The sequence below is a fragment of the Verrucomicrobium sp. BvORR034 genome, assembly GCF_000739635.1.
Taxonomy (GTDB): domain Bacteria; phylum Verrucomicrobiota; class Verrucomicrobiia; order Verrucomicrobiales; family Verrucomicrobiaceae; genus Verrucomicrobium.
Map to the genome: position 1 here is coordinate 1 of NZ_BATQ01000113.1, position 56,917 is coordinate 56,917.

Sequence of the window (56,917 nt, forward strand, 5' to 3'; positions counted from 1 at the left end):
CGGAAGCTCATCTCCCGCCGCTCGATCTGCGGATCTCTGAACAAAGTGCTCAACCGGGACTTGGTCTCCGTGAGTTGATCAGCGGTGAGCTGGTCGCAGGTGTGTGCCACGCCCCTGCCAGTGCTCATCTCCAGATCCAACACCAGACACAGAGGCGGGCGGCTCGCCTGCTGGTCGAAGGCATGCGGTTGCCCTGGCGGCACATGAATGACCGTGCCAGGCCTGGCGGTGTAGAGCGCGTCCCCCAGCCTCTGCTGCCCCCGTCCCATCAGGTAGATCAGGAGCTGGTCGTGATCGTGGGAGTGCTCGTTCCACCGGGCCTCGGGCAGGTGGCGGTTGATCCGCAGTCGCATGACCTTGATCCCCGCGATTTGCAGATTCAGATCCTGGATGAGCAGAGGGCGGTAGTTCTTCACAGGTCGGGCTCCGCCTAGACAAAAGCGCACTGTCGAAAAAGTGCTAGTGCAAATGCCATAGTTCTAGCAGGTTGCGATTAACCTCAACCCGTCAACTTCATCCAGTGCGATCCCCCTCCCGTCTGACCCCCATGAGCCGCTGCTGCATTCACACCATGACGACCAAGCCCTGGTCGCTCGACGACTGTGCCCGCCACTACCCGGCGGCCGGTGTGGGCGGCATCACGGTCTGGCGGCAGCACCTGGCAGGCCACGACATTGCGAAAGCTGGCCAGAACCTCCGGGGCGCAGGACTGGAGATCATCAGCCTCTGCCGCGGCGGTTTCTTTCCCAGCCACTCCCCCACCAGCCGACAGGCGGCCATCGACGACAATCTTCGGGCCATTGATGAAGCCCACGCGTTGGGTGCCCCGCTGATCGTCCTGGTCTGCGGTGCCGTCCCCGGGCAGCCCCTCTCCGAGTCGCGCCGCCAAATCGCTGATGGCATCGCCGCGGTCCTTCCGGCAGCACAACAAGCCGGGGTGAAACTGGCGATCGAGCCTCTGCATCCCATGTACGCCGACGACCGCTCAGCTGTAAATACGATGCGTCAGGCCAACGAGATCTGCGACCACCTCGGCTCACCCGCCAACCTCGGCCTGGCGGTGGATGTGTACCACGTGTGGTGGGATGATGCCCTCGAGGCCCAGATCAAGATCACCGGCAACAAGAACCGCCTCTTCGCCTTTCACGTGTGCGACTGGAAAACGCCCACGACCGACTTTCTCAATGATCGCGGTCTCATGGGTGAAGGCTGCATTCCCATCCGCCAGATCAAGGGCTGGGTGGAAGCGACCGGCTTCCGCGGCTACTCCGAGGTGGAGATCTTCTCCACCCGCTACTGGTCCATGGACCAGACCTCCTACCTGGCCCAGATCACACAGGCCTTTCAGGAGCATGTGGCCTGACCAGCGAGGCCGTTCTTTCCTGATACCCCATTCCTTTTTCCTTCAATCCACGCCAACCTTATTCCATGGAAACACGCAGAATCGGCATCATCCTGAACGGCGTCACCGGACGCATGGGTACCAACCAGCACCTCATCCGCTCCATCCTGGCCATCATCCAGCAGGGCGGCCTGAAGGTGAATGACGATCTGACGCTGATGCCTGATCCGATCCTCACTGGGCGCAATGAGGACAAGCTGCGCGCCCTCGCGGTGCGCACCGGGGTGCAGAAGTACAGCACCAACCTGGAATCGGTGCTGAAAGATCCTTCCTACGAGATCTTCTTCGATGCCTCCGGCACCCTCCAGCGTGCCCGGTTCGTGGAAATGGCCGTGCAGGCCGGCAAGGCCATCTACTGTGAAAAGCCCACCGCCGTGGAGACCCACGAGGCCCTGCGGCTCGCAAAGCTTTGTGAAGATGCCGGAGTAAAGAATGGCGTGGTGCAGGACAAGCTGTGGCTGCCAGGCATTCGCAAGTTCAAGGTCCTCCGCGATCAAGGCTTCTTCGGCAAGATCCTCAGCGTCCGAGGCGAGTTTGGCTACTGGGTCTTCACCGGTCTGGATGAGGATCAACCGGCCCAGCGCCCCTCCTGGAACTACCGCAAGGAGGACGGTGGCGGCATCATCGTGGACATGCTCTGCCACTGGCGCTATGTCGTGGACAATCTCTTCGGCGAAGTGAAATCCGTCAGCTGCCTGGGAGCCACCCACCTCCCCCAGCGTGTGGATGAGCGCGGCAACAAATACGACTGCACCTCCGACGACGCCTGCTACGCCATCTTTGAAACGGAGACCGGAGTGGTCTGCCAGTTCAACAGCTCCTGGACGGTCCGCGTGCGTCGTGATGACCTCTTCACCATGCAGGTGGATGGCACCCACGGCTCTGCCATCGTGGGCCTCCGCAAGTGCTGGGCCCAAAGCCTCGGCACCACGCCCCGGCCCATCTGGAATCCAGACATTGACCAGCCCATCGACTTCAACGGCAGCTGGCAGGAGGTACCGGACGCAACGACCTACGACAACGCCTTCAAGATCCAGTGGGAGCTCTTCCTGAAGCACGTTGCCATCGACGCCCCCTTCCGCTGGACCCTTCGCGAAGGCGCCAAAGGTGTGCAACTCGCCGAGGCCGGCCTCGCTTCCTGGGAGCAACGCAAGTGGATTGATCTTGAGAAGCTGGGTTGAGTACTCACAGTTCTTTTTGGCGGAGTGTCCTCGGGCACTCCGCCTTTTTTGTGTCAATTGATCCGTCCCTTCCGCATTGACAACTTTGTTACAATCTCCTGACGGATCAATGACTCAAGCAATGGGGCCATGGCGGAAACTGCGGTGCAACGCTCAACCTGCTGCTATCTCGCCATGCAACGATCCTTTCTGGCTTCATCCCTGATTGTCCCGCTTGTGATGTGGACCCTCGACCTGTCAGGCGCTGATCATCGTTCTGTCACGCAACCTTCCGTCAAGCAAATCGCCGCGGAACACCTCACCTACGAAAAGCTCACTCGTGAGCCCGTCGCGGTGAATCCCTGGCTGGCCATGTTGTGCCGTGGCGCATCGAAGTCTGAGGTGGAGAAGCAACGTCTCCAGCACGGGCCACACGCCCACTCGATGATCGAAATCCGGATGAACCCACTGGCCGCAGCCGCATTCAAGGCCGGTGCCAAGACTTACCCGGTGGGATCCGTGATGGTAAAAACCAAGAGTTACCACAGCTACGTCAACGACCAGGGCAAGATGGAAACACCGATCAAAAATGGCGTGGGCGGCATGGTGAAACGATCTTCCGGATACGATCCCAACCACGGCGACTGGGAGTACTTTTTCATTGACGATGTCGCAAAAATCGAGAGCGGTCGTCTCACCTCCTGCCGTAACTGTCACGATACCGCCAAGGCCTCAGATCATGTCTTCGGCACATGGAGTCGCCCATCCATTCCTACCGAACTTAAAAAATCACCCCAACCTTCCCCTGCGAAAGTACGATGAGAAACATCTGCCTCCCCATCCTTGCCTTGATTGCGGCGCCCCTGCTTTCAGCCAATGACCAGGTCGACCAAACCAAAATTCCGGGGAAAGTGGTCAGCTTTGAACCGGCCACCAAAGTCACGCCCCTCGATGTGCCACCCCAATTGTTCCGGAACCTGCTGCACAATTTTTCCGTCACACGCGAAAGCGAATCCTCCAGCTCGTACATTGTTGCCGGCACCGTGACGAACAACAATAGCGGAGCAGCGATGGAACTCGTTCCTATTTCCTTCGCCTCGCCGTTGCATGGCCCCAAGCTTGCTGGCATGACGAACGCCTTCGGTGAGTTTCGGTTTCGCATTTGGATCAAGAAGGAGAATCAGAATCTCCGGCTTGAAACTCCGACATTGGAAGAAGGCATCCTGTATCTTGGAGACATGCCCTCGGGATTCATTTCCGTGGGACTGGTGGCAAAGGAGATGTCCACAACAGGCTACGCCTACACATTCCGCGACCTGCTCAACCCGCCCAAAGCTCCCGGCAACTAGACTCAAAAGCCCATCATGAAAACCACCGCCTACGTCTTTGGAGCGTTGGCAACCTTTGTCATCGCAACCATTCTCACCATCTTGTAACCGGGCGGCAGCGGCGTGGTAGCCTCCTTGCGGTTGCCAGACGGTTCCGAGTACATGGTCGTCCAGAAATGCAACTGGAGCCTGGAGCCCTACACCGTCGGCTTCTACATGCGCTCGCCAGACGGCCCCTGGGGCTGGTGCTACATTGACCACCAGGCGACCCGATGGCGCAATGTCGTCATGACCCATGACCCATGACCCCGCCTCAGACATCATCACGGTGACGGAGCGCGGCGTCTGGCAAGCAGCACTGGATCGCCAGCACAACAGCTTTTCGGTCGGAGATGGCAGTCCCAAACGCAGTCTGGCGGCACCTCAGGAGCATCGAATGCCTGAGTACGCTTTTCCATGATTCAACGAGGTGGAACCTTCCGGCCCACGCTGACTGCCACCTCTCGCTCGTAGGCTGACTACTTATTTTTCTTCTTCTCGGCCTTGGCGAACTTCTTCTCCTTGGGAGTTTTGCTTGGGGCCTTCTTCTTCTCTTTTCTGGCGTCGTTGGATTTCATAGGGATTGCTTGGTTGCTGAAATTTTGACCCTACTAGAATACCTTGTTCTCGAATCGAAGCAAAGGGCACTTCGGCAAAGAGCAGGATGACATTCGTGAGATCTTCGCCCGAGACTGCGTTTTTGCTCCATGCCAACTGCTCCCCACCCGCTCCCATGTCCCTGCTGTGGGGAGAAGATGACCTTGGGCAAAGCGGACATTCACTCGACAGGCCTGGGCTTTCTGCTGTTCGGCTATGGTTACCAGCACCTGTACTTCAAACCGCGGCGGGAAAATCCCGAAGCACCTCGAACCAAGGAGGTCAAAGTGCTCGACTACACCCAGATACCCTCGTGCTTTCTCTGCCCCGATGCGGAACTTTCGTGTTGCCGCCCGGTCCAGTCTCGGGCTTCCCAAGACCAAGCCCCCCAGCTTGACGGACGCCAACCCGGCAGGGAAATGCCAATTCACGGGTCTCCTACGCGCAAGCTTCTCGACGGGATCGTATTGAGTGTTATGGTGTTTAAGACTCGATTCTCCGGGCACCCTTGCGGGAATGTGTGCGGACGATCGTCTTGTGTCCTTCGCACCTGCCTTCGCTTCCCCCGGATCGAAAACGCATGAGCATGAACCACATTCCGGCCATCCTCAGCCTGCTCATCGCGCTGGCGGTTGGGTATTTGACGCTGACCGTGGAATCACGCGTGGTGCATCAGGAACACGCGTTGGTAAAACTGCGGCAGGAACTAGAGGACACCCGCAAGAAGCTTGAGGAGACCACCCAGACCGCGGCATTTCTGGACGACCAGGTTTTTGCCCTCAAGGAAGACTTCAGCAAGGGACCGACGGCTGGCATCCCTGTGGATGCGCCTGTGACCCGCGCTCAACTGGATGCAGCGCTGAAGGAGTACACCCTCATCATGGATGAGAAGATCAAGCCTCTGATGGCACGTCCCATCGAGCTGAAAATCTGGGACATGGCCAACCCGACCGCCGAAGTCACGCCCCTCGTGCCGCCCCCGGAAGCAGGTGCAAAAGAGGAAAAGAAGGGGCCTTAACCATCCGTGGAAAGTTTATTTCCCGGATGCGCCAATCGCCTGGAGGTGACAGCCCTGCCTCCACTGTAGAAGAACCGTCTCGGTTGTTGTTCCCTAGGGACCCTGCGGCCAAGAGCCGGGACGGCTCTTCTACCTTGCCACTGTGTCGGCGACGCCGAGAAAGTAGTGCCTGGCTTTGGAACCGTCCGCCAGCCTCCAACGCCGCCAATCTACCGAGTGCCAAACGCCTGCCGTTTAAAGGAGGCGGGATCTCCGGTCCCGCGCATGAACGGAGGAGAAAGCAGGCAACTGATTTGAGCGCAGCCATCGCGCAAAACCTCAGGGGCTCTGCGATTGAGCGGGACTGGAACCCCCGCCTCCTTTTGCTGACGCCCCGCGATCTCCTGTATCCTGAACAGCCTTTCTAGAACTTGAAGCCCTTGGGCCGCTTGCTCATTTTGGGCATTCCTCCTTTGCCACCGCCGCCAAAGCCCGGAGGCATGCCCCCCATCCCACCAAGGCTGCTGAGATCCGGCATGCCACCAGCACCGCCGCCGCCGCCCATCATGCTGCCCATGAGACCCTTCATCATGCCCTTGTTCCGCATGAGTTTGCGCATCATCTCAAACTGCTTGAGGAGCTGATTCACTTCCACCACGGGGCGCCCACTGCCATTGGCGATACGCTTGCGACGGCTGCCGTTGAGCAATTCCGGCTTGGTACGCTCCTTGGCGGTCATGCTCAGGATGATCGCCTCCACATGCTTCATCCGCTTCTCCTCCACATTGAGCCCCTTGAGAGCCCCCATGCCAGGCAGCATGCCCAGGATGGACTCCAACGGCCCCAGCTTGCGCATGAACTTCATCTGGCCGAGGAAATCATTGAAGTCGAACTTCGCCTCCTGCACACGCTTGGCGATGCGCATGGCATCTTCCTCATTGATGGCATCTGCGGCCTTCTCCACGAGAGAGACGACGTCACCCATGCCCAGGATGCGCTGGGCCATGCGATCCGGGTGGAAGACTTCCAACTGGTCAATCTTCTCCCCCATGCCCACAAACTTCACCGGGCATCCGGTGACCTGTTTCATGGAAAGCAGCGCCCCCCCACGGGCATCGCCATCCAGCTTCGTCATGACGAGGCCGGTGATCCCGATGGCATCATTGAAGGTCTTGGCCACGCTCACGGCCTGCTGACCGGTGGCCGCGTCTGCCACGAGCAACACTTCACGCGGCTGCACCACGTTCTTGATCTTGATGAGCTCTTCCAGGAGGCCCTCGTCCACTTCCTGACGACCGGCGGTGTCAAAGATGGCAATGCCCCCACCCTGCTTCTCCACCCACTCCAGCCCTTGCTTTGCTGCACGGACGGCGTCTTTCTCCCCTTCCTCGGGCTGGAACACCGGCACCCCGATGCTCTCTCCCAACACCACGAGCTGCTTCACAGCCGCGGGTCGGAACACATCGCAGGCTACCAGCAAGGGCTTCTTGCCCTGTTTCTTGAGATAGGCGGCCAGCTTGCCTGAAGTGGTGGTTTTACCTGCCCCGTTCAAACCGGCAATGAGCAGCCGTTGGGGAGGGTTCAAATCGAGAGTGGCGGTACCCTCGCCCAGCAGGACAACCAACTCATCGTGGAAGATTTTAACGATCTGCTGGCTGGGTGATACGGTTCGCAGCACTTCCTCACCCAAGGCCTTGGTCTTGACGTTCTCGACAAGATCCTTGGCCACTTTGAAGTCCACATCTGCCTCCAGCAATCCCATGCGGATTTCACGCATCGAATCGCTGATGTTGGATTCACTGATCTTGCTGTGACCGCGGAGCTTTTTGAAAGCGCCTTCGAGTTTTTCCTGGAGTGCTTCGAACATGGCAGATGTAAAGAGTAAGGAGGAGGAGGAGCCGGCAGAAATTTATGCTTTGGGCGCGGGAGGAGGAGTTGCCGTGGCGGCCGAGCCGGCGGTCGGTTGGTAAGACGAGGTCTGGTCCACTTTGAACTTCCAGCTGAGGACCTCAGCCTTGTCTGCGCTGGCGCGGCGGAAAGAAAGCTGCGCGGTGCATTCCTCCAAACGCAGCATCTGCGGCACACGGAAACGCACCGTCTGCGTTGTGGGATCGAACTCCACCGGGACCAGCCCGAAGCCACTGACGCGGAGAGCCAGACTGTCCGGCAGCACGGGGCCCACCCGGGCGAGATTGGCCTCGATCAAGGGCCTGCGATCCGTGATGGTCGCTCCCGGCTGGGGCTGAAGCACGACGAGCTTGTTGCCATGCTCGTCCACTTCGTCGGTTCTGAGAAACTTGCTGTCGGCGATGTTGCCACCACCTCCGCGGAAGTTGGTTGCCAGGCGGAAGTTCACATCCTTGTCCCCGATCTGCACAAAGCGCGGAAGCTTGCCGTTGGGAGTGTCCCAGGTGGTCTTTTGCGGGTTTACCGTGACGGCGGCTTCGTAGCCGGCATCCAGACACATCTGGGCGATCTCGTCGGACTTGTTGCCATACGGGTAGGCGAAGGTTCTACAGGGGACGCCAAAGGTCTCCTCCAGGAACTTCTTTGATTCGACGATTTCCACTTCCAGCCACTTGCGGTACTGCTCATCCGTCTTGCCATGCCGGGCGGTGAGCGCCTGGTGGGACACGCTGTGGCTGCCCAACTCGGCACCGTACTTCATCATCTCCCGAATCTGGGTGAGCGTCAGAGAACGACCACCACGGTTCACGTAGTTTTTATAGAGATATACCGTGAACGGGTAGTTGAATTCCTTGAGGATCGGGAAGCAATACTCATGCACGCCAAGCCAGCCGTCATCCATGGTGATGACCACTGATTCTTCAGGGATGTTCTTCTCTCCGCGCTTCCAGGCCAGGACGTCCGCGAGAGGGATCACCGGGATCTTCGCGTCCTTCAGGGCCTGCATTTGCGTCCGGAAGGTGGTGGCAGTGATCACCATGTCGCTTCGGGAGGGTTTCTCCGCGAAGTCGTGGTAACACATGATGGAGACCAACGCTGACTTGTTGAGCTCAAACAGCTCGGCCTTGGGCACCTCGATCTCGCTGCCATCCGCTGCGAACATTTTGCCATTCTCCAACGTCTGCTGCAGTCTCTCCTCCTCAGCCGAGAGCGGAGCTTCCACCGGCGGCGGGGGTGCGGGTGGAGGGGGCTTGGGGAGGAATTCTTTGAGCTTCTCCAAGCATGAAGTCAGGACACACAGGCACAGTACCGCCACTGCCAGCTGCTTCAGCCAGGGCAGGAGACGGGTAAATGTGACACCAGAAATGGGTCTGCGGGGGCGCATCCCGTGACGTTACGTACGGAGCGGGAAAATGCGAGCAGGTTGTGCATTCAACGAGCACACGAATCCCCTGCCCGGAAGTGCCCTTTCACCGTCCAGATCCACGCCAATCCCGACTACTTGGCGAGTTCCGCGAGGAGCAGCACGATATCAATCACGAACATGAGCACAATGGACGCTTCCAGCACCAGCATGATGCGGTGATTCTGCTCCTGTTTCAGCATCTCATACAGGTCGTCCAGCGTCTTCAGCTTCTCGTCGATGCTGCGATGCCAGTCAGGCAGGTGGAACCGTCGGGAGACCGTGTCGTAGAGCCGGGCCAGGTGCCAGTCACCGAAGAACTTCGTGATGTTGGAAAGCTCGTCGCTGAACCGGGCCAGATCGATACGCACCTCCCGCAGATGGGGCAGAAGCCGCTTGTGCTCCCGGATTCGGGGCGGGCGCTGGAGGTCCGCGTAGGAGCGTTCCAGCGCCGTATCGATGAGCTGGTCGTAGGCCTCCAGTTCCTCCAGCTGGACATTGGCCAGTTCCATCACAAACAGCGATTCCTCAAAGTCCGCCGGCCGGTCCACAATGAGGGCAGCGTCCCAGTCCACCACGATCAAGTCGGACTGGTAGTAAGAGAGGTGCTTGCTGGTGGATTCGAGTGCCTCCTGATGTGACAGCGGCGGGTCGGATGTTTCCTGGGTGATGAGCGTGGCGATGGTCCTCCGGTTGGCGCGAAACCACTCCTCCGCATTGAACCACCGGCCGCCCACAGCCTCACCGGGTGACTCTACGCAGAACACGGTGTAGGCCTCCTCCTCCTGGAGCGTCTCGACGGGGCGGACTGCCACGGTCCCAAGCTCCTGCCGTAGCGTCTCAGACAGCTCCCTGGCATGTCTTTGGAGGGCTCCGCCAGCAAACTGGTACCTGTGGAACTGGCTAAGCTGTTCCAGGCGATCCACTTCAAACGACACTTTTAGCGTCAGACTGATCGCCCCAATCGGGAGCACCTTCACCGACCGCTCTACCTTCACGACTTTGCCCCCTTCCAGAGACAGGTCTAAAGGTTCCAGCCGGGCCATGCGCGGCTGATAGAACAATTGCTGCCGTGGGCTCCGTTTCGAAACGCCCACAGGCTGAGCCACCAACGGCTGACCGAGGAGGTGCGTTAGTCCGGGACGCCGCAGTTCATAGGCAATGTCGAACGCATAAAAGTAAACAACTTCGCCCTTCAGTGCTGATCCTGCGACTGCGCTGTCCCCTTCTGCCATGCCTCACTCTACCCCGTCCGGCGATGGCGTATCAAGCCGTGGGTCACGTTTCCGTCACCCACGACTCCCTGGTCGGAAGGGCTTACTCGCCCTCTGTGAACTTGCCGTAGGCGCGGAACTTTTCGTACCGCTTCTGCAGAAGCTCTTCCGAACCCAGAGGGGTCAGTTCCGCCAAAGCGGAAACGAGGGCGGATTTCAGAGATGCCGCCACCGCATGGTGGTCGTGGTGGGCGCCTCCATGGGGCTCAGGGACGATATGGTCAATGATCCCTAGCTCCATAAGGTCGGGAGCACTGAGCTTCAGCGCCTGCGCAGCCTCGGGAGCATGCTGCCGATGTTTCCAAAGAATGGCGGCGCAGCCTTCCGGTGAAATCACCGAGTAGTAGGCATTCTCCAGCATTATGACGCGGTCCGTCACACCGATGCCCAGAGCCCCACCGGAACCGCCTTCACCGATGACCACAGAGACCATCGGAGTGCGGATCTTCATCATTTCCAACAAGTTGAAGGCAATAGCCTCCGCGATATTGCGCTCCTCAGCCCCAATGCCTGGGAAGGCTCCAGGGGTATCAATCATGCAGATGACCGGCAGGCCGAACTTCTCCGCCATACGCATGAGGCGAAGGGCTTTGCGGTACCCTTCCGGATGTGCGCTGCCGAAGTTGCGCAGCAAGTTTTCCTTCGTATCACGCCCCTTCTGCTGCCCGATCAGCATCACGCGCTGGCCGTTGAGCGTGGCAAACCCTCCTGGCATCGCATTGTCATCCCCGATGTGGCGGTCCCCGTGCAATTCGACAAACTCGTCAAAACAGAGTCTGGCGTAATCTAGCATATACGGGCGCTGGATGTGGCGCGCGATTTGCACCCGCTGCCACGGGCTGAGGTTGGCGTAGGTTTCCTCCTGTAGCTCTGCCAGTTTCTTCTCGAGATCGGCAATCGCAAGCGTGACTTTGCTTGTGTTCTTCAAAGCCTGCTTGCGGCGCAGCTCTTCCAGCTCTTCCCGCGCCTTGACCAGCGGTTTTTCGAATTCCAAAACTTGTTTCATGTTGCTGACAAAAAGTTGAATTTAGAGTTAGCGCGCGACGAACAATTTCGTCTGCGTGCGGACGATTGTGAACAGTTCTTCGATGTCCTCCCGGGCCAGAAACACCCCGGTTTCCGGGATGCCCGCCAGGTCATCATCGTCGTCGTCCACAACTTTGTTGGCAGCCTTGGAGCCGCCTTTGGACTTCCCTTTGGTCGCCGCAGCGGGCTGGGAAGGAGTCGTCGTCTTATCAACCAGCGGCTTTGCCTTGGGCAGCCCCCGGAGATTAAATCCGGTCTTGTGACCAACCAGCCATTTGTCAGCACTGATGAAAATGGGATTCTCCGAGGTCACGGCCTTGCCATTGTGCCAGGCGCTTTTTGCCTGAATCACCGTCTCGGCGGGTGCCTTCATGCCAGGGGGCAGGCGGATTTCCAGAGCCTGGTATTCCTTGAAGAAATAGCCTTTCTCCCGGGTCCCGCGCCAAAGCTGGACGGTCTTGGACGACAGATCTACCACGATCTCGAAGTCCAGGGGAAAAACAAAAAGGTGATCGCCTGGCTGCAAGTTGGTGCTCAGCATGCCATTGGCCCGCATGATGCACTCCACACTGGTCTGGTTTTTGCTGGCAATCCTCCCCATGGAGTCACCTGGCTGGACGATGTAGTCCTTTCTTTGCGGGTTGGCCTCCTGGGAAAAAAGCATATCCATGTTCAGCTCACCGATGATCCGGCGGGCCTCGGGCCCTGTAGAGGTCTCAGGAAAGCTGTCCAGCAAGCGGTAGAGAGCCTTGCGACCCTCGGTGTAGTTGGAGGTGTTGATGAGCTCCATCGCCTCATCAAAACGGCGCACCCCTGGATCCGGCAGATTGGTGTGCTTGCCCTGCAGGTTCTTGATCTGGCCCTGCACCACCGACTCATGCCCGAGGACACGAGTGTAGTACCAATAGGCGGCCGCAAGCACCGAACCTGCGATACCTACCGCAAGAAGGAAGACGAGGATTTTGAAACGGCTCATCGTATCCGTGGCGTCACATCAGCCCAGCAGGCCCCGACGCTTGAAATCGAACATGTTGATGTTGTGGGACTTCTCAATCATTTCGAAAAAGAACCGCAGCAGCGAGATCTCCCAGGTGTCGTCAACACCCTGGATGATGGCTCGCATGGGATTGCCAGAGGCGCGCTGTTCGGTCAGCAGCTTGTCGCACACGGTGGCAAATGACTCATGAACGATCTCCTCGCTCACGGTGGTACGCTTGAAATTGAACCGGTAGCGCAGGATCGCAAGATCCTTGAGATGGTTCTTTACCCACTGGCCAAAAGCCTCCGCTTCCGCCCCGAATCCCTCGAAACTCCAGTCGTCGGTCACCGTGGGGGTGACGATCATGGGGCGTTCCGCCTCGATCCGGCCATGGCGCACCCGCGTGACATTGGTGGAGTCCATGAGTTCGGTCACCAGTTGAAACTCGAACTGGGTGGTGCCAAACGTATCAATGCGACGATCAGGCTCGTGGAGAACCTTCGTATTTTCGATCGCGTACTGAAAATCGAACTCAGAATGCATTTCTTGGTGGGAGCAGAGGGTAGTGCGGAATGGCTTCGTGGCTAGTGTTTTTTGAGGCTTGGGTCTGCGGGAGGGATTCCATCAGATCGCTCTTGAATGCAGAACTGACCCCCGTGAATCTGCGGCGATGTTCTTTGACCTCTTCCTGAATGTTTGTGCTCCCATTTTCTTTGTGGTGGGTCTGGGATGGCTCTTGGACCGGAAATTTCGCCTCCACTTGGAGACTTTGGTCAAACTGAACATCTACCTTTTGGTCCCGGCTTTCATTTTCACCCGGGTGCTCGACACCGAGCTGGGCGGTCAGGAAGCGCTGCAGATCGTGGGGTTCACCCTGGCCACCATCGCCCTCATGTTCATCGGTAGCACGATCGCTGCCAGAGTGCTCAAAATGCATGCTCAGCAGAGGCAGGCTTTGCGCCTGGCCACCATGTTCTACAACTGTGGAAACTATGGCCTGCCCCTGGTGACGCTGGCCTTTGGCCACGAAGGGGCTGCGGTACAGGTCTATGTACTGGCGACTATGAACGTGGCCACTTTCACTATCGGCCTCTTTCTCGCTCAGGAACGCGGTGAAAAACCGGGGGCCCACTGGCGAGCCCTCAATGGCATGCTGCGGCAACCTACGCTCTATGCACTGGTGGCCGGGGTGCTGGCAAAATCCACTGGACTGCGCCTTCAGGAGGTGACCTGGCTCTGGCAGCCGCTGGACCTGCTCCAGGCCGCTTTGGTAGGATTTGCCCTCCTCACCTTGGGGGTCCAGATGTCCCAAACCCGGCCCGCCCCCTTCCGGGCTCCGCTGTTCGCCGCCTTGGGCATCCGCCTCATCCTCAGCCCTCTACTGGCTCTTGGATTAACTCAGATCATGGGGTTTCCCCCAGCGGTCGCAGCTTCTCTGGTCCTCGCTACCGGGGCTCCCACAGCCGTAAATACGGCCCTGCTGGCCCATGAATTTGGTGGCGATGTGTCGTTCGCCACCTCTTCAGTCTACTACACAACCTTGGTCAGCATGCTCACGACCACCGTGACCCTGAGCCTGCTGAAGTTGTGGCTGGCCGCCTGACGAGCGATCCGCGGATCAGACCAAAGTCTCTTCGAACTTGGCGTTGGAAGCCTCAAGGTGCTTTTTGTACTCCTTCATGCGAAGGGTCACGCGCTCTTCAAGAGTGCGCTCACCCAGCCCCTGATGCTCTGTACCCACCAGGGCCACAACCAGGTTCACCGTGGCTTTCACGTCTTCCAGCATCACATATTCCGCAGAGACATTCTGGTCGTCGTCCAGATTGTGATAGTTGCCCAGAGGCACGCTCAGACCAGCACTGCGAATCCCGCAGGCCTGGAGCGCGGTGGCCTCGCAGGCCCCGGCATCCAGAAGGCAGCGCTGCACCCGGATCCCCTGCTCTGCTGCGGTGCGCATCACCGTCGCGATCAAGTCATGGTCAAACACCGAAAGGCGGTCGCCGACACGAACGATGGGGCCATCTCCCATTTCTGCACCGTTCACCGGGCGGCTGGTTTCAACGGAGAGAAACGCGGCTTCTTTGCCGAAGGGCCAATGCTTGCCCAGGTGCCAGGCACCCAGGAAGCCCACTTCCTCAGCGCGGGTGAAGGCGGCATGCACCGTTGCATCCAGACCCAGACGAGCCAGTTCCTTGATGGTGGCGATAATCACGGCACAGCCAACCAAGTCATCACAGGCCGCAGCGCCCACTTTGCCTTCCTCGATGGTGACGGGGAAACCCCACGGTGCAATGTCACCGTTCTCGCGACGGAGGGCGATGTTTTCAGGAAGATCGACAATCGATTTCGGCACGCCACCCAGAAACTCCCAGTCCCCGTTCTTGCCGGGGTTCTTCACCCATGCTGGGTGATCCATGTGTGCGCCCAACACCCAGACCGGGTTGGACTTGCGCTTACCCTTGCGATAAGTCGCCAGCAAATTGCCAAAGGCATCGGTGGACAGCTCCACATGGGGCACGTCCAGAAGGAGCTGCTCAATTTGCGCCCGCACATGATATTCATGAAATGGGGCGGTCGGTTGATTCAGGAGCTTCTTGAGGATAGAGGTCAGCGTGTCGGCCATTGCCTACTCTATACTCATTTCTCCCAGTACCAAACGTGATCGTGAAGAAGATTCGCCACCGGATTGAGACATTTCTAGTAAACTTTGGAGTCTGGTGGCTCCCAAAACTCTCCAGGGAACAAGTTTTGCTCCTCAGCAAGGTGGTCGGACTGCTCGCCTTCGCCATCGACTACCGCGGCCGAGGCACCGCCATTGCGAATCTCAAGGCGGCATTCTCCCGGGAGAACATCACCCCTGATCAGGCGCGCCGCATCGCGATCGGCAGTTTCCAGAACTTTGCCCGTACCTTTCTGGATCTTTTCTGGATCGCCGGCCATCCCAAGGAGGAATTGCCCCAGATCGCGAGGCTCTCCTGGCAGGACCCGAAAACGCCCGCCATGGCTCAATCCCGGGGTGCCCTCTGGGTGACGCCGCATTTTGGCAACTTTGAGGTGCTCAGCCTCATCGTCGGACTGCAGGGCTTCACCCAGCTCACCATCGCTCAGGACTTCAAAAACGAAGCGCTGACCGACATCTTCGCCCGCCTCCGGCAGAAAACCGGCCACGAAATCATCCCACAACAAGGGGCAATGTTGCGGATCTTCAAGCAACTGAAACGGAACGGGCATGCTTCATTGCTCGCCGATCTCACCGTCAAACCCGGTCGCGCTGCCACGGTAATCGAGTGCTTTGGGTTGAAAACTTGTGTCCCCAACCTGCATACCAGCCTGGCATTCCGGCTGGGGCTGCCCCTCCTGCCCGCGACCGCCCTCCCCCTGTCAGACGGGACGTACCGCTGCCATTTCCTCGACCCCATGGAGGCTTCAGACTATCCCTCCATCGACACCATGACCCAGGCGGTGTGGGACCGGTTCGAACCTCAAATCCGCCAGTACCCCGAGTGCTGGATGTGGATGTACAAGCACTGGCGCTACCTCCCCGGCCCGGAACGCGATTCCCGCTACCCTGCGTACGCCAACCCCAATCGCCAGTTCCGGGAGATGCTCCCCGTCGCGCAGCTGACCCCACAGTGATTCGCGGGGCGGGTGGGACGATGCCATGAACCACCGGGACAACTGAACGCAAGAAAGGCACGGTAAACCGTGCCTTTCCCAGAAATAGATGAAGGGTCAGTCCGGTAAGCGGAAGCTTACTCAGCGTTCTCTTCGACGTAACGGATCACATCACCCACGGAGAGGAGCTTTTCAGCCTCTTCATCGGGCACGTCGATACCGAACTCTTCTTCGAAAGCCATGACCAACTCCACGGTGTCGAGTGAATCGGCGCCAAGGTCTTCAATGAACTTGGCTTCAGGAGTGACTTGTTCGGGGTTCACGCCGAGCTGTTCGACGATGATGTCCCGGACTTTGTCTGCAATGTTGGATTCGGCCATAAATGCGTGTTGTAGGTTGCTAAGTGGCGGGGAGCATTAGCGGGTGCGCCATTTTTCGCAACTGGGAAAATGCGATTTTTTACGTCCCCTTTTTGCCTGATTCCAGGCGGAAAGGGCTTGCCCGCTATGCGGTATTTTTAGGGGAAGATTCGGAGTTCTCCTTCTCTTCGCCGCTCGCTCCATGATCGTCCGCTACTTTTTCGATTAATTCTCCGGAAAAGCCCTCCAAAAGGCGTTTTAGGACACGATCCGCGCCGTGGAACTTGAGATCGTCCACTACAGCCTTGCGCTCGGCTCCAGAGCCCCCCTCACGGTAGTACACCGTCGCGAGCCCCTTGTTGTCCCACTTGCGCTTGTCCACCTTGAACACATCAGCAAACACCACCTTGGCACCATTGGGCATCTGCATGTCGGATCGGTGGCCGATCAGCACCTTGTTGTGGTTGAGCAGAACGAGAATTCCCGCAATAGCCGCGCCGACGATCATCGCCGCCCCCCAGTAAAACTGCTGTTCGATCTCCTCCGGGCTGTATTTCTTCGGATCGCTGGGCCAGTCATGCGGTGCAGCATAGTCGTCCCACCGAGGCTGCTGGAGGTTCGGATTGACGATCCACCCCCTCTCCCGGGCATCTTTCAGCCAGGCGGCTACAGCCGCCTCCCCGGCGCTCTGCGCAGTGTCGTAGCTCTTGAGAACCGTTTCTTCAAACCAGACCTTCTTGGCAGCTACCGCATTCTTTTTGGGGTAGCCCACCTTCCCATCGTAAAAAAAGAACAACCCCATTCCCAGGAACATGGCCGCGAGCAGCCCCATTCTCCGGTAGTACCACGAGGTCACATGACAGGTAATGGTGTCGGGATCTTTTGGTGGATGGGCCGCATTGGTCATGTGAGGTCATTGAAGCGTCTTTCCAACCTGCGTGCAAGCCCATGGCAATGATCAATTCGCAACCACCAGATGGCCACTTTTTGACCGCTGCCACTTCTATGAGATCAAAAAATGCCCCATCACACCAGGGTCCACCTTAGCCTCGAACACGATTTATCCAGCACTCACGCAGGAGGCGCTGCTTTTTCCACAGGCTGGCACGATGTGTGCCATCTGGCGCAGCCCCCCACACCCATGTCCCTGCTCCTGGCCACCTTTTCGAAGGACGACTTTTCAGCACTGCGCTCTTCCCTTGGCCTCGGGAAGATACGATGATGAGCGATAACCCAAAATTGCCGCCATGATCGCTCTCCCTCGCCGCTTTACGCTGCCTACCTTGCTGGTCGCCGCAGCTGTCAGTTCTGCCCTGCTCCTGGCCCAGGATGGGGAACCCACGAAGCAACCCACGCCCAATGATGCGGGCAAAACCGTGGCCGCCAAGGAAATGGCTGAAGCCCAGTCCAGGGTGAAGAAAGTTGCGGACAACGAGTACGATCTGGGCGGCATCAAAATCAACAGCAAGACACGCCAAATCAGCGTGCCCTGCGTGCTCAACATGACAGAGGGTCTCCTGGAGTATGTCCTGGTGCACGAGCACGGGAAGACTCACGAGAGCCTTTTGCGCACGTCTGTCAGCCCGACGGAACTGAACGTGGCTCTGCTGCTGGCTCACTATGAGCCCAATATCAAAGAGGCTGCCCAGTTCCTCCCCGACCCGACCCCCATGACCCAAAAGCTCATGGCAGAACCCATGGCCAAGGCCGGGGCCAACCAGATCACCCTGAACGTGCAGTGGAAGGATAAGGACGGCAAAGAACAAACCGCGCCCGTCACCCGCTGGATTCACGAGAAGGATGCCAAAACCGCCCGGGAAAGCCAGCACTGGACCTACACAGGCTCCATGATCAGCCAGACCGGGTTTGCCGCCCAGTTCGATGGGTCCATGGTGGCGATCTACTTCGATCTCATCTCGCTGGTGAACTTCCCCGTGAAGGAAAACGCCAACGACGATCTCTGGAAGGTTGAAACCGCCAAAGTACCCGCAGTGGACACCCCGGTGACCTTGGTGATCAGCCCCAAGAATCCTGGTGCCTGATCCCGACCCGCTTCTCAATCTCCTCAAATGAAAACACGCACACAACGCTCCCTCATCACCGCTGGTCTGGCTCTCGGGCTGGGACTCACAGGCCTCCAGGCCCAATCGACTCAACCGGATCGCAACGCATCCCTGCGCCAGGAAATCGACCTGGCCATCAGCAAGGGCCTGGCATTCCTCAAGACCCAGCAAAAGGACACCGGAGCCTGGAGCAACCCTGAAGAACCTGCCATCACGGCGCTCGTGCTCAGCGCTTTCGCGGCTGACCCCGCCCGCAAGCCAGCGGATCCCCTCCCTGCGGAAGCTGACAAGGGCTACAAATTCATCCTCAGCAATGCGAAGGAAGACGGCGGCATCTACGCCAAAGGACGCGCCAACTACAACACCTCCCTGTCGCTTTTGGCCCTGACGCTCAACGCCAAACCAGAGTATGAGCAGACCATTTTAAAGGCTCGGCGCTTCGTCGTCGGTCAGCAAAATGACTTCGACACCAAGGGCAGCGCCGACAATGCCTTTGATGGCGGCATCGGCTATGGCCGTCCGGGCCCCAACAGCCCGGCTCACGCGGATCTTTCCAACACGCATTTCGCCCTCGAGTCCCTCTACTACTCGAAGCGCCTTTTCGAAGACAAGGGCACTCCCGAGGACAAAAAGAACGACCTCAACTGGGCCGCAGCCATCAAGTTCGTAGAGCGCTGCCAGAACCGCCCTGAGTCCAATGACCAAGCCTGGGCCAGCAACGACCCGAAAAACGCTGGTGGCTTCGTCTATGAGCCGGGCGTGAGCAAGGCGGCAGAGGTGGACAAGCTTCCCGATGGCCGCACTGCACTGCGCTCCTATGGCAGCATCAGCTACGCTGGGATGCTCAGCTTCATCTACGCTGGTCTTACCCCGGAAGATCCCCGGATCCAGGCCGTTCTGAAGTGGCTGGGTGACAACTTCACCCTGGAAGAAAACCCGGGCCTCGGCCAGGAAGGCAAATTCTACTACTACCACACCATGGCCAAGGCACTGTCCGTGGCGAATCTGGATGAGTTGAAGACCAAAGATGGCAAGACCGTGGACTGGCGCAATGAACTGGGCCGCCATCTGCTTAATATCCAGAAGCCCGACGGCTCCTGGCTGAATGACACCGGCCGCTGGATGGAAAACGATCCCGTGCTGGTGACCGCCTACACGCTGCTGGCGCTCGAACACACCTACCGTGCTCTCCAGTAATTCCGCCTCCATCTGAGGATTTGATCGCGCCGTTTCTCCCGCGGGGAGGAACGGCGCGTTGCATTTTGGCCCTTGCGCTGCTAACCAAACATTGCATGTCGACTGCCAACCTTGCCCCTCTGCTCGCCCAAAACCGTCTTTGGTCCGATGCTCGCCGCGCCGAGGACCCGGAATTCTTCTCCCGTCTGGTGGCCCAGCAGGCCCCAGAGTACCTCTGGATTGGCTGCGCGGACAGCCGCGTCCCAGCCAATGAGATCGTTGACCTCCTGCCCGGTGAGCTCTTCGTCCACAGGAATGTGGCCAATCTGGTCGTTCACACAGATCTAAACTGCCTCAGCGTTCTACAGTACGCGGTGGAGGTGCTGAAGGTGAAGCACATCATGGTGGTGGGCCACTACGGTTGCGGGGGGGTGCGCGCGGCCATGCTCAACATGAAGCTGGGCCTCATCAACAACTGGCTGCGCCACATCCAGGACGTGAACCAAAAACATGACCCCCACCTGGCCACCATCATCGAAGAAAGCGACCGCGTGGACCGGCTCTGCGAACTGAATGTCATCGAGCAGGCCGTCAACGTCTGCCAGACCACCGTGGTAGAGCAGGCTTGGGAGCGTGGCCAAGAACTGTCGGTCCACGGCTGGATCTACCGGCTCAGCGACGGCCTGGTGCGCGACCTCAGCATGAGCGTCAACAACTCTGACGAGATTGGCTCCAAACGCGAATCCGCGGTGCACCGGTTGATGACCAAGCCGCCCTTGTGGATCTAAGGAGAGGCTGAGTTCCGCCGTGCGGCGCCGAGTTCCTCCTCAATCAACGCCAGTCGCCTGGCCACGCCTGTGGCCAGGTCGACATCCGTGGCCCAGGGCAGATCAATGACCCGGCATCCGAGTTCGAGGTAAACTTCCCGCAGCAGCCGCTCGATTTCGCGGGCGCGTTCGGCATCGTCTTTGCGGATGCCATCCGCAATATGCTGACCGAAGCCGCACATGAAGACGGCAGCATAGCGTTCGGGACGAATCAGAGCATGCAGATCCGTCACATCCGCTCCTACCAGACGGCGATAGGCCAATGAATCGGGGAGCGCACGATCCAGCACGACGACTTGATCTGGCGAAATCCTTTCCTCCTTTGCCCGCTGGCGCAGTTCAATAAGGGTCTGGACGTCGGAGCGCGACTCATCGAGTTCGCCGCTAGAAAGAACCTCCCTGGCCGATTCCGGCACCACTGTGTACCCGCGCTGCTGCAACTCATGCAGCAACGTGGTCTTGCCTGAACTTGGCGCTCCTGTAATGACGATCCACACACTCAAGTGTGAACCGTCCTTCACCGTTGCTCAAGGAATCAGCCCAGGATCTTCGTGTACGGGTGACCTTCGTTTTGGTCGATGCGCTCTGGCCGTCCCTTGTTGTTGTACACCACCTGGGTGTGATCCAGGCCCATCAGGTGCATCACTGTGGAGTGGATGTCATGCACATGCAGGCGGTCTTCGACAGCATAAAGCCCCAGCTCGTCCGTGGACCCAATGGTCTGCCCGCCTTTGACACCGCCACCCGCCATCCACATCGTGAAGCCCGTCGGGTTGTGGTCGCGTCCCCCACCCTGTTCACTGATCGGTGTACGACCGAATTCACCGCCCCAGATGACGAGAGTTTCCTCCAGCATGCCGCGGGACTTGAGGTCCGCGAGAAGGCCCGCAATGGGCAGGTCCACTCCGCGGCAGAGCTTGCCGTGGTTGCCTTCAATGTTGGCATGGGAGTCCCACTTGCTACCTGCTCCACTGTAGAGCTGGACGAAGCGCACACCGTTTTCCACCAGGCGACGTGCCAGGAGACAATTGCGGCCATACACCGCGGTCTCCGGCTGGTCCATGCCGTAGAGCTTTTTGGTGGCTTCGGATTCCTTGGAAATGTCTACAGCCACTGGAGCCTCCGCCTGCATTTTGAAGGCCAGCTCGTAGCTGCGAATACGAGCTTCCAGCTCAGTGTTGTCGCGGCGCTTTTCGGCATGAATGCCGTTCAGGCCGGCCAGCAGATCCAGCTTCTCTCGCTGACGTTCCGGCGTCATGCCTTTCGGGTTGTCCAGATACTTGATCGGCACCCCTTCCGGACTGAACTCCACGCCCTGATAGACTGCGGGCATGAAGCCAGTGCCCCAGTTGCGCACGCCGTTGATGACGCCGCTCTCGCTGTCTTTCAAGACAACAAAGGCCGGCAGGTTCTGGTTCTCCGTACCCAGACCATAGGTGACCCACGCACCAAGTGAAGGGCGGCCGCCAAAGATGGAGCCAGTGTTCATCTGGCACACTCCGCCTGCGTGATTGATGCCGTTGGAATGGCAGGAACGGATGACCGCCAGATCATCCACATGGTTGGCCACATTGGGGAACCAGTCGGAGACCCAGAGTCCGCTCTCACCATGTTGTTTCCACGCACGCTTGGAGCCCAGGATCGGGGCACCATACTCACCCATGGCCAGCACCGGCTGCTTGAAGCTGGGCGGCAGAGGCTGCCCATCCAGCTGATTGAGCAACGGCTTGTAATCGAAGGTGTCCAGATGGCTGGGGCCACCTTCCATGAACAGGAAGATGACACTCTTCGCCTTGCCGAACCGATGCGGAAGCTTGGCCGCCACGGGGTTCAAGGCGTCGGCTGTGCCTGCTCCGAAAGCGTTTTCCCCCAGGAGAGCCGACAGGGCCACGGCTCCAAAACCGCAACCTGCGGTGCGAAGGAAGTCACGGCGGCTGGAAGCGTAAGTGATGTTATTGCAAGCCATAACCAAATGTGCTGAGTGAGAATTGAGGGGGGGTTTGAAGGGACTGGACTCCGGATCAGTGCAGATAGAGGAACTCGTTGCTGTTGAGCAGCACGTGGCAGAGGTCAGCGAGGGCGCGCTGGAACGGATTGTCGGAGTCTGACTTCCCATCGTAGCCAGCCCACTCCAGGCGAGCATCCAAGGGGCGGTTGGCATCCCAGATGACGAGACTGTCCTTCCAGCTGGAAGCATTGGGTGTGGCCTGATCCGCGGGCAGTTCCCCACGGGTGATCCTCAGCGCGTCCAGACGACCGTCCCACTGGTGAGGGGCCGCTCTCTGGTTCAAGCCACCAACCACCAGTTCGGACACGCCCTTGCCCAAGCCACGACGCACCCGGTGTTTAACCTCTGCCGTCTGCGGCGGAGAGCCGGGAGAATTCAGATCCGTGACCTTGAACTCCACCACGCCTTCGGTGGCGGAGACATGCACCACCACATGGTAGGGTTTGCCAAGACCAATGCGAATATCAGACGCCACGACCTCGTGGGCGATGTTGGCGTTGTCGTCTTCTCCCACCAACTGCACGATGAGATTGCCCGGCTTGAAGCGGGACTTCTCGCCTGTGACGCCAAGACTCCAGCCAAACGACTCCAGAGTGTCTTTGCCACTGTTCCAACGGGAAGCCACCGTGCGCACCGAGGCACCAGCGTCCACGCTGTTAAGAGTGAAGACCGATTCAATCGTGAAATCGTCCCCTTCCTCGGGCCCACCTTTGACCAGCAGCCGCTCCTGTGGAGTGCCAACCTTGAAGTCTGCATGCGAATCTGCTGACGAGGGATGGCCGTTGGCGGCGGGAGCATCGGCCCCCAGTCGTTGTTTGAAGAAGACATCGACCAGCTTCTTCTCGCGAGCCGTGGGCGAGCGGCCCAACGTGAATCTCCAGGCCTCCTCCACGCTCGTGGCACGAGTGGCGAGCTTGCGGGAACGCGAGTTGATCCATTCGCCATTCACCATCAGCAAGGCCTGAGTGGGCGTGGTCGTGCTTTGACGCTCAGAGGTGCTGGTGAAGTTGGCGGGCGCGTCGAGACTCCGCAGGAGTTCGTCCTGGCTGTTGCGCTTCTTCCGGGTGTAGATGGAGCGCCGGGGTTCCTTCGCGTCCGAAGCTGCACCGCCCATCTTCAAGTCCAGCTCTCCGCTGGCCATGAGCATGGCATCACGAGCCTGTTCCGCATCCAGACGACGGGGCGGGAAGCGCCAGAGGAACTTGTTGCCAGGGTCGATCTGACCGTATTCAGCCGGAGGCTGCCGAAGCGCTGTCTGCCGGTAGGTGGCTGACATGAGGATCTCCTTGTGAAGCTTTTTCAGACTCCAGCCTTCTGCGACAAACCGGCGGGAGAGCCAGTCCAGCAGCTCGGGATGGGTGGGCTTTTCGCCCATGTTGCCCAAGTCGCTCGGGGTGCCAGAGAGGCCCCGGCCAAAATGGTACTGCCAGACCCGGTTCACGATCACCCGGGTGGAAAGCTGGTTGTCAGGCCGCGTGATCCAGTTCGCCAGCGCACTGCGGCGGCCAGTGGACTTGCCGATGGGCTGAATCTCGGGCTCATTCGGCTCAAGGATGGTGAGAAATCCGGGCGCAATGTCAGCCTCCCCACGACGGGTCTTCAGCAGGTTCGCAGGTCCTTTGGGACCAGCATCCGTCGCCACGAACGCATCCATCAGAGGCTTCGGCTTGACGTTGTCGAACTTTTTGAGCTCTTCGACCAGTGCCTGATATGCTGCTTTGTCCTCAGGCTTCTTGAGCGTCTTCATGGGGTCGAAACGCACACGCTCATATTCCACCTGACGTTCAGCCAGACAGGCCAGCTGCTGCTCCAAGGTTTCCCTTTGATCGGGTTCCTTGTTCATCATGACCTGGAGATCTTCCGAGAAGCGGCCCTTCGCGCGCTTCATGCTGCCGTCTAGAGACTTCAGGGTCATCGCGTCCATCTTGCTGCGGACGTCCACAGTGGCGGCTTCCCACTCTGCTTGCAGCTTGGCGTGAGCCGCCTGCTCCTCAGCGGTGGCGAGCTTCATGTCATCCCGCCAGAGCACGGGGGCAAAGAATGCCTTCAGACGATAGTAGTCCTTCTGCAAGATGGGATCGAACTTGTGGTCGTGGCAGCGGGCGCAGCCGAAGCTCAGCCCCAGGAACACCTCACCAGCATTGTCCGTCATGTCTGTGACGATCAGGTCCCACTGGCCCCGCACGTCACGCTGGTTCCATTCATAGATCCCGTTCCGGAGGTAGGACGTGGCAATGAGGACATCAGGATTGCCCGGATCGATCTCGTCTCCAGCAAGCTGTAGCCGGACGAACTTGTCATACGGCATGTCGTCATTGAGCGCCTTGATCACCCAATCGCGATAGGGCCAGACGGCATCGCGGTAGCCGTCTGCATTGTAGCCGTCGCTTTCCGCATAGCGCACCAGGTCCAGCCAATGCTGAGCCCAGCGTTCCCCGTAGCGGGGGCTGGCCAGCAGCTCATCCACCAGCTTCTCGTAGGCCTTGTCATCGTGACGGGCGGAAAAGGACTCGATTTGCTCCGGCGACGGCGGAAGTCCATGCAAGTCAAAGTACACCCGCCGGACGAGTTCTTCTGGAGTGGCGGCTGGTGCGGGAGCCAGTTTCAGCTCAGCCTGCTTGGCAGCCACAAACGAATCGATGCTCCCCTTCGTCCACTTGTTCCCTGAGAGCACAGGAGGCTTCGGATTGGCCAGCGGCTGAAAGACCCATTGAGCCCGATCCTCTTTGGTGAAGCCAAACTCATCCACCGTGGAGCGCACGGTGGCAGCAGTCTTTGGCCAGGGCGCCCCCAGCTTGACCCACTTCTCAAGCTTGGCGATCTCATCATCCGGAAGCTTCTCCTTGGGGGGCATCTGGAAGTCTTCCTTGGTGTAGCGGATGGACTGGACGATCAAAGAATCGTCTGGCTTGCCTGCCACCAGCGCCGGGCCGGAATCGCCGCCCGATAGCACATGCCCGATGTCATCAAGCCGCAGGCTGCCTTTCTGCTTGTCCTCGCCATGGCAGCTGTAGCACCGGTTCGCGAGAATGGGCCGGATCTCCTTCTCAAAGAACTCCATTGCGACCCGGTTGGCGTCCGGCTCGGCAGCAGGGGTCAGGGTGGCGACAGCCAGTACAGGAATGATGAAGCTGAGGCGAATCATGGGAGGAGCAAAAGTCATGATAAACATCCGGCCGAAAGGCAAACGGGCCGCACGAGAGAAGAAGGCGATTTTGCCCATCGAGTTGGACAGAAATCACCTGTTTTTTTCCGTCAGTCGCTACCGCCAAAAGACACCCCATCTTTCAGGAATCTCTCTCAGAAGGAAGCGGTCATGCTGGGGGTAGGCCCGAATGAGCACGGCTAAGTTCATCGTGCACTTTCGCCACCGAGGCGACTTTCGCATCAATCACCCCGCTGCCGAGGTCTTCCACGAACTGGCAGGAGGCAAAGCCAGGCGCTCTGGCGTTGTAGCGATCCAGCCATTTTTGACGGAGGGGCAGGCGGTCTGGGTGCACTGGCCATACACCGGGCCGGGGTCGAAGGTGCTTTCCAATGCCGATCCGCCACGGCTTGGGCCCCACCCTGGCTCGAAAACAACGCTGGTTCCGGCACATCCGGGCGTACATCTCGTCCACATCCAGGGACCTGAACGCGGTCTCAACCTCAGGCTCATCGGACCGGAAGGTGCGATGCAGCGCCAACAGCCGAAATCCCGCGGGAGTGCGGTACACCCGCATGTTCCAGTCCGGGTGAGCCTTCAGGAAGTGGTCAATACGCTTCCTTGCCACCTTTTCCAGTCCGCCACTCCAGCGGATCCAGGTCTTTTTCAGAAAGGATGCTAACATGGGCGCGAAGGCCGCCGAGATGGCCAACCCGATCGCTGCGTACTTCCACGAACGCTCGACGATAGCGTACGACACCACAATTAGGGCCAGCAACTGCCAGATTTTCACCATCAGGCCACAGCCCGCCTTCTCCTCGAAATCGACATCCAGAAACAGGACGTCCGGAGTGTTCAGACACGGGGCACCGTAGGAGTTCCGGGTAATGACCACATCCCCATGCCGGGCCAGGATTTCCTCCCGGATCGGCACTCCATCCGCTCCGTTGTAGGGTATCTTGAACTCGCGCCTGTCCAGTTTCTCTCCGGCGCGCACCCGCTGCATGGCTTCTGACGCCCTCTCTTGAGCCATGGCCTCGGCGGCCTCCTGACTGTCATCGGACCACCCGAACCGCCGGATGGTGATCTGGCGGCCATCTTCCTTGGTCTGCAGGCGGGCTTCTGCCCAGTATTCAGGAACGATCATGGATGGTCGGGTGGGCGTTGGAAAAATTCCATCAAACTTACCACGAACCGGGCCTGCGAGTCTTTAACTATTCGAGGCTTCAGATCTCCGAAGAATGCACCCACCACTCATGGCCCTTGTCTGAACTGATATTGTGACCATACACTGCGGCCGGAGCAACGGTCGGCACCAGATCTGCCAGACAGTACTGCAAGGCCTGTGCCCTGGAAGCGGGCACACACACGAACAATGCAGGAAACCCGGCACGCTCTGCCACCGTCAGCGCGCTGCGGATCAACCGCGCGCCTTCGTCGGCCGAACGGAAGGCGAAGTGAGACAGATGTGCCGCTTTCATTTCCCGGCCTCCACTGGCCACCAGTTGTTTTCCAAGCCTGGTGTCCTCCACCAGTCCGCATGCTTGCACTGGACTCCCCAAGATGAGCGGCACTGGATTCATTGATGATCGATATGACGGCCTTCCTTCAATGGGCACCATCCCCCTCCCTGTCAGCTCAGCAAACGCACTCTGAACCTCGCCAAACTCCGCCACCCGAACTTCATCATCCAGCACGGCAGTTCCTGGAACAGGCAGTCTAAAAATCACCAACTCGGCCACGTTGACGAAGCCAGGGAGAAGGCCTCTGCCCGTGTAGACAGTGGGAGCCTGGGACGTGCCCTGCATCACCACTCCGTAGCCCGGTCCACCGCCAGCCTCCTGCCACAGCCTCTCCAAAGCCCTGCCCAGACTCAACAAGACCCTGCCGCGGAGCGTCCCTGGCGCCACCTTGAGATCACAGACATACGTGACCGTGACCACGCGCCCATCCACCTGCCTCATGGGCCGCCGTACTCCCACCAGCGTGCCCATCACCTTTTCCCGCCTCAAGACGACGAAGAGGCTGGCTTCTCCCATCGCTCGAAAGAAGTTCAAGTAGCCGCCACCATGGGACACATGGAACGACTCCCCTTCTCCAAGCGGATAGGTGAATTGCTCCTCGAACTCCCTCAGCGCCAGCTCAAGCCCGGATGGCACCACGCCCTGAAAGCGCAGCACCTCCATCTCACTCCCTCCTCCCCACATGAATGGCAGAGTAGAAAAAGCTGCGATCTCTGGCCTGAAGACTCGCCCCCAGAGCGGCATCCCATTGGAAGTCAGAAGCCAGTGTGGGAATGTCCAACGAGGAGTTCAACTGTCGGATCAACACCCGCCCACCAGGACGCAACACCCGGGCAGCGCTCTTCAAGCTGGCAGTGGCCTCTTCCGGAGAAAGCCAGTCCAGGATGTTCGACAGGTGGATGAAATCAGCGCTCGCATCCGGCAGACTCTCCAGCACCTCATTCATCCTGCCCGGCAGATACTGGATCCGGTCGGGAGGCAGCCAGTCCACCTGGGAGGAAAGAGGCCCCGGCAACAGCCAGTCATAGGGCTGTGCAGGAGGAAACATGCCCACCAGCATCTGCCAGAGGAAAGGGTTCTCCGCGGCGAAACCGCGCGTCGCATTCGCCCGCAAACGTGCGGCGAAATGACGGTCAAACGGCTGACGAGGATTGCGCGTGGCCTCCTCTCCAAATAGGCAGACCAGATTCTGCAAACTCATGACCCTGCCCAGCGCCTGATCCAGCAATTGCCCCAACTGAGTCTCAGGTCCCAACAGCTCCGCTGCGCCCGGCATCCGGTCAGACATGAGCAGCACCTGCAAGGTTTCCGGATTAGCTGAAAGCTCCTTCCACAACTCCGCAAAGGTAATTTCATAGCGCCCCACATGATCAGGTCCCAGCGCCGCCACGCCTTCCAGCGGGCCCAGGATTCCCCTGTCGAGTTCCAACGTATCCAGCAGCGCGGAGAGCGCCACCTGTCTGGCCCCGGGAGGCATGCTGGCATGTCCGAGTAGCGGCAGGGAAAGGACGGTCGCATGATGCCGGGCCAGATGCCGCTTGAGCTTCGCCAAAGCGAGTTGTGCCGGGTTGATGTCCACGAGGGTGAGCCGCCCCAGGCCATACCTTTCCAGACAGACAGCCGTCTCGCCCCCTGAGGCGATCATCACCACCTCGGCACGAGGCGGGAGCAATCGGATCACCTCCAGGTCAACACGAGGGTCTTCGCGAACTTGGGCAAACGCCAACGGCCAGGTGGCGGCCTCGACCGCCCAGGCATCCGGTGGCGGCAGTTTGGCAACTGCGGTCATGACTTCCTCCCGTCGTCCCCGACCGTTACCCGGTCAACATCACTGGCCGTCTCACGGCCTCGATTCACACTGTAGCGCATAAACTTCAAAACAAAGGCCGAGTACGACCCGATGTACGGTGCCCCCATGGCCGCCAGCTGCGGACGGAGCGCCTGATGAACCTTGGGCAGATGATACCACGGCACTCCGGGATAGAGGTGGTGCTCGAGATGCAGGTTCTCGTGGCACATGAAAAACGAAACCACGGGACCGGTAAGAATACTGCGTGTCCCCCGCACCTCATCTGCCGCCTCCGGCAGCAGCGTGTGCTGACTCATGCCCCGCACATTGACCATGAAATTGATGAAGATCATCGGCACCACCCAGCCATGCCAGAGCAGCCCTGCGGGTAGAGGAGCCAACAGCAATACCATCCCCAGAGCCAGAGTGACCGCCAGCTCCACCAGGATGCCGATGCGATCACGGCTCGATCCCTGTTTGAATCCGAGAATCGGGATGGCAACGATATACACGGGATACCCCACGAGCAGTCGCAACCAGTTCAGCACTGACACCATCCAAGACCACCGGGTGTAGTTGGCGTAGTGATCAGGATCCCCGCCCTCTCCCAAGTGGTGATGATGCCGCAGGTGCAACACCCGGTAAGCGGAGCAGTTCTGCAAGACGGGGATCGCGCAAGCCGCACCCAAAATGCGATTCCAGGCCGGATGCGAGGACAAAGTCTGGTGCACAGCCTCATGAGTGAACAGGCTGATGCCATGCAGTGCCCCGGCCGCCGCCAGATAAAGCGGCAGCATCAGCAACCACCACAGCGATTGTGATGCCGCGAATGCAGAGCACCACCAGGCCGTGCCGGCACAGGCTGCATAGATGGCCACGAAGCATCCCAGCCGCACATAGTGCTGCAGTGGCTGATGCTCATGCAACTCCCGGGCCAACTGAGCCTCCAGCCGGGGACGATCCTGCGTACCGTTCATCCTTCGGCCAGTGCAGGGTTCAACGCGTCGAGGTCCGCATAGAGGCGGGAGAAAAGATGCCGCCCCAGTTCAAGGCCCCGCTGAATGGACCGCCGCCGGTACGAAGACTCCTCCCAGCGTGGCTCAATGACAACAAAGCACTCCTCAGCATGGCGATGATCCAGTTCCGCATGCAAGGCGTAGTGGACCAGCCGGTCTGGAGCAATCCACCCACGATCCACCACAGCGCTGCCGATCCACGCGGATATCTCTGCGAAGGCCAGCTCTATAATTCCCAGGCAAGCAAACGCCGTCTCCAGATCTTCGCCATAACAGGTGCCGAGCAGAGCGCAATTGAAGGCCCGGACTTCCGGTCCCTCCTTGCTTGAAGCTCCTGCCCCCAAGCTCTCCAGGAAGCTCAAGAACGTGCGATCATGAGCATGAGAAGGGAGAAAGCCACCTTGCTCCTCCGCCAGATTCTCCACGAGATTCATCCGCATGGCGGAGTCCGGACACCGCGAAACCAGGGCAGCGATGGGACGCGAAAAATACCGCACCGCGAAATAAAACTGCTGCTGGGAACCGACAAACTCAGCATGGGACATGGAACCATCCCTCAGGCGTGTGAAATACGACTGGGTGATGATGGGACGCTCTTCCAACACCGCCCTGGCAGCAGCCAGAATATGCGGAGCAGTGGCGAGCGACGGCGGATGATCGACGGGGGAACCGATGCTTCCAGCACTCATGCGACAAAGTCTTCGTGATTTCGCCATGGGTGTCAATACACCTTTGTCCGGTGTGACCGTTCATCCTCAGTCATTTGACAAATCATCCACCGAGACAAGCATGGTGGGACGAACCGATGATCCGGCGAGAGTCCATTCCCCACTACGGCATGACCGCAACAGGTCAGGCCGAACTGCGACAGCAGGGCGTGGTGGTCGTGCCCTTCATGGACTCGGTGCGCATGGATCCGGAGCGGCTCCAGCCCCATTACCACGAGTTCTTCCAGATCTTCATCCTGCAAGGACGGGCGCAGGTGATGCATGATTTTCAGGAGTACCGAGTGAGCGGCAGCACACTCGTCTTCCTGAGCCCAGGCCAGGTCCACACCGTTCGTCCCGGAGACAATCTGGGAGGCACCACCCTTTCCTTCTCCCAGGAGTTCTTTGATCTCCGATCCACGCCGCCCAGCGTCCTGTATGACTATCCGTTCTTCTTCTCGGTGGATGTCGCGGCGCTGCTGCAAATTCCAGACGGAGATCCTGATGGCATTCTGCCCCTGGTTCCTCTCTTGCAGTCAGAGTTTGACGCGGCGCTCCCGGATGCGGCTGACGCCATGCGCTCCATCCTGCGTCTCTTCCTGGTGCGGGTAAACCGGCTGTACGCCCGGCTGCATCCTCACAAGGAAGCATCCCGGGCCGGACAGCTGGTGAGGCACTTCCATCTCTCCGTGGAACAGCGATTCAAAGAAATAACCACCGTGGGCGGTTATGCAGAGATGCTGGGAGTAAGCGCCAATCATCTCAATGACATCGTCCATGAGCAGACCGGACGGTCGGCTGGGGACATCATTCGCCAACGCCGCCTGCTGGATGCCAAACGCCTGCTGCTGCATTCCGACTTGAGCGTCTCCGAGATCGGCTACGACCTCGGCTTTCACGACCCCTCGTACTTCAGCCGCTTCTTCCGCAGGTATGCTGGGGCGGCACCGGAATCGTTCCGCGACCAAATCCGAGAAAAGTACCATTGAAATGCAGCTTCTCACCTGCCAGTGATTTTGCGTCCGCCGCCAGATCCAGGAAGTTGGCGGGGTTATGGAATCCACCTGCAATGAAGACATGCCGTCGCCCGCCATGCGGACGGCGGAGACGACCGTGTACGCTGTGCTGTTCGCCATCAGCTTTTCCCACCTGCTGAACGACACCATCCAGGCCCTCCTCGTCTCCATCTATCCCCTGCTGAAAGAGTCGTATCACCTCACTTTCAGCCAGCTCGGGATGATCACCTTTGCCTTCCAGGTCACGGCCTCCCTGTTGCAGCCCCTGGTGGGCTGGTACACCGACAAGCGCTCCCTGCCGTTCTCATTGCCCATCGGCATGGGGCTGACCCTGTGTGGTCTGGTGGCACTCTCGATGGCCGGCAGTTTTGCCTCCATTCTGGGCTCAGCAGCGTTGGTGGGCATGGGTTCTGCCATCTTTCACCCTGAAGCCTCCCGTATTGCTCACATGGCGGCGGGACGTCGCCGCGGCCTCGCGCAGTCCCTGTTCCAGGTGGGTGGCAACGCTGGCAGCTCCATTGGCCCCTTGCTGGCCGCCTTGATCATTGTGCCGCACGGTCAGGGTTCCATCGCCTGGTTCTCTGTGGTGGCATTTCTGGGAGTGGCCGTGTTGTGGAACGTGGGTCTGTGGCAGGCTCGCAATCTGCATCGGGTGCACCGCAAGTCCGCGAAATCTCTGGAATCAGCTCATGCGGCACTTCCCACCTCCACCGTGGTGTGGTCGCTGACCATTCTGGGAGCGTTGATCTTCTCAAAGTACTTCTACCTGGCCAGCATGACCAGCTATTACACCTTCTACTTGATGGACCGCTTCCATCTGCCGGTGCAGAGCGCACAGATCTACCTGTTCGTGTTCCTGTTCGCCGTAGCAGCCGGGACGATCCTGGGTGGACCGGTGGGTGACCGCTTCGGTCGCAAGCGCGTGATCTGGACCTCCATTCTGGGCGTGGCTCCCTTCACCCTGTGGCTGCCGCATGCCGGATTGTACACCACTGCTGTGTTGAGTGTGGTCATCGGTCTGGTGTTGTCCTCCGCCTTCTCCGCCATCCTGGTGTATGCCCAGGAATTGGTGCCGGGCAAGGTGGGCATGATCTCCGGCCTCTTCTTCGGCTTCGCCTTCGGAATGGGCGGCATCGGATCTGCCCTGCTGGGCAATCTGGCTGACCACACCAGCATCAATTATGTGTATCAAGTGTGCGCCTATCTGCCGCTGATCGGCCTGCTGACGGCATTCCTGCCGGACGTGGGAGGGCAAAAGAGATAGAGGAACAAACTTCAAATCTCCAGGCACCAGACCTGATTCTTGGAGGAAAATCAAAGGAGGGCGGGACGGCAATGTCCCGCCCTCCTCAGTTCCAGGGGGGCTTTACGACGGCCGGTGAGGCCATCGTCTGAAAGGGGGGCCTAGGCTACCATGGCAGCGGGTGCTGAAGCGGCCGCAAGATCGCGACGGGTGCGGACCGTCTCCATGATGCTGTCATAACCCAAACGGCAAATTTCATCCCAGGGCCGGGGACCACGCAGGCGGGCGAGAAAATCGAGGCGTCCTTTGTCTCCGTGAAAGCAGTGGCGGCACAGCGTGCGCACATCTTCGGCCACATCCTCTCCCCCCACCTTCTGGTAGTCTTGGTGGTGCACCTCAAGATACCGGCCCGCCTCCCCGGTGGAGCCGCAGCACACACAGCGATGCTGATCCAAGGCCAACCGCTGCTGACGCACTTCGCACCAGGCTTGCGAGTCCAGGTAGGTCTCGTACAAGTGCCGCCACTGCGGCGCGGTCTCGATGGTGCTGACCTTGGAGAACAGGCGGCGCCACTGCGCGCCGTCGGCGAAGAACTTCAAGAGCTCGTAGGGAGTCAATTGTCGTTGGTGTCGCATAGTGTTCAAATGAATAATTAACATTTGAACACCTTGCAATAGAAAATATGAAAAAACCTCAAAGTCTGGGTTGACGTCCCTTTCTCCTATACGCCGAGAACCTTACGCAGCACCCCCATCGTGTCCTTCTGCCGCTGCTGCACAAAGGCCTGCGCCTGGGCAGCCTTGGCCTTGGCTTTTGCTGGATCTGATGCCATCGCCAAGGCGGTCGGAGCCACGGCAGACAGTTCCTGCGGCACATCCAGGTCAAACAGCCAGTCGCCCAGGCCAATGTCCCGCCACATGAAGCCCTTGGTGGTCTGCTCTACAAACCGGCAGACAATGGCGGGAATGCCATTCCCAACAGCCATGATGGGACTGTGCATCTCATTGCTGATCAGCCCCGCAGACCGCACGTAGGTACTGATGGCCTCGTTGGTCAGCCAAAACTGCTCCCGCCACACCACCTGCTTCTTCACATCCGCCGGAAGTGGGTCAACCAGGAGTTCCTTCCCTGTTTCCATCTGAGTGGAGTCTTCCGGACACACCAGCACTTTCATCCCGGTCTTCTTGATGATGGCTGTCATGGCATCCCGGAGCGGAGCATGGTCATGCTCCTTCATCTCTTCGTTCCTGCGATGCTTCTCCTCATTGAAGGCGTAGTTGGGTTTCACTTTCCAGTAGGGTGCGTTGCGCAAGTTCGGCAGCACGCAGACAAAGCGCCCCTCCTCCAGTCCATGAGCTTCAAGGAAGGTCTTGGCCTTGGCGTCGTCCCGAATGTCGGCCCCGAAGGCTCCGTCAGGACCAAACTCGATGACTGGGCTCTGCACCCCTGCGTCTTTAACGACTTTTAGAGAGATGCTGTCCCGCAGGAAAACGAAACTGGCCTGATCCAGTTCTGCCTTGCACGCGGCATCCAGCCCGTTGTTCCGCATGACCTTCATGCCAGGATCCCCTGCCGCGGCCATGGTGATGCCGTACACGCCATACGGCTTGCCAGTCTCCCTCCGCCACTCTGACACATCCTTCTGCGCCGTCAGATAAGGCCCCGAACCATGCAGGAGAAAATCACACCCGCGCACCACGGCAGGATCTTTGGTGATGGTGAGCTTGGGGAACCGTTGCTGAAGCATCTCCTCCACCCCGTTGCGCACGTCCATGGGCCAGAGCACGAGTTCCGCCTCCGGGATGTGTTTTTCCAACAGAGCCAGAACTCCAGGGGTGTGACCGATGTCGCCAATGTTCACCGTCTGCCATGAAGAACGCAGGACAATCCGGGGTGCCCGGCCTGCGGCACCTGAGACGATGGCGGGAAAACCCCAGGCCGTGGCGGCAGCGGCAAGGGAACCTTGGAGGAGGCAGCGGCGTTTCATTACTGTATTTAGTCAGGAAGCCCGGCGCTTTGACAAGGAAACTGCAGGGCAGTCATACTCCAGGACATTTGGCGGTTTACCCGGCTGGCAATCCACCGTATTCACGGCCATGGAACACACTCTGGACTATGAGATCAAATTCCCGGCTCCGCGGGAACAGGTGTTTGCCTTCTTCTCCGACGCCACCAACCTGGAAAAGATCACTCCTCCAGAGCTCAAGTTCCACATCATCTCCCCGCTTCCCCTTGAGATCAAAGAAGGGGCGCTCATCGACTATAAACTTGGGATCTTCGGCATGTCCTTTCACTGGACCACGCTCATCTCCGCATGGGATCCGCCCAACCAATTCGTGGATACCCAGCTCAAGGGACCCTACGCCCTGTGGGAACACACCCACACGTTTGAAGAACTGCCAGATGGCGGCACGCTGGCACGCGACCACGTGGTGTACAAGCTTCCGCTGACACCACTGGGCGATATCGCCTTCCCCCTCGTCAAAAAGCAACTGACGAGGATATTCGCCTACCGTCAGGAGAAGCTGGTGGAAGAGTTCGGCCGATGGGAGTGACTCCCCCCTGGCTCCGGCACACAAATTACCTAGAACCTTTCAGAGACATCTATGGGCGTTGATCAATATCCAGTGGCCAGGGCTCTGGCGTATCCCGATGCGATGCGCTGCCGGTAGTGATCCCAGGTGAACTCACGCTCCACCAGGGCACGGGCCTTCCTGCCCATCTCGGCAAGTTCATCCCGGTGCTTTGCGGCGTGCTCCAATGCGGCACAGAGGGCGTCCACGTTGTTGGGCGGGATGAGCAGACCCGTTTCCTGGTCCACGATCGCATCGCCAGACTCGCGGGTGGCGATGAGCGGGAGGCCGCAAGCCGCCGCCTCGAGCGTGGACTTGGCAAATCCCTCGCACTCACTGGGGAAGGCGAACGCGGCACAACGACGGAGTTCGTCCTGCACACTGGAGGTGAAGCCAATGATCCGCACTCCGGCCTCCTCGGCCCCCTGGAGGAAGGGTTTTATTTCCTCGTGCACGCTGCCCACCAGGACCAGTTCGGCATCGCGGAGACGGAGCCTTTTCCAGGCCTCAATCAAATGATGCACCCCTTTCCTCTGAATCAGCGCCCCGACGAATCCCACGCGAAACACCTCGGGAGGCGCCTCCGCAGGACGATATCGGGCAAGGTCCACACCACGCCCCACATACTGCAGTTTGTGCTCCGGTATGCCCGCGACCAGAAAGGTCTCCGCAGACTTCCGCGAAGGCATGAGGAGCACGCTGGCAAGGTCGTACTCTGCCAGATTGTGCAGGCGGGTAGCGTGCAGATGTTTCCGCCAGTCACGCCATCCGCGGTCCTTCAGCCGGGCTTCCCGCTCCTTCTTGGTCTCCGCGGGCTTCACCACCCCTTTGTTCCGGTGCCAGGTGGGAACGTCCATGACACTGGGAATGCCCCGCAAGCGGGCTTCTACCAGGGATTGAAAACACTCCCCGCTCCAACCGTGGAAGAAGTCGTAGCCGCCCCGCCGAAGCTCTTGAGCGGCCTGCCAGTCCAAGTAGGTCTTCTTGGCAGCATAGTAGTCCTTGCTCCCCAGGCAGGAGAGCAGCCTCACAGGATGGTGCTGCAGAGATCTCACCTTCCCCGCCGGAACCTCCTGCTGGCGGTTCGCGTAGCAGATTGCCCTGCTCAGATAACCTCCCCGCCACGAAGTCAGCACCCCTTCCAGAGAAGTCGTATTCAACCCCGCACCGCCCAGTCCTGCGCTGGTGGCATACAGCAGTCGGGAGGGGGTGGCAGCGGAGGATGGGTTGGCGACGGACTTCAAAGGAGCACTAGTATCTTGAGGAGATACGACACTTCAAGGTGCAAGACGCAAAGTTGGCAATTCTCGCAGGCCGTGCCAACAAAACGGGCAGATGGCATCACCCCAACTGCAAGATCCCATCCACTTCCCGGCGGATCTCGTGGAACCGCCCGGCCATCTCCGGCTTGCGAACGTCAAGATTCCAGGAAGGAATCAACTCACTCATGCGTCGGCCGCCCTCAGGGGTGTCCAGCAAGTGAGGAAAGCACTTTTTCACGACGTCCAACACGATGTTGACAGAGACGGACGCACCCGGCGACGCCCCCAGCAAGGCCGAGAGACTGAGATCATCACTGGTGATCACCTCCGTGCCGTAGTGGACGATTCCGGCCTTGCCATCGGTCTTCTTGATCGCCTGCACCCGGATTCCTGCGTCAATGAGTTTCCAGTCCTGCTCCCGGGCCGCCGGATAGAAGACGTGAAGGACATCCAGGCGATCCTGCATGCTCTGGGTACCCTGCTGCACCAGGTACTTCACCAGGCTCAAGTTTTGCAGTCCGACGTTCATCAAAGTGAAGAGATTGTCCGGTCGAATGGAGCCGGGCAGGTCCATGAGGCTTCCCTTCTTGTGCAGGAACTTGGTGGTCCAGGCGGCAAACGGCCCAAACAGCAACGTCTTCTTGCCATCCAGCATGCGAGTGTCCAGATGCGGCACCGCCATGGTAGGCGCGGCCTCCAGCGGCTGACCATACACCTTGGCCTGGTGGCGCTCTACGATCTCCGGGTTCTCACAAATCAACCATTGCCCGCCGATGGGAAAGCCTCCCAGCCCCTTGGCCTCCGCAATTCCGGACTTTTGCAACAAGGGCAAGCTCCCGCCTCCCGCGCCTACAAACACGAACCGGGCGTCATTGGTGCGAACCCGACCGGTGGCGAGGTCTTTGATCTCCAGCGTCCAACCCGAGGACCCACGTTTCATGTCCGTGACCCGATGGTTTGAAGCAATCCCACAACGGTCCTGGGCTCCCAGCCAGTTCAGCAGCTTCCGGGCGATGGATCCAAAGTTCACGTCCGTGCCATTGTCCATCTTCGTGGCGGCCACCGGCTCACTTCCTCGACCGTCCATCAACAAAGGTGCCCATCTCGCGATGGTCGCACGGTCTGTCGAGTACTCGATGCCGCGGAAGAAGTGATGGGCCGCCATGCCCTCGTAACGAGCACGAAGAAATTCCACCATCTCCTGCCCGTGCACAAAGCTGAGATGTGGAACCGGATTGATGAACTCCTTTGGCCCCGAGATCATGCCGCTGACCACGGCGCTGCTCCAGAACTGCTTGGATTGCTCGAACTGCTCAAAGATTTCGATGAGCTTCTGGACATTCACGGAGCCATCCGCTTCCCGCTTGGGCGTGTAGCTGAGTTCACAGATCCCGGCGTGGCCGGTACCCGCATTGTTCCAGCCATGCGAACTCTCCTGAGCCAGCTCTTCCGTCACCTCATAGACCTGGATGGAGAGTTTCGGCTCCAGCCGCTTCAGCATCGCTCCGAGATTGGCCGACATGATGCCGCTGCCGATGAGGATGACGTCTGGATTCTCGATGTGGGAGTCGTATTTCATGGGTGCTGGCGGGAGGACGATGCTCGCCTCAGATCAAGGACTTGGGCAACTGATCTCTTGCAAACGTCGGTGACAAAACCTGATCAAAAAAGCACTTCTGGCAAAGTGGGAGGAAACACCGGCATCCGTCCATTCATCTGGAATCTTGCCCTCGACTGCTGCCCACCATTCGGTCCAGAGCCGCTGTTTCACCTTGCCCCCGGCTGCGTTCCTTGCTCTGAATTGCAATAGAGCCTGAGCGGTGCGCGTTACTTTCCGCCCCCTCTCGGTCTCCACCTCACCCATTTCCCTTTCTCTCCTCCATGCCTCTCCTCACGGATCGCAAGACCCAACCGCAATATGATGTCATTGTCGTCGGCTCCGGTGCGGGCGGCGGGATGGCCGCACTGCAACTCTCCCTGAACGGCATGAAGGTGTTGATGCTCGAAGCCGGGCGCAACTACGAGCCCATGAAGGAGACTCCGATGTTCAATACACCGGAGATGGCCCCCCTGAGAGGTGATCGCACGCCGGACCGGTTCTTTGGCTACTACGATGCCACGGTGGGCGGCGGCTGGCAGGTTCCCGGAGAGCCGTACACGAACAAAGCCGGGACGGAAGGATCCTTCTGGTGGTGGCGATCCCGCATGCTGGGAGGCCGCACCAACCACTGGGGACGCATCTCCCTCCGGTTTGGTGAACATGATTTCATCCCCAAGTCCCGCGACGGCCTGGGCTATGACTGGCCCATCCGGTATAACGACATCGCCCCTTGGTACGACAAGGCGGAGATGCTCATCGGGGTGTACGGCGAAAACTGCGGGATCGAAAACGCTCCAGACTCTTCCCCAGGCGTGCTGCAGCCCGCTCCGAAACCGCGAGTGGGTGACCTGCTGGCCCGCAAGGCAGGAAAGAAGGTGGGAGTACCGATCGTCGCCGCCCGCCGCGCTGTGCTGACCAAGCCCATGAACGGGCCCAAGATCGCGAAGGAACTCTTCCCCAACAATCCCAAGGCGCAGGAGATCATGGGCACGGACATGTCCATGCGCGCGCCGTGCTTCTGGGCCACAGACTGCATTCGCGGTTGCTCCATCCGGGCCAACTTCCAGAGCACCACTGTGCTCATCCCTCCGGCTTTGCAGACGGGGAATCTGGACATCATTACCGATGCCATGGTGCGTGAGGTCATCGTGGGCAAGGACGGCCGCGCTACCGGGGTGCACTACATTGACAAGGTGACCCGCAAGGATGCCGTGGCCAAAGCCCGCGTGGTCATCCTGGCAGCCAGCACCTGCGAGACCACCCGCATCCTCATGAACTCCAAGGGCAAGGATGCCGCAGGTCTGGCCAATGCCAGCGGACAGCTCGGCAAGAACCTCATGGACAGCGTGGGCACCAACCTGGGTGGGCACATCCCTGCGCTGGAAAACCTGCCCCCCTTCAACGAAGACGGTGCTGGTGGGATCCACGTGTACACCCCCTGGTGGCTGGTTCGTGATCATAACAAACTTGGATTCGCGCGCGGTTACCACATTGAGATGGGTGGCGGACGCCGGATGCCCAGCGTGGGCAGCCTGGGCGTGCTGGACAGCAAGTCACCCGGAGTCTATGGAACCAAGCTCAAAGAAGACGCCCGCCGCTACTACGGGGCGAGTTTCGGGTTCTCCGGCCGCGGAGAAATGGTCCCCAACAAGGACTGCTACTGCGAACTGGATCCGTCCGTGGTGGATCAATGGGGCATCCCCGTCCTGCGCTTCCATTGGAAGTGGAGTGACCACGAGATCAAGCAGGCCGAACACATGCAGCAGACTTTTGCCGAGCTGATCGAGCTCATGGGCGGCACTGCGAAGCCCAAGTCCGGCCGTGATGCCATCCAACGTCCCGGTGAAATCATTCACGAGGTGGGCACCGCCCGCATGGGGCCGGACGAGGCCACCAGCATCACCAACCAGTACTGCCAGACCTGGGAGGTGAAAAACCTCTTCCTCATGGACGGCTCGGTATTGCCCTCGAACCCGGACAAGAATCCGACGCTCACCATCCTGGCCCTCGCCTGGCGGGGCAGCGAATACCTCATGGAAGAGATGAAGCGCGGCAACATCTAACAATCAGCCCGACCATGGCCCTTTTCACTCGATCTCTCTTTCTCGTCGCCAGCTTGCTGCTGGCGGTTGCTGGTGACGCAGCTGAGCCCGTGACCATCAAGTTCTGTGAGGTGATGGAGAGCCCTGCGGATGATGTCATCTCTGTCGAGGGACCTTCCGGATCAAAGGACAAGCTGCTGATCCGCAAGGCTCCTCTGTTGGACTCCTCTCACCTGAAAGAAGTCTACGTTGGCAAGGCGATAACGGTGCTGAATGGCGTGGCCAAGGATCAATGGACCCTCTCCCTGACGTTCACCGACTCCGGCTCCAAACGGTTTGCAGAAGCAACTGAGAACTTGCTAGGCAAACGACTCGCCATCCTTGCCAATGACAAGGTGCTGGTGGCTCCCTTCATCCGAGAATCCATCACCGGCGGCAGAGCCGAAATATCGGGCTCTTTCACTGAACAAGAACTCAAGGATCTGGCTGACGCTGTCACGCTTGGGATCCAACAGGCGAAAGGTGCCGGCGGCTAACTCCACTGAACGCCGAGCCCCTGCCTTTCTCGCCCCTTTTATCTTCACTCTTTTCTCCACCTTCACATGTCTGACAACCGCGCCCCCCTTTCCCGCCGCGACGCCCTCAAGTGGTTTGCCGGCACCGCAGCTGGCACTGCTGCCGCGCCAGCTGTGCTCGCTGCCCCCAATGAAACGGAGCCATCGCCACCCGCGATTTCCACCCGCAGCCCCATTCACGACCCGGACTACATGAAGCCCGCGGTCTATCCGTGGACCAAACTCTTCTCTCCCGAGGAGCTGAACACAACCAAGGTCCTGGCAGATATCATCCTGCCCAAGGACAATCTCGGCCCCGCTGCGAGCGAGGTGGGCGTTCATGACTTCATCAACGAGTGGTGCAGCGCCCCCTACGATGACAAGAAGGACGACTGCGATGTGATCCGCGGCGGCCTGGGCTGGCTCAATACCGAGAGCTTCCGCCGGTTTGAAAAGACCTTCGTGGAGCTCAATCCGGCCCAACAAACGGCCATTGTGGATGACATCTGCGACCCCGCCAAGGTCAAGCCCGGCCTGAAGGTGGGCGTCAGCTTCTTCCGCCTTTTTCGCAAGCTCACCCTGGGTGGCTACTACACCCACAGCTCCACCTGGAAACAACTGGGCTACGTGGGCAACATCAGTCTTCCCGGCGACTATCCAGGAGTGCCGCTCGAAGTCATCAAAATGTTGGGCCTGGAAGACGTGGCCTGACGCTTGAGTCGATTCACTTAAAACAAAAGCGCCCGCCTCCAATCAGGATGCGGGCGCTTTTCATTTGGGAGCGGAACTCCCCTGAATTATTTCATCGCCCGGTTCACCGCGCTTAGCACTGCTTTGATGGAGGCCAATTCGATGTTGGTGTCCACCCCTGCTCCCCAGACGTTCTTGCCACCGGCCAGCTTGATCTGGATGAATGACAACGCACTGGCTCCAGTGCCTTCGCTCAGAGACTGCTCACGGTAAGTCGCGATCTCAAAGGCGGGGGCACCGCTCTTGACCAGACCATCCACAAACGCTGCAATAGGACCATTGCCCTCTCCAGTGACCTCCACCTCCTGGCCATCACGGAAGACGCTGGCGCGGCAGCGGAACACCCCCGTGGTACCATCGGCATGGAAGTGTTTCAGCGAAAACGGCTGCTCACGCTCAATGTACTCGTTCCAGAACATGGTCTTGAGCTCAGCCGCGGTCACTTCTCGGCCCAGACGATCCACTTCGTCGTTGGCCAGCGGACCGAATTCCCGCTGCAGATCCTTCGGCAGTTCGATCCCAAACTCGGCTTCCAACAGGTACGCCACACCGCCTTTGCCGCTCTGGCTGTTCACGCGGATCACTTCGCGATATTCCCGACCGATGTCCTTCGGATCAATCGTCAGATAAGGCACGTCCCAGACGCCACCTTTCTTCTCCCAGCCCGTCAGGCCTTTCTTGATGGCGTCCTGGTGGGAACCACTGAAGGCGGTGAACACCAGTTCTCCCGAATAAGGATGGCGGGGTGGCACTGACATGCCGGTGCAGCGCTCATACACATCGCGCAGGGCATTCAGGTTCGAGAAGTCCAACCCTGGATCAATGCCATGCATGTAGAGGTTCATCGCGACCTGAACGATATCCAGATTGCCCGTCCGCTCACCATTGCCAAACAGCGTGCCTTCGACGCGATCCGCGCCTGCCAGCAATCCCAACTCGGTCGCCGCAGTGCCGGTGCCACGATCATTGTGGGTGTGCAGGCTGATGACCAGGGACTCACGATTGCGAATGTTGGTGGCGATCCATTCGATCTGGTCGGCATACACATTGGGCATGGCGACCTCCACCGTATCCGGCAGGTTCAGAATCATCTTGCGCTCTGGAGTGGGCTGCCACACATCAATCACCGCCTCGGAGATCTCCTTGGCGAACTCCACCTCCGTCGCGCTGAAACTCTCAGGAGAATACTGCAACGAGACATCTGATCCCGCCAAACGTGGCAGGCGATCCTTGATCATTTGCGCTCCGCGCACGGCCATCTTCACGATGTCCGCCTTCTCCATGCCAAAGACATAGCGGCGCTGTGCCGGTGACGTGGAGTTATACAGGTGAATTATGACCTTCTTCGCCCCGATCAACGACTGCACCGTCTTTTCAATCAGGTCCTCCCGTGCCTGCACCAGCACCTGCACGGTCACGTCATCGGGAATCCGCCCGTCTTCAATCAGACGACGATTGAAGGCAAACTCCGTGTTGGAGGCGGAGGGGAAACCCACTTCGATCTCCTTGAAGCCGCACTTCACAAGGGCATCAAACATCTCCAGCTTTTGGGAGACATTCATCGGCACCGCCAGGGCCTGGTTGCCATCACGCAGATCCACACTGCACCACCGGGGTGCGCGGGTCATGACTCGCGAGGGCCACTGTCTGCCAGGCAGATCGATGGCGGGGAATGGACTGTACTTTTGAGAAGCGGGGACAAACATGGAAATAGGAAAGGGATAAATGAAGAGAAACGCGCTCCTGACAAGCAGGAGGCAAAGAGAAACCGATGTGCAAGGCCACCTTCATGGGTGGCGGGAGGGGTGAGATCAGTGGGCCGCCAACCCGAGTCGAAGGAGACCGGGAAGAAGATTCAGGCTGTGCACTGTCGAAGACATCGAGCCCCAAAGTAAGCATCCGGATCCATTTGTCTAGAAAAACATCATGGGGAGCGGTGCAGTCGTTTTGCGGGCACCTATCGGTCGTATCAGCGTGCAAAACGCAAGAGACTCCGTGCATCCTGAGCGAAAAACTGTCACCAAGACGGAACACGTGAAAAATCAACCAATGCCTTCACCGTTGATAATCAAGTAGTTACATCACAACCAAAGGAGATGGCACGCGCCGTGCATAAGGGTTCGGTGTCGCAACACCCGTTGTGAACCACCAGCCAAAGCCCCCTGCACTATTTCTCCCATGAAAACCATTCCATTCCCCACCACCTCGGCCCACAATCTCGCACTTCTCGACGATGAATCGCTGATGGCGCTGATCACTGAGAAACAAGATCAAAAGGCTCTCGAAGTCCTCTATCAACGTCACCGCCCCGTTCTGCGCGGCGTGATCGGTCGCGTCGTAGGTGTGGATGCCGACGTGGACGACGTGTTGCAAGACGTGTTTATCCAGGTCTGGAAGCAGTCCGCAACCTTCTCCGCCAAGAAGGGACAGTTGCTTGGCTGGCTGATCACCATCGCCCGCCGCCGGGCGCTTGACCGGGTCCGCCAGCTTACCTCCTACCAGAAAGCCACCAACCGGTACGAGGAGTCCATCAAGCCCGAAATCGGGCACGCAGAAGACTCCACGGTGGATCGCGAAGTGCGCCACAACGAACTGACCGAGTTGTTCGACCACCTGATTGCCGATCTGCCCAAGGAGCAAGGTGTCGCGGTTCAGCTCACCTTTTTCAGCGGACTTAGCCAGCGCGAAATCGCCGCCCGCCTCTCCCTGCCGCTTGGCACGGTGAAAACCCGCATCGAACTTGCTGTGCGCAAACTGGGCCGTTCGAACCTGTGCCGCGAAGCTGCGTAACCCCCATCTGGAGCCCCCTCCAAAACAGACTCTGGTTCTGTATCATCCAAGCAGACTTCCGACCGGTGGCACCCGCCACCGGTTTTCTTTTGTCCTTATCAATAGGGAGTGGCCCATCCTTTGCGGGAAGGAGGCTCTACCGCTCCGGCCACCCGAAAAAAACAGCACAAAAAAGTGAAGAAAACACTTGTCTATTTTTGGGATCGCGGTACTATCTCTTCCTCCCAGAGCACGGGGCATTAGCTCAGTTGGTAGAGCGTCTCAATGGCATTGAGAAGGTCAGCGGTTCGAATCCGCTATGCTCCACCAAACCTAAGAATGGTTTGGTGGAGTCCCCACAAAAAAGGCTGCAAACAAAAGCATGCCATTTATTTCTCTGAACCTGGTTTAAGGAAACCACCTTCCAAAGGCACCCCTGGTTGACTCCTCGATCACTCCTGATTCATGGAGGCACTGCGATCTCATTCGCCAGTCGCAGCCAAGTTCCCAGGTTTCTGCCGACGAAGGAACTTCAGGACTCCCCACTATGTGCCAATGCCATCAGGGAAAGAAGAGCGGCCACTCCCATAACCTCTCCCTATGGGAACGAACTGAGGGCTGAATGCCCGGAGTCATGCCAGCCTTGGGCAACGCTCAAAGTGATCGTGTATTTGAAATGCCCCAGGCTGTAGGCCCGATTCATTCAGGGATGTCTGTAGGCAGGCTTGATGAGACTGGGCCTTCGGTTTTCTGAGCCTAGCGATTCCCGCCTGCTGTAAAGGGGATAGGCCGCCGCGATTCCAATTCGCTCTCAGGCAATCAATACAGTGGCGCCATCACTTTTCCATGATGGTATTGCACCATATGTGTTGGTCCCTTCCACAGGAGACGACAGGATCACACCCTCCCCCTGCCTCTCAACGATGGAGGGACTGCACAGAGCTTCCAGGCGTCGAGAAAGGAGAGCCCGAACTCCTGCGGCCAATCTCCATCGAGACACGATCAATCCCCAAGGACGTCCGTTTCCAACAAAAAACCCGCACCGTTTCCAGTGCGGGTTTTGATAGAGTGAATCAGCAAGAGATTCTCAGCGAAACCGACTAGCGGGTAGCGGGTTTGCGGGGGGCACCCGTTGCAGGAGCCGCCGGGGTGGCAGCAGGAGCTGCGGCAGGCGGAGTCACGGCAGGAGCCTTGGCATCAGCGGCGGCCTTTGCCTTGCGGGCTTCACGATCCGTCTTCATGCGGGCGATGGTGGCCTCTGCCTTCTGGATCTTGTCTTGAGTGAGGGCCTTGTTACCCTTGGTCACGGCATCCAGAGCGCCTTTAACCACTTCGTTCTTGGGATCGATTTCCTGGGCCTGCTTGAAGAACACATAGGCAGACTCAAAGTCAGGCTTGGCCGTGTCACCAACCGGGACCATGAGGCCGCGGAAGTGAAGGCTGCCCAGACGGACAAAGGCCTCGAGACGCACGGCGTCGCTGGCGGCGGGAGAATCCGCAGCAGCGAGGTAGGAGGCGGCAGCGGCCTGATAAGGAGACCCTTTGTCGCTGTCGATCACCAGACCCTGTTCGCTCACGAGACCGTAGCTGAGAAGACCTTCCGGAAGACCTGCAGCAGCGGCGCGGGCGAACCAGCCAGCGGCGGCAACCGGGTCTTTCAGAGTGCCATTGCCATTGAGGTAATAAGCACCGGCCTTCTGCATGCCATATGCCAGACCGTTCACGGCGGACTGCAGGAAGTAAGTGAATGCCTTGGTTGGGTCCTTGTCCACAGTGCGTCCTTCTTCGTAGAAGGTGCCGACGTTGTAGATGGCGAGAGGCACATTGCTCTGGGCAGCCAGACGGTACAGTTCAAGTGCGGCAGCGGCGTTGGGGGCGACGTCGATCTTCTTGTCGTCCTTGTCGAGGTCCACACCCTTGTCGTAGAAGCCGGCAAGACGAACTTGAGCGATCGAGTCATTGCCCTGGGCAGCGCGGCGATAGAAGTCGAGAGCCTTGTCGAAGTCTTTCGTCACACCAGCAAGGCCGCTCTCATGCAGTTCACCCATGATCCGGAGACCGGTGGCATTGTTCTGCTTGGCAAGTTCTTCGAACTTCTTCACCGCCGCAGCGGGGTCGGCGGCAATCGTCTTCTCACCGATTTTCTTGCCATCCAACAGCACTGAACCGAGGCTGGCCAGCGCACCGGGGTTGCCGAGGTCAGCCGCCTCGTTCAACAAAGTCCAGGCCTTGTCGTCATTCTGGCTCTCTTTGCCACCTGCGCCGAGATAGAACTGAGCCAGCTCAAACTTGGCCTGGCTGTCCTTTTCCTTGCTGGCGACTTCGAGCAGCGCTTCAGCAGCCTTGGGGTCCACTTTGTAGCCAGCAAGGCCACGAAGATGAATCTGGGCCATGTTGCGACGGGCGGCATTCAGCCCTTTGTCGGCGGACTTCTGGATCCAGTCCACGCCTTCCTTCGTCACCTTCTCTTCTTTGCCGGAAGCGGCAAGAATGAAGCCGAGGTTGTTCATGGCCTGAAGCTGATTCTGGGCGGCAGCCTTCTTGTAGTAGTCAAGCGCCTGCTCCAGAGCTCCCTGCTGATTGCTCTGTTGGAGGAAAAGACCCACCGCAAACTGGGCATCCTTGTCCCCCTTGGTGTCGGCGAGGTCCTTGATCTTCTTGATCGTCTCGTTCACCGCCGTCCCAACCTGGGACGTATCACCTGAGGAAATATTGCCCATGGCGTCGGCCAGCTTCTGCACTTGGGCCGTCATTTCGGGCGAGGGGCTCGACCACTCTGCGGTATTGAGTCCGAGGGCCGCTACCATCGCGGCCATCTTGAGGCTAATAAGACTATGCAACATAATTTTCGAATTGAATGAAGAGTGCGATTCAGACCCGCATGAGGTCGAAGCGCTCATTTTTGGCTAAAAGATTCGCCTAAATCAAGCAAATCTGGTGAATGGCCGAAAAATGCCGTTTGGGCGCACTGCTACCGGGACTTTTACTTGCTCCCGCAGGGGGCAACAGTTGACAATGCTGACAAATGACCCACGCCAAGGCGACCCTTGCCCAAGCCCGTGCCCATCTCGCAGCCCTGAGACACCGCCTGAGAGAAGATTTAGGCGAGAAGCGCCTCATGACGCTGACCATCTCAGCCTTCATGCTGCTGTACATGACGGCCGCCTACCTGCTGGTGAACCGGGGGCTCAGCTTTGTCCATGCCCTCCCCCTGCTGGGGCCGCTGCTCACCGAGCGGATGCTGTACCTGCTGTTCTTTTTCTTTTTCCTGATGCTGGTGATGTCCAACGCCGCCATCACGGGAATCAGTCTTTTCCGGCGACAGGAGACGGGCTGGCACCTGAGCCTGCCCATGCCCCATGGCAGCATCGTGATCTGGAAGACCATTGAGGGCCTGCTCATTTCCAGCTGGGGGCTCATTCTGTTGAGCGCTCCCATTTTGGCGGGGTTTGGCAGAATCTTTGACGCTGGGCCCTTCTTTTACATCTCCAGTCTGGCGGCTGTCGTGTGCCTCATCGCCCTGGCCTCCAATGTCAGCACCTGGTTTCTGCTCATGGTGGTGAAGTTCTACCGCCCTTGGTGGCTCAAGGTGGGAGGCACTTTGGTTTTGGGCATGGTGGTTTACATCATCTGGCAGATTCGTGACAGCCAGACGGGGCAGTTTGTCTCCAGTGACGTGGCCAGCAACGTGCGCCAGATCCTCGGGCACACGCAGATCTGCACCCACCCTCTTCTCCCAAGCTCCTGGGTGGCTGAGGTGGTGATCGCCTCCGGGCGGGAACTCCCGGGTCGGGCGATGTTCTTCACCCTGCTGTTGCTGAGCAATGCCATGGCCGCATGGATCCTCACCGCCGTAGTCGCCAACCGTTACTTTTACCCCTCTTGGAACCGCGCACTTCAGCACTCAGAGCTGCGCAACATCGCCAACGGTCAGGCGGTGTTTGCCAACCACAAATCCCGCCCTGAGTTCCTGCTCCGCAGAGTGACCCCCTTCCGCCGCAGCACCCTGGCCCTGGTGGGCAAGGATGCCCTGACGTTTCTCCGCGAACCCATGCAGTGGGGCCAGTGCACGCTCATCTTCGGCCTGCTGCTGCTTTATACCTCGAACCTGCGCAATCTGGGCTACAACTACAAGGACCCCACCTGGAGCGCCATCATCAGCCACCTCAACCTCACGGTGTGCTGCCTCGCCATGTCCACCCTCACGACGCGGTTTGTCTTCCCCCAGTTCAGCCTGGAGGGGCAGCGTTTGTGGATTCTGGGACTTGCACCTTTTCCCCTCACCCGCGTCATCCGGCAGAAGCTCTGGCTGAACCTTGCCGCCTCCACACCGTTGACCACGCTTCTGGTGGTGGTGTCGTGCTTCAGCTTGAAGCTCCCCATGCATCGCGCCGTGTTCTTTGTGTCCGCCATCGTCCTGATGACCGTCGGCCTCAATGCCCTCGCGCTCTCTCTCGGAACGCTCCTGCCAAATCTGCGGGAGACCAACTCTGCCAAGATCGTGTCCAGCTTTGGAGGCACCCTCTGTCTGGTGGCCAGCTTCTTCTACATCGCCATCGCCATGACAGTCCTCGTGGTACCCACGGTGATCGGTCGAAGGTCGGTTTCTCCAATGCCAATGGAAGATACTTATCGACTAGAAGCATCGGCAATCGGAGTACTGTTCATCTTAACAGTACTTATTGGTGGAATTCCATACTATTTCGCCCTTCGCCGCACGAAAACCCTCGCAAACTTAGGAGAGCTGTAATACTTAGACGGGTAAACCAAACTCGTCTGTCATGCCTAAAGCCGCTACAAGTTCGATGTACTATGACAGGGAAGCGCCGGTGCTTCGCTTCGAGGAGTCGGATGACTTCAGTGACTATGCTGCCAAGCCCAATGGCCACAGCCAGGTGGTGAACCACAGCGCTCCGGTCTCGTCCGGAAGCGATGACCCGTTCAGTGAGCTCAAGAGCAAGCAGGAATCCCTGCTCAAACTCCGCCAGGAGCTGGATCGCACCCAGCGCGAAGCGCAGGAACTGGAGGCCCAACGCCTCAAGGAAGAACGCTTCTCCACCGGTCGCAGGGAAATCACTGAAAAAGTTTCCCGGAACCTCGCCCGCCTGGAGCGTGAGCTCTACAACGCGCAAAAGATCATTGAGGAGATCTCGGTGGCACGTGAGTCCTTTGAGCATCACCTCGAATCCCTCCGCACCATCCGCCCCGAGACATGGAAGCGTTGCGATCTCAATGAGGAGCTCGATCGCGCCATCGGTGCCGTCGAAGATGCAGAGAACGAATTTGGCAAGGCAAGCCGCCGGCTTGCCACCGTGCTCCCAGAGGGCAGCCAGGCCTCGTTCCTCGTCGGCTCCCAACTGGGCGGCGGGGCACTTCCGCAGGATTTCCAGAGCTGGCTTCGCGCCGGATTCGCCTTCACCCTCCCGCTTCTTGCAGGCATCGCCCTGCTCATGCTGCTGGGCAAGTTGTTCCTCTAACTCCGAGCCGCACTCCCATGTCCAGCAACGTCCGCGTACGCAAGCCCTCCGCCAAGACTGCCAAGTCTCTGACGCAGCAGGACAAGGCTGCCAACACCCGCACCCTCAAGGAAAAAACTGATGATCTGCAGACCCGGATTCTGCGGGTGGAGATGGACATTGTGTCCGCCTCCCGCCAGGCCCAGGAGCGCCGCATCAAGTACCGGGACACCCTGCCCCCAGAGCCCTCGGCCCGCCGTGGATTTGCCCAGGGTGAACGCCGTCTCACGCTCGCACAAACCCGCGCCCGCAATCGCAAGACGATGGTCCAGTGGGCCGAGTTCGCCGTTACGGCCATCATCCTGATTGGAGCCTGTGCGTGGCTCTACCAGTGGTGGATGCGCACCCAGGGCGGCTTCTAAGCGTCCTCAGCCTTGATCCATTTGCGGGGTCCGTGTCATGCGGCCCCGCTTTTTTTGTGCCCGGCCACGACTTCCAAAACCGCGCCCCCATTTTCCTTTCCTCATCTCGCAGAGGCTTGACATTGCCGCCTCCGCCTTTCCATTAGTGGGGCATGGCCCACCACATCGACATTCAACACACCGCAAAGCTCGCCCGCCTCAAGCTGACCGAACAGGAGGCGGTAAAGTATGAGGCGCAGCTCGCCAAGGTGCTGGACTATATGGAGACCCTGGAAGGCCATGATCTGTCGGGTGTTGAATTGACCGCCCACGCCATGCCGATCTATGACGTGTGGCGTGAAGATGTGTCCGTGGAAGGGTTGGACCGGGCCGAGGCCCTGGCCAATGCCCCCCGGAAAACCGCCGGGCAATTCCTGATCTCCCGGGTCGTGGAATAGTCCGTCGCCGCACCCGCCCCTGCTCCCTCGCACTCTGCATTTCGTTTTTCTCCCGTGTCCCTCGCCGCTCAATCCATCGCCTCCCTCCGCAAGCAGCTTCTCAGCAAGGAGATCACCCCTACGGACATCGTCAAGGATGTGCTGACCTCCATTGAAAAGCAGGATCCTGCGCTCAAGGCTTACCTTTCGATCGATGCAGAACGTGCTCTGGCGGACGCTGCGAGTGCGGACATCAGCAAGCCCCTAGGGGGCATCCCCATCGGCATCAAAGACAACATCAATGTCAAAGGCGCCCCCTGCACCTGCGCCTCCAAGTTCCTCGCTGAGAACTACACTTCGCCGTACAACGCCACGTGCGTGAACCAACTGCACGCAGCCGGTGCCCTGACGCTGGGGAGATTGAACATGGACGAGTTCGCCATGGGCTCCTCCACGGAGAACTCCGCCTTTTTCGCAAGCCGGAATCCCTGGGACACGGAACGCGTCCCGGGCGGGTCTAGCGGCGGCTCTGCGTCCGCGGTAGGCGGCGATATCGCCATCGCAGCCCTGGGCTCAGACACAGGCGGCTCCATCCGGCAGCCCTCCGCCTTCTGCGGATGCGTGGGGTTGAAGCCCACCTACGGCCGTGTTTCCCGCTACGGTCTGGTGGCCTTCGCCTCATCTCTCGACCAGATTGGCCCCATCACCAAGACTGTCGAAGACGCCGCCTTAGTCTTGAATCATCTTTGCGGCAAAGACGGACGCGACAGCACCTCGCTTGACGCGACCGTGCCCGACTTTACTGCCGGACTTGGACAGGACATCAAGGGGCTGCGCTTTGGCCTCCCCAAGGAATACCTTGTGGATGGAGTGGACGCCCGCATTCGCAGCGCTGTCGAGGCGGCCATCACTCACATTCAGGGTTTGGGAGGTATCGTGGAAGAGATCAGCCTCCCCCACACGGACGTGGGCATTGCCACTTATTATGTCATCGCACCTGCCGAGGCCTCCACGAACCTCTCGCGTTTCGACGGCGTTCGCTACGGCCACCGTGCTGAGAATACCGCAGACGTACTGGATCACTACCTGACGACCCGCGCCGAGGGCTTTGGCCCCGAGGTGAAGCGACGCATCCTGCTCGGCACCTATGTGCTGAGTTCAGGATATTACGATGCGTACTACGTGAAGGCTCAGAAGGCGCGGACCCTCATTCGCAAGGACTTCGACGAGGCGTTCAAGAAGGTGGACATCGTGCTCTCCCCCACCACTCCGGAGCTTCCGTTCAAGCTCGGTGCCCACAGCGATGATCCGCTTTCCATCTATCTGGCGGACCTCTTCACCATCCCTGCCAACCTTGCTGGGCTCCCTGGCATCAGTGTACCGTGCGGGTTCGTGGAAGATGGCGGCACCTCGTTGCCAGTAGGTCTTCAAATGGTCGGCCGCGCCCTGGACGAAGTCACCCTGCTCCGTGCTGCCCATGCCTATGAGCAGTCCACGTCCTGGCACTTGAAAAAGCCCCGGTAAGGGGCGTTTGCCACCTCTCTGGTGGTTCATGAGTCAAACGACCGGCATTCCCATGCCGGTTGTCACCACCAGAAGACGTCCACCAGAAAGCAGAGCACCATGGCAATGCTCAGGCCCAGCTTGAGCACCATGCCCATGGTTGTCCCCACCACGGTGCCCCACGTCGCCTTCATGGCGGGGTTGAACTTCTTTTTCGCAAAGAGAACCTCAAAGGCAAAGCCGCCGATGAGGGGGCCGAGTATCAAGCCCAGGGGGCCGAAGAACAGCCCCACAATCCCGCCCACCAAGACGCCCCAGAATCCCCAGCGGCTGCCTCCAAACCATTTGGACCCGACGGCTCCGCTGAGAAAATCGACGGCGAACGTGCCCGCCAGCAAAAGCGCCATGATGCCCAGTCCCCAGAGACTCATGCCGTGCTCCGGCATCAGAAGCGTGTGAAGCCCACCCGCCACAAAGAGGAGGACAGGGCCAGGCAGCATGGGAACCACGGTGCCCAGGATGCCAACAAACATCAGCACCACCGTGAGGCACCACACCATCCAGTGCCCGATCTCCAGGCCCTGGAACCACTGCACGACATCATGCCACCAGCTCATTCTGCAGCGGCCTCTCCATGCCAGGTGATCTTACCTTGCACTGGGCTGCGACGCCCTTCCGGCCATACAAACCCCGGCTTGGGCCAACCCAGGTAGAACAGGCCCAAACAACGATCTTCGGGTCCCAACTGCAACCAGTCGGCAAATTGCCGCTCATACACCAAGGCCGGAGTGGACCAATACCCTGCCAGTCCCGCAGCACTGGCACTCAAGTGCAGGTTCTGCACCGCACAGGCGACAGCCTCAATCTCCTCCAGTTCCGGGATCTTCGCCCCACCGCGACGGGCCATGACAATCGCGATGATGACAGGCGCGAGTTGGGCGCTCTCAGCCATTTTCCGGAATTTGTCCTCCCGAAACTCAGAGGCCGGCGTGATCTCCCGGTAAACAGCCTGCATGCTCATGGCGAGTTCAGTGCGGGCGGTTCCCTGCATGACATGAAACCTCCACGGTTCCGTCATCCCATGCGTGGGTGCCTGATTCGCATTCTCCATCAACGCCTCCAAGAGCCCCCGTTCCACCGGCCGGCCTGGATCCATGTCCGCTGGTTTGACGGAACGACGGTGCCGGATGTGGTCAGTGATGCTTTGGAGAGGAGTAAGCGCAGCTTCGGACATAGAACAGTTCAGGAAGGAAACGTACGACGTTCCCCTCGTGACGCGACAGAATCAAGTCAACGTGCGAGCAGGCGAGTTGATTTGTTGACCCCGTCACCGGACCGCCTACAATCGGCCCGTGCGGACGCCCGGCGTCACGATCACAAACCTGAATCCCAACTCTCTCTTCTCATGCCTCTCGCAGTCGGTACCAAAGCCCCGGATTTCACCCTCAAGAGCAAAACCGCCGACGGTCTCAAGGACGTGACCCTCAGCGCCAACTTTGGCAGCAAGAACACCGTGCTGCTCTTCTTCCCCCTCGCGTTCACGGGCGTCTGCACCCAGGAAATGTGTGACATCACCGCAGGCCTTGGCGGTTATGGCGATCTCAACGCCGACGTCATCGCCGTGAGCGTGGACAGCCCCTTCGCCCAGGAAGCTTGGGCCCAGAAGGAGAAGATCGGCATCACACTGGTCAGCGACCTCAACAAGGAAACCACCAACGCCTACGACGTTCTCTTCCCTGGTCTGGCTGGCATCGGCGACACCTCCGCCCGCTCTGCCTTTGTCATCGACAAGGACGGCGTGATTCAGTACTCGGAGCAGACCCCCTCCCCCAAAGAACTGCCTAACTTCGAAGCCGTGAAGGCAGCCCTTGGCGCCCTCTCCTGAGGAGCACGACGGATCGTATCATTGCTTTTGCATTCTGCGGTCGGGCTTTCGCCCGGCCGCTTTTTTTGGCCCCTCGTGCCCGCTATCGCAGCCGTTCTATCGCCCGCAGAAGATCAGGGAAATTCACCGGCTTGACCAGGTGCTCCTGAAAACCCGCTTCACGGGATCGTTGATGATCTTCTTCCATCCCGTAGCCGCTCAAGGCGATGGCACGAAGCGGCAAACGGTTCCGAATGGACTTTATCAAATCCAGTCCGCTTCCATCGGGCAGGCCCAAATCACTGATCAGCAGATCCACAGGCTCCCCGTGATCCAACAAAGCGAGGGCGGTGGCCACGCTACGAGCCACGAGCACCTCGTGCCCACGCCGCTGCAAGAGCTGTCGCATCACCTCGCGGGTGTCCTCGTGATCCTCCACAAGGAGAATGCGCAACCCAGCGGCTTTCGCAGCTGGAACAGCCGGTGCCGATGACGGCTGGCAGACAGGAAGCACCAGATCTGCTACGGAATGCCCCTGGAACACGGGCAGCGTAAGGGTGAAAGTCGCCCCTTTGCTCCGGCCTGCACTCGCGGCCGTGAGTGTGCCGTGGTGCAGCTCCACAATGGCCCTGCTGATGGCCAGCCCCAGCCCCAGCCCGCCAAACTGCCGTGTCACCGCTCGATTGCCCTGGTCGAAGGCATTGAAGATCCGGTCCATGTCTTCGGCAGCGATGCCAATGCCTGAGTCCGCCACCTCAATCACCATCGTATTTCCTCCCTCCCTCCCCGCCGGGCCAGGCTTCAGGCTCACCTGTACGGAACCGTCCTCAGGGGTGAACTTCACTGCATTGCGCAGCAGATTCCACAACACCTGCGTGAGACGCATCGCATCCCCTCGCACCCGGGTCTGTGTGGCAGTGTCATGAGTGACAATGCGATCGGGCTCTGTGCGGGACTCCCGGCATATCTCTATGGCGTGGCTCAGCAGTTCACGCAGGTCCACTTCATCATCCCGCATCTCCATCTTGCCTTTGATGATCCGGGTCAGGTCCAGCAGATCGTCAATCAGCCTCGCCTCCAGATCAATGTTGCGCTTGACCATCTCAAGGTCACGGCGCAGCTCCTCCGGCACCTCGGGACGATCGCACCACTCTGCCACCACCGCCAGCACCGGGCTCAACGGCGTGCGCAGCTCATGGCTCAGCACGGCCAGGAACTGGTCCTTCGCCTCATTGGCCCTCTTGAGTTCCTCCCTGGAATTGCGCAGTTCCTCCTCCCGTTGCTGCAGTTCTTCAACAAAGGCCGCCCGGGCTTCTGCGGCCTCCTTGGCCACGCGCTCACGTGCCGCCTCCAGCTCCCGGGACCGGAATTCATGCAGAATGCGTGAGTTCTCCTCTTCGTAGAACTTCCGCCTCAGGAGGGCACGGATGCGACCTTTGAGGATCGCGTAGTCACCGGACTTCCCCACAAAGTCGTCCGCTCCGGCCTCGAGGGCACGGAAAAGATTGTCCCGGGACTCAGCCCCGGTCAGCACGATGGTGATGAGTGGCACCTCCAGCTGATGACGCAGCTCATTGATTCTGCGACATACCTCGAACCCATCCATGTTCGGCATGAGGAGATCGATGATGACGCCGTCGTACTTGTTCTTCCTCACCAGTTCCAGGCTTTTCAGGGGATCCAGGGCAATGTCCACCTTGTACCCCTCGCCCTCCAGCTCCCCTCTCAGGTGTTCCAGGAAGGTGACGCTGTCATCGATGGCGAGCAGGCGGGCCGTCCGGAAGCCGTTGTCACCGCCGGCAAAGATGCGACCTTCAGGCCTCGACTTTTGCAGGAGCGTCCGCACCCTCAGCAGCAGGTACTCTGGATTGCCTGACTTCAGGATGAAGTCGTCGGCCCCGCTGTCCAGACCTTGCAGTTCCTTGTCCTCCTGGGCAGTGAGGATCACGATCGGCAGACTGCGGCTGTCGACGTGCATTCTGATGCGACGGCAGACCTCATCACCCCGCATGCCGGGGAGATAGTAGTCCAGCAGCACCAGATCTGGCCGCTTGTCGCGCAGGGTGATAAAGGCCTCCTCCGCGGTGGAAACCCAGGTCACCAGCCAGCCTTCAGCTTCCAGCAGGGAGATCAGTTTGAGCGCCTGGCTGGCGGAATCTTCCACCAGGACGATATGACTGCGATGCTCAGCCATGGGCGACCTCCCCGCTCTGACAGACAACATTGAGCCGTGGTCCGATTTCTGAAACCGGCAAAATCTCACGGGCCGCCCCCAGGCGTACCGCAGTGCCCGGCATGCCATACACCACGGCGCTGGACTCATGCTCAGCAAAGGTAAACCCGCCGGAATCACACATTTCCTTTAACCCCTCCGCGCCATCCTCTCCCATCCCAGTGAGCAGCACGCCAAGCGCCTTGGCACCGTGAACCTGGCTCATGGAGCGAAACAGGACCGTCCCTGAGGGCTTCTGCGCACAGACAGCGGGCGTGTCCAGCAGCCCGAGGCGCATGCCCGGCACACATACGGCATGCCGGTCTGCCGGAGCCACATAGACCCTGCCTTCTTCCAGCGGCATCTGCGACATTCCCTCGATCACCTCGCGGTCGGGAAGCACGTCATTCAGCCAGTTGACAAACCCGCGCACAAAACCCGGCGTAATATGTTGCACCACTACAATCGGTTGTTTGACCTCAGGGGAAAGATCCCCGAGCACCCGGACCAGAGCACTCGGGCCTCCGGTGGAGGCCACCATGCCAATCACAGTCGGTCGCCAGCGTCCTGCTTTCGGCAGAGGCAACCTCGTTTCAGGGGAAGGCTCGGGCATCCCTGGCCAGGTGACACGATAGCGCTGCCGGATCACCCGCACCTGGCTCATGATAAAGAGCTTCGTGCACAACGCTGCCGCGAGGTCGGCATAGTCGTTGTGGCTCATGCCCACGGGCTTCTGCACCACGGAAAGCGCCCCGATCCGCAGCGCATTCATGGAGATGTTGAGCTCATCATCCTCCACGTTGGAGGAAACAACCACAATGGGGGTCGGGTGCTCCGACATGATACGGCGGGTCACCTCCAGGCCGTTCATGCCTGGCAGGCGGATGTCCAGAGA

General features: G+C 59.3%; 54 protein-coding genes and 1 tRNA gene (1 of these 55 cut by a window edge). 26 read left to right on the plus strand and 29 right to left on the minus strand.

The genetic code is table 11. The annotated features are described in order from the left end of the window. Window positions 1-416 (minus strand): cupin domain-containing protein (locus tag BV034_RS18575; protein WP_265593164.1); only part of this gene is annotated, 416 nt, incomplete at its 3' end. A gap of 131 nt (window positions 417-547) precedes the next feature. Between BV034_RS18575 and BV034_RS18580 the strand changes: the two genes are divergently transcribed. From BV034_RS18580 to BV034_RS36165, 6 genes are all read left to right on the plus strand, one after another. Further along, a complete protein-coding gene (locus tag BV034_RS18580) occupies window positions 548-1,363 on the plus strand; it encodes a sugar phosphate isomerase/epimerase family protein (RefSeq protein ID WP_265593165.1) in 816 nt (271 codons plus the stop codon). A 65-nt stretch (window positions 1,364-1,428) separates the two neighbouring features. Further along, window positions 1,429-2,583 carry a Gfo/Idh/MocA family oxidoreductase gene (locus BV034_RS18585; RefSeq protein ID WP_050028493.1) on the plus strand — a complete coding sequence of 385 codons (1,155 nt, stop codon included), beginning with the start codon at window positions 1,429-1,431 and terminating at the stop codon, window positions 2,581-2,583. Between the two features lie 174 nt (window positions 2,584-2,757). After that, window positions 2,758-3,384 (plus strand): cytochrome P460 family protein, encoded by a 627-nt coding sequence (locus BV034_RS18590; protein WP_265593166.1) that lies wholly within the window; start codon window positions 2,758-2,760, stop codon window positions 3,382-3,384. Next, complete coding sequence (locus BV034_RS18595; RefSeq protein ID WP_050028495.1) at window positions 3,381-3,911, plus strand: hypothetical protein; 531 nt, start codon at window positions 3,381-3,383, stop codon at window positions 3,909-3,911. Before BV034_RS18590 ends, BV034_RS18595 begins: the two co-directional genes overlap by 4 nt. Window positions 3,912-4,013: 102 nt before the next feature. Next, the gene (locus BV034_RS36160) at window positions 4,014-4,196 is read left to right on the plus strand and encodes a hypothetical protein (RefSeq protein WP_265593167.1); all 183 of its coding nucleotides are present in this window, start codon (window positions 4,014-4,016) and stop codon (window positions 4,194-4,196) included. Beyond that, window positions 4,186-4,350: a hypothetical protein gene (locus BV034_RS36165; RefSeq protein WP_265593168.1), complete on the plus strand. Its 165-nt coding sequence runs from the start codon at window positions 4,186-4,188 to the stop codon at window positions 4,348-4,350. Before BV034_RS36160 ends, BV034_RS36165 begins: the two co-directional genes overlap by 11 nt. Window positions 4,351-4,412: 62 nt before the next feature. Here the strand turns inward: BV034_RS36165 and BV034_RS36170 are convergent, their stop codons facing one another. Beyond that, window positions 4,413-4,664 (minus strand): hypothetical protein, encoded by a 252-nt coding sequence (locus tag BV034_RS36170; RefSeq protein ID WP_265593169.1) that lies wholly within the window; start codon window positions 4,662-4,664, stop codon window positions 4,413-4,415. 448 nt (window positions 4,665-5,112) lie between these two features. Here BV034_RS36170 and BV034_RS18600 point away from each other — a divergent pair, with 448 nt between their 5' ends. Beyond that, window positions 5,113-5,544: a hypothetical protein gene (locus tag BV034_RS18600; protein WP_265593170.1), complete on the plus strand. Its 432-nt coding sequence runs from the start codon at window positions 5,113-5,115 to the stop codon at window positions 5,542-5,544. Window positions 5,545-5,947: 403 nt separating this feature from the next. Here BV034_RS18600 and ffh read toward each other — a convergent pair whose 3' ends face one another. From ffh to BV034_RS18630, 6 genes are all read right to left on the minus strand, one after another. Next, window positions 5,948-7,390 carry a signal recognition particle protein gene (gene ffh, locus BV034_RS18605; protein ID WP_050028497.1) on the minus strand — a complete coding sequence of 481 codons (1,443 nt, stop codon included), beginning with the start codon at window positions 7,388-7,390 and terminating at the stop codon, window positions 5,948-5,950. A 42-nt stretch (window positions 7,391-7,432) separates the two neighbouring features. Next, window positions 7,433-8,815, minus strand: coding sequence for a polysaccharide deacetylase family protein (locus BV034_RS18610; RefSeq protein WP_050028498.1), 1,383 nt, complete (start codon window positions 8,813-8,815; stop codon window positions 7,433-7,435). 113 nt (window positions 8,816-8,928) lie between these two features. Next, window positions 8,929-10,068 (minus strand): hypothetical protein, encoded by a 1,140-nt coding sequence (locus tag BV034_RS18615; protein WP_050028499.1) that lies wholly within the window; start codon window positions 10,066-10,068, stop codon window positions 8,929-8,931. A gap of 82 nt (window positions 10,069-10,150) precedes the next feature. After that, window positions 10,151-11,113, minus strand: a complete 963-nt coding sequence (locus BV034_RS18620; RefSeq protein WP_050028500.1) for an acetyl-CoA carboxylase carboxyltransferase subunit alpha — start codon at window positions 11,111-11,113, stop codon at window positions 10,151-10,153. Between the two features lie 27 nt (window positions 11,114-11,140). Beyond that, window positions 11,141-12,109, minus strand: a complete 969-nt coding sequence (locus BV034_RS18625) for a LysM peptidoglycan-binding domain-containing protein (RefSeq protein WP_050028501.1) — start codon at window positions 12,107-12,109, stop codon at window positions 11,141-11,143. An 18-nt stretch (window positions 12,110-12,127) separates the two neighbouring features. Next, window positions 12,128-12,655, minus strand: coding sequence for a hypothetical protein (locus BV034_RS18630; RefSeq protein WP_050028502.1), 528 nt, complete (start codon window positions 12,653-12,655; stop codon window positions 12,128-12,130). Between the two features lie 127 nt (window positions 12,656-12,782). On the opposite strand from BV034_RS18630, the gene BV034_RS18635 reads away from it, so the two are divergent. Next, window positions 12,783-13,715: an AEC family transporter gene (locus tag BV034_RS18635; protein ID WP_050028503.1), complete on the plus strand. Its 933-nt coding sequence runs from the start codon at window positions 12,783-12,785 to the stop codon at window positions 13,713-13,715. Window positions 13,716-13,730: 15 nt separating this feature from the next. Here the strand turns inward: BV034_RS18635 and BV034_RS18640 are convergent, their stop codons facing one another. Further along, entirely contained in the window at window positions 13,731-14,735 is a 1,005-nt protein-coding gene (locus BV034_RS18640; protein ID WP_050028504.1) for a M20/M25/M40 family metallo-hydrolase, read from the minus strand. A 41-nt stretch (window positions 14,736-14,776) separates the two neighbouring features. Between BV034_RS18640 and BV034_RS18645 the strand changes: the two genes are divergently transcribed. Then, the gene (locus BV034_RS18645; RefSeq protein WP_265593171.1) at window positions 14,777-15,748 is read left to right on the plus strand and encodes a lysophospholipid acyltransferase family protein; all 972 of its coding nucleotides are present in this window, start codon (window positions 14,777-14,779) and stop codon (window positions 15,746-15,748) included. 116 nt (window positions 15,749-15,864) lie between these two features. On the opposite strand, the gene BV034_RS18650 is transcribed toward BV034_RS18645, so the two are convergent. Both BV034_RS18650 and BV034_RS18655 read right to left on the minus strand, forming a co-directional pair. After that, the gene (locus tag BV034_RS18650; protein WP_009961673.1) at window positions 15,865-16,107 is read right to left on the minus strand and encodes an acyl carrier protein; all 243 of its coding nucleotides are present in this window, start codon (window positions 16,105-16,107) and stop codon (window positions 15,865-15,867) included. Between the two features lie 124 nt (window positions 16,108-16,231). Beyond that, window positions 16,232-16,993, minus strand: coding sequence for a hypothetical protein (locus tag BV034_RS18655; RefSeq protein WP_050028506.1), 762 nt, complete (start codon window positions 16,991-16,993; stop codon window positions 16,232-16,234). Window positions 16,994-17,333: 340 nt separating this feature from the next. Here BV034_RS18655 and BV034_RS18660 point away from each other — a divergent pair, with 340 nt between their 5' ends. The 3 genes from BV034_RS18660 to can all read left to right on the plus strand — a co-directional run bounded on the left by BV034_RS18660 (window position 17,334) and on the right by can (window position 20,113). Further along, window positions 17,334-18,128 (plus strand): YdjY domain-containing protein, encoded by a 795-nt coding sequence (locus BV034_RS18660; protein ID WP_050028507.1) that lies wholly within the window; start codon window positions 17,334-17,336, stop codon window positions 18,126-18,128. Between the two features lie 27 nt (window positions 18,129-18,155). Then, on the plus strand, window positions 18,156-19,346 hold the full coding sequence (locus tag BV034_RS18665; protein ID WP_050028508.1) for a cycloartenol synthase: 1,191 nt from the start codon (window positions 18,156-18,158) through the stop codon (window positions 19,344-19,346). 95 nt (window positions 19,347-19,441) lie between these two features. Next, window positions 19,442-20,113: a carbonate dehydratase gene (can, locus tag BV034_RS18670; protein WP_050028509.1), complete on the plus strand. Its 672-nt coding sequence runs from the start codon at window positions 19,442-19,444 to the stop codon at window positions 20,111-20,113. Here can and BV034_RS18675 read toward each other — a convergent pair. The 8 genes from BV034_RS18675 to BV034_RS18710 form a co-directional block, all read right to left on the minus strand. After that, complete coding sequence (locus BV034_RS18675; protein ID WP_081887920.1) at window positions 20,110-20,673, minus strand: ATP-binding protein; 564 nt, start codon at window positions 20,671-20,673, stop codon at window positions 20,110-20,112. The genes can and BV034_RS18675 overlap by 4 nt on opposite strands. A gap of 14 nt (window positions 20,674-20,687) precedes the next feature. After that, entirely contained in the window at window positions 20,688-22,118 is a 1,431-nt protein-coding gene (locus BV034_RS18680) for a DUF1501 domain-containing protein (RefSeq protein ID WP_050028511.1), read from the minus strand. 55 nt (window positions 22,119-22,173) lie between these two features. Further along, on the minus strand, window positions 22,174-25,305 hold the full coding sequence (locus tag BV034_RS18685; RefSeq protein WP_063768831.1) for a PSD1 and planctomycete cytochrome C domain-containing protein: 3,132 nt from the start codon (window positions 25,303-25,305) through the stop codon (window positions 22,174-22,176). 169 nt (window positions 25,306-25,474) lie between these two features. Further along, entirely contained in the window at window positions 25,475-26,452 is a 978-nt protein-coding gene (locus BV034_RS18690; RefSeq protein ID WP_050028513.1) for a hypothetical protein, read from the minus strand. Window positions 26,453-26,531: 79 nt separating this feature from the next. Beyond that, window positions 26,532-27,491, minus strand: coding sequence for a hypothetical protein (locus BV034_RS18695; protein WP_050028514.1), 960 nt, complete (start codon window positions 27,489-27,491; stop codon window positions 26,532-26,534). A 1-nt stretch (window position 27,492) separates the two neighbouring features. After that, window positions 27,493-28,617 carry a DUF3419 family protein gene (locus BV034_RS18700; RefSeq protein ID WP_050028515.1) on the minus strand — a complete coding sequence of 375 codons (1,125 nt, stop codon included), beginning with the start codon at window positions 28,615-28,617 and terminating at the stop codon, window positions 27,493-27,495. Continuing rightward, on the minus strand, window positions 28,614-29,594 hold the full coding sequence (locus tag BV034_RS18705; protein WP_050028516.1) for a fatty acid desaturase: 981 nt from the start codon (window positions 29,592-29,594) through the stop codon (window positions 28,614-28,616). Before BV034_RS18705 ends, BV034_RS18700 begins: the two co-directional genes overlap by 4 nt. Continuing rightward, on the minus strand, window positions 29,591-30,322 hold the full coding sequence (locus tag BV034_RS18710; protein ID WP_050028517.1) for an iron-containing redox enzyme family protein: 732 nt from the start codon (window positions 30,320-30,322) through the stop codon (window positions 29,591-29,593). Before BV034_RS18710 ends, BV034_RS18705 begins: the two co-directional genes overlap by 4 nt. A 116-nt stretch (window positions 30,323-30,438) precedes the next feature. Between BV034_RS18710 and BV034_RS18715 the strand changes: the two genes are divergently transcribed. Then, entirely contained in the window at window positions 30,439-31,329 is an 891-nt protein-coding gene (locus tag BV034_RS18715) for a helix-turn-helix domain-containing protein (protein WP_081887922.1), read from the plus strand. Between the two features lie 64 nt (window positions 31,330-31,393). Continuing rightward, on the plus strand, window positions 31,394-32,620 hold the full coding sequence (locus tag BV034_RS18720; RefSeq protein WP_050028519.1) for an MFS transporter: 1,227 nt from the start codon (window positions 31,394-31,396) through the stop codon (window positions 32,618-32,620). Between the two features lie 140 nt (window positions 32,621-32,760). Here the strand turns inward: BV034_RS18720 and BV034_RS18725 are convergent, their stop codons facing one another. Continuing rightward, window positions 32,761-33,234 (minus strand): HNH endonuclease, encoded by a 474-nt coding sequence (locus BV034_RS18725; RefSeq protein WP_265593172.1) that lies wholly within the window; start codon window positions 33,232-33,234, stop codon window positions 32,761-32,763. 86 nt (window positions 33,235-33,320) lie between these two features. Beyond that, entirely contained in the window at window positions 33,321-34,586 is a 1,266-nt protein-coding gene (locus tag BV034_RS18730) for a polysaccharide pyruvyl transferase family protein (RefSeq protein ID WP_050028521.1), read from the minus strand. A 109-nt stretch (window positions 34,587-34,695) separates the two neighbouring features. Between BV034_RS18730 and BV034_RS18735 the strand changes: the two genes are divergently transcribed. Next, window positions 34,696-35,154: an SRPBCC family protein gene (locus tag BV034_RS18735; protein ID WP_050028522.1), complete on the plus strand. Its 459-nt coding sequence runs from the start codon at window positions 34,696-34,698 to the stop codon at window positions 35,152-35,154. 62 nt (window positions 35,155-35,216) lie between these two features. Here BV034_RS18735 and BV034_RS18740 read toward each other — a convergent pair whose 3' ends face one another. Together BV034_RS18740 and mqo are read right to left on the minus strand one after the other, a co-directional pair. Further along, on the minus strand, window positions 35,217-36,416 hold the full coding sequence (locus tag BV034_RS18740; RefSeq protein ID WP_050028523.1) for a glycosyltransferase family 4 protein: 1,200 nt from the start codon (window positions 36,414-36,416) through the stop codon (window positions 35,217-35,219). 97 nt (window positions 36,417-36,513) lie between these two features. Beyond that, the gene (gene mqo, locus BV034_RS18745; RefSeq protein ID WP_050028524.1) at window positions 36,514-38,013 is read right to left on the minus strand and encodes a malate dehydrogenase (quinone); all 1,500 of its coding nucleotides are present in this window, start codon (window positions 38,011-38,013) and stop codon (window positions 36,514-36,516) included. A gap of 302 nt (window positions 38,014-38,315) precedes the next feature. Here mqo and BV034_RS18750 point away from each other — a divergent pair, with 302 nt between their 5' ends. From BV034_RS18750 to BV034_RS18760, 3 genes are all read left to right on the plus strand, one after another. After that, a complete protein-coding gene (locus BV034_RS18750; RefSeq protein ID WP_050028525.1) occupies window positions 38,316-40,097 on the plus strand; it encodes a GMC family oxidoreductase in 1,782 nt (593 codons plus the stop codon). A gap of 14 nt (window positions 40,098-40,111) precedes the next feature. Continuing rightward, window positions 40,112-40,612 carry a hypothetical protein gene (locus tag BV034_RS18755; protein WP_050028526.1) on the plus strand — a complete coding sequence of 167 codons (501 nt, stop codon included), beginning with the start codon at window positions 40,112-40,114 and terminating at the stop codon, window positions 40,610-40,612. 66 nt (window positions 40,613-40,678) lie between these two features. Beyond that, window positions 40,679-41,341: a gluconate 2-dehydrogenase subunit 3 family protein gene (locus BV034_RS18760; protein WP_050028527.1), complete on the plus strand. Its 663-nt coding sequence runs from the start codon at window positions 40,679-40,681 to the stop codon at window positions 41,339-41,341. A gap of 86 nt (window positions 41,342-41,427) precedes the next feature. On the opposite strand, the gene leuA is transcribed toward BV034_RS18760, so the two are convergent. Then, window positions 41,428-43,086 carry a 2-isopropylmalate synthase gene (gene leuA / locus BV034_RS18765; RefSeq protein WP_050028528.1) on the minus strand — a complete coding sequence of 553 codons (1,659 nt, stop codon included), beginning with the start codon at window positions 43,084-43,086 and terminating at the stop codon, window positions 41,428-41,430. 472 nt (window positions 43,087-43,558) lie between these two features. Between leuA and BV034_RS18770 the strand changes: the two genes are divergently transcribed. Then, a complete protein-coding gene (locus BV034_RS18770) occupies window positions 43,559-44,170 on the plus strand; it encodes a sigma-70 family RNA polymerase sigma factor (protein WP_050028529.1) in 612 nt (203 codons plus the stop codon). Between the two features lie 233 nt (window positions 44,171-44,403). After that, a tRNA-Ala gene (locus BV034_RS18775) sits at window positions 44,404-44,479 on the plus strand. 770 nt (window positions 44,480-45,249) lie between these two features. On the opposite strand, the gene BV034_RS18780 is transcribed toward BV034_RS18775, so the two are convergent. Continuing rightward, window positions 45,250-46,992 carry a hypothetical protein gene (locus BV034_RS18780; protein ID WP_265593173.1) on the minus strand — a complete coding sequence of 581 codons (1,743 nt, stop codon included), beginning with the start codon at window positions 46,990-46,992 and terminating at the stop codon, window positions 45,250-45,252. A 182-nt stretch (window positions 46,993-47,174) separates the two neighbouring features. On the opposite strand from BV034_RS18780, the gene BV034_RS18785 reads away from it, so the two are divergent. The 5 genes from BV034_RS18785 to gatA all read left to right on the plus strand — a co-directional run bounded on the left by BV034_RS18785 (window position 47,175) and on the right by gatA (window position 51,967). After that, window positions 47,175-48,899 carry a hypothetical protein gene (locus tag BV034_RS18785; protein ID WP_050028531.1) on the plus strand — a complete coding sequence of 575 codons (1,725 nt, stop codon included), beginning with the start codon at window positions 47,175-47,177 and terminating at the stop codon, window positions 48,897-48,899. Window positions 48,900-48,930: 31 nt separating this feature from the next. Continuing rightward, window positions 48,931-49,626 (plus strand): hypothetical protein, encoded by a 696-nt coding sequence (locus tag BV034_RS18790; RefSeq protein WP_265593174.1) that lies wholly within the window; start codon window positions 48,931-48,933, stop codon window positions 49,624-49,626. 17 nt (window positions 49,627-49,643) lie between these two features. Then, on the plus strand, window positions 49,644-50,027 hold the full coding sequence (locus BV034_RS18795; RefSeq protein WP_050028533.1) for a hypothetical protein: 384 nt from the start codon (window positions 49,644-49,646) through the stop codon (window positions 50,025-50,027). 152 nt (window positions 50,028-50,179) lie between these two features. Next, window positions 50,180-50,464, plus strand: a complete 285-nt coding sequence (gene gatC, locus BV034_RS18800) for an Asp-tRNA(Asn)/Glu-tRNA(Gln) amidotransferase subunit GatC (RefSeq protein ID WP_050028534.1) — start codon at window positions 50,180-50,182, stop codon at window positions 50,462-50,464. 54 nt (window positions 50,465-50,518) lie between these two features. Next, window positions 50,519-51,967: an Asp-tRNA(Asn)/Glu-tRNA(Gln) amidotransferase subunit GatA gene (gene gatA / locus BV034_RS18805; RefSeq protein WP_050028535.1), complete on the plus strand. Its 1,449-nt coding sequence runs from the start codon at window positions 50,519-50,521 to the stop codon at window positions 51,965-51,967. Between the two features lie 62 nt (window positions 51,968-52,029). Here gatA and BV034_RS18810 read toward each other — a convergent pair whose 3' ends face one another. Both BV034_RS18810 and BV034_RS18815 read right to left on the minus strand, forming a co-directional pair. After that, window positions 52,030-52,563 carry a DUF456 domain-containing protein gene (locus BV034_RS18810; RefSeq protein WP_050028536.1) on the minus strand — a complete coding sequence of 178 codons (534 nt, stop codon included), beginning with the start codon at window positions 52,561-52,563 and terminating at the stop codon, window positions 52,030-52,032. Then, window positions 52,560-53,180: a nitroreductase gene (locus BV034_RS18815; RefSeq protein ID WP_050028537.1), complete on the minus strand. Its 621-nt coding sequence runs from the start codon at window positions 53,178-53,180 to the stop codon at window positions 52,560-52,562. Before BV034_RS18815 ends, BV034_RS18810 begins: the two co-directional genes overlap by 4 nt. A gap of 171 nt (window positions 53,181-53,351) precedes the next feature. Between BV034_RS18815 and BV034_RS18820 the strand changes: the two genes are divergently transcribed. Beyond that, window positions 53,352-53,831: a redoxin domain-containing protein gene (locus BV034_RS18820; RefSeq protein WP_050028538.1), complete on the plus strand. Its 480-nt coding sequence runs from the start codon at window positions 53,352-53,354 to the stop codon at window positions 53,829-53,831. An 82-nt stretch (window positions 53,832-53,913) separates the two neighbouring features. Here BV034_RS18820 and BV034_RS18825 read toward each other — a convergent pair whose 3' ends face one another. Both BV034_RS18825 and BV034_RS18830 read right to left on the minus strand, forming a co-directional pair. Continuing rightward, a complete protein-coding gene (locus BV034_RS18825; protein ID WP_050028539.1) occupies window positions 53,914-56,004 on the minus strand; it encodes a response regulator in 2,091 nt (696 codons plus the stop codon). Continuing rightward, window positions 55,997-56,917, minus strand: the 3' portion of a protein-coding gene (locus tag BV034_RS18830) for a chemotaxis protein CheB (protein WP_050028565.1). Its footprint extends 141 nt past the window's final position; 921 of the gene's 1,062 nt are visible here — the last part of the coding sequence; the start codon falls outside the window, past its right edge — the gene reads right to left on this strand; it ends in the stop codon at window positions 55,997-55,999. Before BV034_RS18830 ends, BV034_RS18825 begins: the two co-directional genes overlap by 8 nt.

Coding starts and splice junctions, on each gene's coding strand:
- BV034_RS18580 (WP_265593165.1), top strand. CDS start 548: ATGAGCCGCTGCTGCATTCACACCATGACGACCAAGCCCTGGTCGCTC.
- BV034_RS18650 (WP_009961673.1), bottom strand. CDS start 16,107: ATGGCCGAATCCAACATTGCAGACAAAGTCCGGGACATCATCGTCGAA.
- BV034_RS18640 (WP_050028504.1), bottom strand. CDS start 14,735: ATGGCCGACACGCTGACCTCTATCCTCAAGAAGCTCCTGAATCAACCG.
- BV034_RS18695 (WP_050028514.1), bottom strand. CDS start 27,491: ATGGAGGTGCTGCGCTTTCAGGGCGTGGTGCCATCCGGGCTTGAGCTG.
- BV034_RS18795 (WP_050028533.1), top strand. CDS start 49,644: ATGTCCAGCAACGTCCGCGTACGCAAGCCCTCCGCCAAGACTGCCAAG.
- BV034_RS18785 (WP_050028531.1), top strand. CDS start 47,175: ATGACCCACGCCAAGGCGACCCTTGCCCAAGCCCGTGCCCATCTCGCA.
- BV034_RS18680 (WP_050028511.1), bottom strand. CDS start 22,118: ATGGCTTGCAATAACATCACTTACGCTTCCAGCCGCCGTGACTTCCTT.
- BV034_RS18760 (WP_050028527.1), top strand. CDS start 40,679: ATGTCTGACAACCGCGCCCCCCTTTCCCGCCGCGACGCCCTCAAGTGG.
- BV034_RS18715 (WP_081887922.1), top strand. CDS start 30,439: ATGATCCGGCGAGAGTCCATTCCCCACTACGGCATGACCGCAACAGGT.
- BV034_RS36165 (WP_265593168.1), top strand. CDS start 4,186: ATGACCCATGACCCCGCCTCAGACATCATCACGGTGACGGAGCGCGGC.
- BV034_RS18595 (WP_050028495.1), top strand. CDS start 3,381: ATGAGAAACATCTGCCTCCCCATCCTTGCCTTGATTGCGGCGCCCCTG.
- BV034_RS18660 (WP_050028507.1), top strand. CDS start 17,334: ATGATCGCTCTCCCTCGCCGCTTTACGCTGCCTACCTTGCTGGTCGCC.
- BV034_RS18600 (WP_265593170.1), top strand. CDS start 5,113: ATGAACCACATTCCGGCCATCCTCAGCCTGCTCATCGCGCTGGCGGTT.
- BV034_RS18725 (WP_265593172.1), bottom strand. CDS start 33,234: ATGCGACACCAACGACAATTGACTCCCTACGAGCTCTTGAAGTTCTTC.
- BV034_RS18585 (WP_050028493.1), top strand. CDS start 1,429: ATGGAAACACGCAGAATCGGCATCATCCTGAACGGCGTCACCGGACGC.
- ffh (WP_050028497.1), bottom strand. CDS start 7,390: ATGTTCGAAGCACTCCAGGAAAAACTCGAAGGCGCTTTCAAAAAGCTC.
- BV034_RS18710 (WP_050028517.1), bottom strand. CDS start 30,322: ATGAGTGCTGGAAGCATCGGTTCCCCCGTCGATCATCCGCCGTCGCTC.
- BV034_RS18735 (WP_050028522.1), top strand. CDS start 34,696: ATGGAACACACTCTGGACTATGAGATCAAATTCCCGGCTCCGCGGGAA.
- gatC (WP_050028534.1), top strand. CDS start 50,180: ATGGCCCACCACATCGACATTCAACACACCGCAAAGCTCGCCCGCCTC.
- BV034_RS18700 (WP_050028515.1), bottom strand. CDS start 28,617: ATGACCGCAGTTGCCAAACTGCCGCCACCGGATGCCTGGGCGGTCGAG.
- BV034_RS18825 (WP_050028539.1), bottom strand. CDS start 56,004: ATGGCTGAGCATCGCAGTCATATCGTCCTGGTGGAAGATTCCGCCAGC.
- BV034_RS18730 (WP_050028521.1), bottom strand. CDS start 34,586: ATGAAACGCCGCTGCCTCCTCCAAGGTTCCCTTGCCGCTGCCGCCACG.
- BV034_RS18820 (WP_050028538.1), top strand. CDS start 53,352: ATGCCTCTCGCAGTCGGTACCAAAGCCCCGGATTTCACCCTCAAGAGC.
- BV034_RS18750 (WP_050028525.1), top strand. CDS start 38,316: ATGCCTCTCCTCACGGATCGCAAGACCCAACCGCAATATGATGTCATT.
- BV034_RS18625 (WP_050028501.1), bottom strand. CDS start 12,109: ATGAGCCGTTTCAAAATCCTCGTCTTCCTTCTTGCGGTAGGTATCGCA.
- BV034_RS18635 (WP_050028503.1), top strand. CDS start 12,783: ATGTTCTTTGACCTCTTCCTGAATGTTTGTGCTCCCATTTTCTTTGTG.
- BV034_RS18655 (WP_050028506.1), bottom strand. CDS start 16,993: ATGACCAATGCGGCCCATCCACCAAAAGATCCCGACACCATTACCTGT.
- BV034_RS18770 (WP_050028529.1), top strand. CDS start 43,559: ATGAAAACCATTCCATTCCCCACCACCTCGGCCCACAATCTCGCACTT.
- BV034_RS18720 (WP_050028519.1), top strand. CDS start 31,394: ATGGAATCCACCTGCAATGAAGACATGCCGTCGCCCGCCATGCGGACG.
- BV034_RS18590 (WP_265593166.1), top strand. CDS start 2,758: ATGCAACGATCCTTTCTGGCTTCATCCCTGATTGTCCCGCTTGTGATG.
- BV034_RS18620 (WP_050028500.1), bottom strand. CDS start 11,113: ATGAAACAAGTTTTGGAATTCGAAAAACCGCTGGTCAAGGCGCGGGAA.
- BV034_RS18810 (WP_050028536.1), bottom strand. CDS start 52,563: ATGAGCTGGTGGCATGATGTCGTGCAGTGGTTCCAGGGCCTGGAGATC.
- BV034_RS36170 (WP_265593169.1), bottom strand. CDS start 4,664: ATGGGAGCGGGTGGGGAGCAGTTGGCATGGAGCAAAAACGCAGTCTCG.
- BV034_RS18610 (WP_050028498.1), bottom strand. CDS start 8,815: ATGCGCCCCCGCAGACCCATTTCTGGTGTCACATTTACCCGTCTCCTG.
- BV034_RS18705 (WP_050028516.1), bottom strand. CDS start 29,594: ATGAACGGTACGCAGGATCGTCCCCGGCTGGAGGCTCAGTTGGCCCGG.
- leuA (WP_050028528.1), bottom strand. CDS start 43,086: ATGTTTGTCCCCGCTTCTCAAAAGTACAGTCCATTCCCCGCCATCGAT.
- mqo (WP_050028524.1), bottom strand. CDS start 38,013: ATGAAATACGACTCCCACATCGAGAATCCAGACGTCATCCTCATCGGC.
- BV034_RS18665 (WP_050028508.1), top strand. CDS start 18,156: ATGAAAACACGCACACAACGCTCCCTCATCACCGCTGGTCTGGCTCTC.
- BV034_RS18755 (WP_050028526.1), top strand. CDS start 40,112: ATGGCCCTTTTCACTCGATCTCTCTTTCTCGTCGCCAGCTTGCTGCTG.
- BV034_RS18615 (WP_050028499.1), bottom strand. CDS start 10,068: ATGGCAGAAGGGGACAGCGCAGTCGCAGGATCAGCACTGAAGGGCGAA.
- BV034_RS18690 (WP_050028513.1), bottom strand. CDS start 26,452: ATGATCGTTCCTGAATACTGGGCAGAAGCCCGCCTGCAGACCAAGGAA.
- BV034_RS18630 (WP_050028502.1), bottom strand. CDS start 12,655: ATGCATTCTGAGTTCGATTTTCAGTACGCGATCGAAAATACGAAGGTT.
- BV034_RS18790 (WP_265593174.1), top strand. CDS start 48,931: ATGCCTAAAGCCGCTACAAGTTCGATGTACTATGACAGGGAAGCGCCG.
- BV034_RS18685 (WP_063768831.1), bottom strand. CDS start 25,305: ATGATTCGCCTCAGCTTCATCATTCCTGTACTGGCTGTCGCCACCCTG.
- BV034_RS18815 (WP_050028537.1), bottom strand. CDS start 53,180: ATGTCCGAAGCTGCGCTTACTCCTCTCCAAAGCATCACTGACCACATC.
- BV034_RS18780 (WP_265593173.1), bottom strand. CDS start 46,992: ATGTTGCATAGTCTTATTAGCCTCAAGATGGCCGCGATGGTAGCGGCC.
- can (WP_050028509.1), top strand. CDS start 19,442: ATGTCGACTGCCAACCTTGCCCCTCTGCTCGCCCAAAACCGTCTTTGG.